The organism is Mesorhizobium sp. P160927, from assembly GCF_057766385.1.
Genome location: NZ_JBYMDW010000001.1, coordinates 2,614,273 through 2,670,351 on the forward strand (window position 1 = coordinate 2,614,273; position 56,079 = coordinate 2,670,351).

The 56,079-nt window shown below is 61.4% G+C and carries 56 protein-coding genes and 2 pseudogenes (2 of these 58 cut by a window edge); 20 read left to right on the forward strand and 38 right to left on the reverse strand.

The window, feature by feature from the left end:
- Positions 1-171, reverse strand: the beginning of a protein-coding gene (locus tag AC3CB8_RS12550) for an SDR family NAD(P)-dependent oxidoreductase (RefSeq protein ID WP_352546790.1). 564 nt of this gene lie to the left of the window's left edge; 171 of the gene's 735 nt are visible here — the first part of the coding sequence; the start codon lies at positions 169-171; its stop codon lies beyond the left edge, outside the window.
- 228 nt (positions 172-399) lie between these two features.
- On the opposite strand from AC3CB8_RS12550, the gene AC3CB8_RS12555 reads away from it, so the two are divergent.
- Positions 400-1,296 carry a LysR family transcriptional regulator gene (locus AC3CB8_RS12555; protein WP_023782411.1) on the forward strand — a complete coding sequence of 299 codons (897 nt, stop codon included), beginning with the start codon at positions 400-402 and terminating at the stop codon, positions 1,294-1,296.
- Between the two features lie 64 nt (positions 1,297-1,360).
- Here the strand turns inward: AC3CB8_RS12555 and AC3CB8_RS12560 are convergent, their stop codons facing one another.
- The 6 genes from AC3CB8_RS12560 to AC3CB8_RS12585 form a co-directional block, all read right to left on the reverse strand.
- Complete coding sequence (locus AC3CB8_RS12560; protein ID WP_352562877.1) at positions 1,361-2,101, reverse strand: ribonuclease activity regulator RraA; 741 nt, start codon at positions 2,099-2,101, stop codon at positions 1,361-1,363.
- 23 nt (positions 2,102-2,124) lie between these two features.
- Complete coding sequence (locus tag AC3CB8_RS12565; protein WP_352562878.1) at positions 2,125-3,288, reverse strand: mandelate racemase/muconate lactonizing enzyme family protein; 1,164 nt, start codon at positions 3,286-3,288, stop codon at positions 2,125-2,127.
- Between the two features lie 33 nt (positions 3,289-3,321).
- Positions 3,322-4,419, reverse strand: a complete 1,098-nt coding sequence (locus AC3CB8_RS12570) for an ABC transporter ATP-binding protein (protein ID WP_023782408.1) — start codon at positions 4,417-4,419, stop codon at positions 3,322-3,324.
- A 10-nt stretch (positions 4,420-4,429) separates the two neighbouring features.
- A complete protein-coding gene (locus AC3CB8_RS12575) occupies positions 4,430-5,311 on the reverse strand; it encodes a carbohydrate ABC transporter permease (RefSeq protein ID WP_352562880.1) in 882 nt (293 codons plus the stop codon).
- Complete coding sequence (locus AC3CB8_RS12580; RefSeq protein ID WP_352562881.1) at positions 5,308-6,267, reverse strand: carbohydrate ABC transporter permease; 960 nt, start codon at positions 6,265-6,267, stop codon at positions 5,308-5,310. The genes AC3CB8_RS12575 and AC3CB8_RS12580 overlap by 4 nt, the downstream gene beginning before the upstream one ends.
- A gap of 77 nt (positions 6,268-6,344) precedes the next feature.
- On the reverse strand, positions 6,345-7,823 hold the full coding sequence (locus AC3CB8_RS12585) for an ABC transporter substrate-binding protein (RefSeq protein WP_031240557.1): 1,479 nt from the start codon (positions 7,821-7,823) through the stop codon (positions 6,345-6,347).
- A 184-nt stretch (positions 7,824-8,007) separates the two neighbouring features.
- Between AC3CB8_RS12585 and AC3CB8_RS12590 the strand changes: the two genes are divergently transcribed.
- The 5 genes from AC3CB8_RS12590 (at position 8,008) to AC3CB8_RS12610 (ending at position 12,995) form a co-directional block, all read left to right on the forward strand.
- A complete protein-coding gene (locus AC3CB8_RS12590; RefSeq protein ID WP_023771322.1) occupies positions 8,008-8,718 on the forward strand; it encodes a GntR family transcriptional regulator in 711 nt (236 codons plus the stop codon).
- Between the two features lie 56 nt (positions 8,719-8,774).
- Positions 8,775-9,941 (forward strand): mandelate racemase/muconate lactonizing enzyme family protein, encoded by a 1,167-nt coding sequence (locus tag AC3CB8_RS12595; RefSeq protein ID WP_015319195.1) that lies wholly within the window; start codon positions 8,775-8,777, stop codon positions 9,939-9,941.
- Positions 9,942-9,996: 55 nt separating this feature from the next.
- The gene (locus AC3CB8_RS12600) at positions 9,997-11,355 is read left to right on the forward strand and encodes a mandelate racemase/muconate lactonizing enzyme family protein (RefSeq protein ID WP_352595025.1); all 1,359 of its coding nucleotides are present in this window, start codon (positions 9,997-9,999) and stop codon (positions 11,353-11,355) included.
- Between the two features lie 104 nt (positions 11,356-11,459).
- Positions 11,460-11,786 (forward strand): NIPSNAP family protein, encoded by a 327-nt coding sequence (locus tag AC3CB8_RS12605; RefSeq protein WP_352546802.1) that lies wholly within the window; start codon positions 11,460-11,462, stop codon positions 11,784-11,786.
- Between the two features lie 9 nt (positions 11,787-11,795).
- Entirely contained in the window at positions 11,796-12,995 is a 1,200-nt protein-coding gene (locus AC3CB8_RS12610) for a mandelate racemase/muconate lactonizing enzyme family protein (RefSeq protein ID WP_023771319.1), read from the forward strand.
- Positions 12,996-13,106: 111 nt separating this feature from the next.
- Here the strand turns inward: AC3CB8_RS12610 and AC3CB8_RS12615 are convergent, their stop codons facing one another.
- The 5 genes and pseudogenes from AC3CB8_RS12615 to AC3CB8_RS12635 form a co-directional block, all read right to left on the reverse strand.
- Positions 13,107-13,700, reverse strand: coding sequence for a DJ-1/PfpI family protein (locus tag AC3CB8_RS12615; protein WP_015319191.1), 594 nt, complete (start codon positions 13,698-13,700; stop codon positions 13,107-13,109).
- A gap of 68 nt (positions 13,701-13,768) precedes the next feature.
- Positions 13,769-14,719: a substrate-binding domain-containing protein gene (locus tag AC3CB8_RS12620; protein ID WP_352595028.1), complete on the reverse strand. Its 951-nt coding sequence runs from the start codon at positions 14,717-14,719 to the stop codon at positions 13,769-13,771.
- 55 nt (positions 14,720-14,774) lie between these two features.
- Positions 14,775-15,774 (reverse strand): annotated as a pseudogene (locus AC3CB8_RS12625) (ABC transporter permease).
- Positions 15,762-17,354: a sugar ABC transporter ATP-binding protein gene (locus AC3CB8_RS12630; RefSeq protein WP_352595031.1), complete on the reverse strand. Its 1,593-nt coding sequence runs from the start codon at positions 17,352-17,354 to the stop codon at positions 15,762-15,764. Before AC3CB8_RS12630 ends, AC3CB8_RS12625 begins: the two are co-directional and overlap by 13 nt.
- An 11-nt stretch (positions 17,355-17,365) precedes the next feature.
- Entirely contained in the window at positions 17,366-18,067 is a 702-nt protein-coding gene (locus AC3CB8_RS12635; RefSeq protein WP_352546810.1) for a GntR family transcriptional regulator, read from the reverse strand.
- Positions 18,068-18,219: 152 nt separating this feature from the next.
- Here AC3CB8_RS12635 and AC3CB8_RS12640 point away from each other — a divergent pair, with 152 nt between their 5' ends.
- From AC3CB8_RS12640 to AC3CB8_RS12655, 4 genes are all read left to right on the forward strand, one after another.
- A complete protein-coding gene (locus AC3CB8_RS12640; RefSeq protein WP_352595034.1) occupies positions 18,220-19,446 on the forward strand; it encodes an iron-containing alcohol dehydrogenase in 1,227 nt (408 codons plus the stop codon).
- Positions 19,447-19,463: 17 nt separating this feature from the next.
- A complete protein-coding gene (locus tag AC3CB8_RS12645) occupies positions 19,464-20,951 on the forward strand; it encodes an NAD-dependent succinate-semialdehyde dehydrogenase (RefSeq protein WP_352595036.1) in 1,488 nt (495 codons plus the stop codon).
- A 9-nt stretch (positions 20,952-20,960) separates the two neighbouring features.
- The gene (locus AC3CB8_RS12650; RefSeq protein WP_023782403.1) at positions 20,961-21,776 is read left to right on the forward strand and encodes an alpha/beta hydrolase; all 816 of its coding nucleotides are present in this window, start codon (positions 20,961-20,963) and stop codon (positions 21,774-21,776) included.
- Between the two features lie 83 nt (positions 21,777-21,859).
- A complete protein-coding gene (locus tag AC3CB8_RS12655; protein WP_352595040.1) occupies positions 21,860-22,396 on the forward strand; it encodes a hypothetical protein in 537 nt (178 codons plus the stop codon).
- Between the two features lie 45 nt (positions 22,397-22,441).
- Here AC3CB8_RS12655 and AC3CB8_RS12660 read toward each other — a convergent pair whose 3' ends face one another.
- From AC3CB8_RS12660 to AC3CB8_RS12710, 11 genes are all read right to left on the reverse strand, one after another.
- Positions 22,442-23,005 (reverse strand): hypothetical protein, encoded by a 564-nt coding sequence (locus tag AC3CB8_RS12660; RefSeq protein WP_352595043.1) that lies wholly within the window; start codon positions 23,003-23,005, stop codon positions 22,442-22,444.
- Complete coding sequence (locus tag AC3CB8_RS12665) at positions 23,002-23,574, reverse strand: L,D-transpeptidase (protein WP_352595046.1); 573 nt, start codon at positions 23,572-23,574, stop codon at positions 23,002-23,004. Before AC3CB8_RS12665 ends, AC3CB8_RS12660 begins: the two co-directional genes overlap by 4 nt.
- Positions 23,561-24,724, reverse strand: a complete 1,164-nt coding sequence (locus AC3CB8_RS12670; protein WP_352595049.1) for a CpaE/TadZ family protein — start codon at positions 24,722-24,724, stop codon at positions 23,561-23,563. The genes AC3CB8_RS12665 and AC3CB8_RS12670 overlap by 14 nt, the downstream gene beginning before the upstream one ends.
- Positions 24,721-25,356: a TadE/TadG family type IV pilus assembly protein gene (locus AC3CB8_RS12675; RefSeq protein ID WP_352595052.1), complete on the reverse strand. Its 636-nt coding sequence runs from the start codon at positions 25,354-25,356 to the stop codon at positions 24,721-24,723. Before AC3CB8_RS12675 ends, AC3CB8_RS12670 begins: the two co-directional genes overlap by 4 nt.
- Positions 25,350-25,787: a TadE/TadG family type IV pilus assembly protein gene (locus AC3CB8_RS12680; protein WP_198026141.1), complete on the reverse strand. Its 438-nt coding sequence runs from the start codon at positions 25,785-25,787 to the stop codon at positions 25,350-25,352. Before AC3CB8_RS12680 ends, AC3CB8_RS12675 begins: the two co-directional genes overlap by 7 nt.
- Before the next feature lie 58 nt (positions 25,788-25,845).
- Positions 25,846-27,369 (reverse strand): TadE/TadG family type IV pilus assembly protein, encoded by a 1,524-nt coding sequence (locus tag AC3CB8_RS12685; protein WP_352595054.1) that lies wholly within the window; start codon positions 27,367-27,369, stop codon positions 25,846-25,848.
- A 71-nt stretch (positions 27,370-27,440) separates the two neighbouring features.
- Positions 27,441-27,734 carry a hypothetical protein gene (locus AC3CB8_RS12690; RefSeq protein ID WP_352595057.1) on the reverse strand — a complete coding sequence of 98 codons (294 nt, stop codon included), beginning with the start codon at positions 27,732-27,734 and terminating at the stop codon, positions 27,441-27,443.
- A complete protein-coding gene (locus AC3CB8_RS12695) occupies positions 27,721-29,166 on the reverse strand; it encodes a type II and III secretion system protein family protein (RefSeq protein WP_352595060.1) in 1,446 nt (481 codons plus the stop codon). Before AC3CB8_RS12695 ends, AC3CB8_RS12690 begins: the two co-directional genes overlap by 14 nt.
- A 56-nt stretch (positions 29,167-29,222) precedes the next feature.
- Positions 29,223-30,263 (reverse strand): Flp pilus assembly protein CpaB, encoded by a 1,041-nt coding sequence (cpaB, locus tag AC3CB8_RS12700; protein WP_023794731.1) that lies wholly within the window; start codon positions 30,261-30,263, stop codon positions 29,223-29,225.
- Between the two features lie 94 nt (positions 30,264-30,357).
- Entirely contained in the window at positions 30,358-30,558 is a 201-nt protein-coding gene (locus tag AC3CB8_RS12705; RefSeq protein ID WP_023794730.1) for a Flp family type IVb pilin, read from the reverse strand.
- A 43-nt stretch (positions 30,559-30,601) separates the two neighbouring features.
- Positions 30,602-30,829, reverse strand: a complete 228-nt coding sequence (locus AC3CB8_RS12710) for a Flp family type IVb pilin (protein ID WP_023794729.1) — start codon at positions 30,827-30,829, stop codon at positions 30,602-30,604.
- Positions 30,830-31,370: 541 nt separating this feature from the next.
- Here AC3CB8_RS12710 and AC3CB8_RS12715 point away from each other — a divergent pair.
- From AC3CB8_RS12715 to AC3CB8_RS12750, 8 genes are all read left to right on the forward strand, one after another.
- The gene (locus AC3CB8_RS12715) at positions 31,371-32,759 is read left to right on the forward strand and encodes a TadA family conjugal transfer-associated ATPase (protein ID WP_023794728.1); all 1,389 of its coding nucleotides are present in this window, start codon (positions 31,371-31,373) and stop codon (positions 32,757-32,759) included.
- A gap of 176 nt (positions 32,760-32,935) precedes the next feature.
- Positions 32,936-33,730 carry a type II secretion system F family protein gene (locus AC3CB8_RS12720; RefSeq protein WP_245273849.1) on the forward strand — a complete coding sequence of 265 codons (795 nt, stop codon included), beginning with the start codon at positions 32,936-32,938 and terminating at the stop codon, positions 33,728-33,730.
- Positions 33,731-33,748: 18 nt separating this feature from the next.
- Positions 33,749-34,699, forward strand: a complete 951-nt coding sequence (locus tag AC3CB8_RS12725; RefSeq protein WP_352595212.1) for a type II secretion system F family protein — start codon at positions 33,749-33,751, stop codon at positions 34,697-34,699.
- A gap of 53 nt (positions 34,700-34,752) precedes the next feature.
- Complete coding sequence (locus AC3CB8_RS12730) at positions 34,753-35,313, forward strand: tetratricopeptide repeat protein (RefSeq protein ID WP_352726329.1); 561 nt, start codon at positions 34,753-34,755, stop codon at positions 35,311-35,313.
- Position 35,314: 1 nt separating this feature from the next.
- Entirely contained in the window at positions 35,315-35,854 is a 540-nt protein-coding gene (locus AC3CB8_RS12735; RefSeq protein WP_352595072.1) for a prepilin peptidase, read from the forward strand.
- A gap of 299 nt (positions 35,855-36,153) precedes the next feature.
- Positions 36,154-36,822, forward strand: a complete 669-nt coding sequence (locus AC3CB8_RS12740; RefSeq protein ID WP_352595075.1) for a methyltransferase family protein — start codon at positions 36,154-36,156, stop codon at positions 36,820-36,822.
- Between the two features lie 13 nt (positions 36,823-36,835).
- On the forward strand, positions 36,836-37,849 hold the full coding sequence (locus AC3CB8_RS12745; RefSeq protein WP_352595081.1) for an acyltransferase family protein: 1,014 nt from the start codon (positions 36,836-36,838) through the stop codon (positions 37,847-37,849).
- 258 nt (positions 37,850-38,107) lie between these two features.
- A complete protein-coding gene (locus AC3CB8_RS12750) occupies positions 38,108-38,437 on the forward strand; it encodes a hypothetical protein (RefSeq protein WP_352595084.1) in 330 nt (109 codons plus the stop codon).
- A gap of 130 nt (positions 38,438-38,567) precedes the next feature.
- Here the strand turns inward: AC3CB8_RS12750 and AC3CB8_RS12755 are convergent, their stop codons facing one another.
- The 6 genes and pseudogenes from AC3CB8_RS12755 to AC3CB8_RS12780 form a co-directional block, all read right to left on the reverse strand.
- Positions 38,568-39,776, reverse strand: a complete 1,209-nt coding sequence (locus tag AC3CB8_RS12755) for a c-type cytochrome (RefSeq protein WP_352595087.1) — start codon at positions 39,774-39,776, stop codon at positions 38,568-38,570.
- A gap of 239 nt (positions 39,777-40,015) precedes the next feature.
- Positions 40,016-40,357: a hypothetical protein gene (locus tag AC3CB8_RS12760; RefSeq protein ID WP_023782387.1), complete on the reverse strand. Its 342-nt coding sequence runs from the start codon at positions 40,355-40,357 to the stop codon at positions 40,016-40,018.
- Position 40,358: 1 nt separating this feature from the next.
- A complete protein-coding gene (locus AC3CB8_RS12765) occupies positions 40,359-40,961 on the reverse strand; it encodes a cytochrome c oxidase subunit 3 (protein WP_352595090.1) in 603 nt (200 codons plus the stop codon).
- Positions 40,958-42,898: a cytochrome c oxidase subunit I gene (ctaD, locus tag AC3CB8_RS12770; RefSeq protein ID WP_352595093.1), complete on the reverse strand. Its 1,941-nt coding sequence runs from the start codon at positions 42,896-42,898 to the stop codon at positions 40,958-40,960. Before ctaD ends, AC3CB8_RS12765 begins: the two co-directional genes overlap by 4 nt.
- On the reverse strand, positions 42,895-43,875 hold the full coding sequence (coxB, locus tag AC3CB8_RS12775; RefSeq protein ID WP_352595096.1) for a cytochrome c oxidase subunit II: 981 nt from the start codon (positions 43,873-43,875) through the stop codon (positions 42,895-42,897). Before coxB ends, ctaD begins: the two co-directional genes overlap by 4 nt.
- A 399-nt stretch (positions 43,876-44,274) precedes the next feature.
- Positions 44,275-46,030, reverse strand: a pseudogene (locus tag AC3CB8_RS12780) (thiamine pyrophosphate-dependent enzyme).
- 264 nt (positions 46,031-46,294) lie between these two features.
- Between AC3CB8_RS12780 and AC3CB8_RS12785 the strand changes: the two are divergent.
- On the forward strand, positions 46,295-46,789 hold the full coding sequence (locus AC3CB8_RS12785) for a hypothetical protein (protein WP_352615678.1): 495 nt from the start codon (positions 46,295-46,297) through the stop codon (positions 46,787-46,789).
- Between the two features lie 68 nt (positions 46,790-46,857).
- Here the strand turns inward: AC3CB8_RS12785 and katE are convergent, their stop codons facing one another.
- Positions 46,858-48,969, reverse strand: a complete 2,112-nt coding sequence (gene katE / locus AC3CB8_RS12790) for a catalase (protein ID WP_352595102.1) — start codon at positions 48,967-48,969, stop codon at positions 46,858-46,860.
- A 288-nt stretch (positions 48,970-49,257) separates the two neighbouring features.
- Between katE and AC3CB8_RS12795 the strand changes: the two genes are divergently transcribed.
- A complete protein-coding gene (locus tag AC3CB8_RS12795) occupies positions 49,258-49,821 on the forward strand; it encodes a sigma-70 family RNA polymerase sigma factor (RefSeq protein ID WP_023771285.1) in 564 nt (187 codons plus the stop codon).
- Here AC3CB8_RS12795 and AC3CB8_RS12800 read toward each other — a convergent pair whose 3' ends face one another.
- From AC3CB8_RS12800 to AC3CB8_RS12835, 8 genes are all read right to left on the reverse strand, one after another.
- The gene (locus tag AC3CB8_RS12800) at positions 49,822-49,998 is read right to left on the reverse strand and encodes a hypothetical protein (protein ID WP_023782381.1); all 177 of its coding nucleotides are present in this window, start codon (positions 49,996-49,998) and stop codon (positions 49,822-49,824) included. It abuts the gene before it with no gap.
- Between the two features lie 237 nt (positions 49,999-50,235).
- Positions 50,236-51,126: a class I SAM-dependent methyltransferase gene (locus tag AC3CB8_RS12805; RefSeq protein ID WP_352726325.1), complete on the reverse strand. Its 891-nt coding sequence runs from the start codon at positions 51,124-51,126 to the stop codon at positions 50,236-50,238.
- A gap of 160 nt (positions 51,127-51,286) precedes the next feature.
- On the reverse strand, positions 51,287-52,279 hold the full coding sequence (locus tag AC3CB8_RS12810) for a GNAT family N-acetyltransferase (protein ID WP_023771283.1): 993 nt from the start codon (positions 52,277-52,279) through the stop codon (positions 51,287-51,289).
- Positions 52,276-53,340, reverse strand: a complete 1,065-nt coding sequence (locus tag AC3CB8_RS12815) for a glycosyltransferase (RefSeq protein ID WP_023782379.1) — start codon at positions 53,338-53,340, stop codon at positions 52,276-52,278. Before AC3CB8_RS12815 ends, AC3CB8_RS12810 begins: the two co-directional genes overlap by 4 nt.
- A 105-nt stretch (positions 53,341-53,445) precedes the next feature.
- Positions 53,446-54,378: a glycoside hydrolase 5 family protein gene (locus AC3CB8_RS12820; RefSeq protein ID WP_352595108.1), complete on the reverse strand. Its 933-nt coding sequence runs from the start codon at positions 54,376-54,378 to the stop codon at positions 53,446-53,448.
- Positions 54,371-55,132 (reverse strand): TIGR04290 family methyltransferase, encoded by a 762-nt coding sequence (locus tag AC3CB8_RS12825; protein ID WP_023771280.1) that lies wholly within the window; start codon positions 55,130-55,132, stop codon positions 54,371-54,373. The genes AC3CB8_RS12820 and AC3CB8_RS12825 overlap by 8 nt, the downstream gene beginning before the upstream one ends.
- A 2-nt stretch (positions 55,133-55,134) precedes the next feature.
- Entirely contained in the window at positions 55,135-55,938 is an 804-nt protein-coding gene (locus tag AC3CB8_RS12830; RefSeq protein WP_023771279.1) for a sugar phosphate nucleotidyltransferase, read from the reverse strand.
- Positions 55,938-56,079, reverse strand: partial view of a CgeB family protein gene (locus tag AC3CB8_RS12835; protein ID WP_023782377.1) — the end only. It continues 959 nt past the right edge of the window; only the last 142 of its 1,101 coding nucleotides appear in the window; the start codon falls outside the window, past its right edge; it ends in the stop codon at positions 55,938-55,940. Before AC3CB8_RS12835 ends, AC3CB8_RS12830 begins: the two co-directional genes overlap by 1 nt.

A 56,079-nucleotide genomic window follows, 5' to 3' on the forward strand; every position in this document is an offset into this window, starting at 1 on the left:
CACCGCACGGGCATTGGGTCCGAGGTCGGCCACAGCGCCATCGAGCGCTTGCTGCCGGCGGCCGAAGATGAAGACGAAGGCGCCCTCCTCGACGAAGCGCTTTGCAGCGGCGCGGCCGATGCCGGTGGCGCCGCCGGTGATCACTGCAGTCTTTCCATTCAGTCTGTTCATGTCGTGCGTCCTTCGTTTCGCCATCTCGGGTCTTTGGCTGTGCGGTAGGTCAACCCGAGAGCCTGAAGATGGGATCGCCGAAGTCGGGCGGTGAGTGCGGAATCGTGCATATCGGTGGTGCGAAAACGATCCAGCCAGAAGATTGAACGCCGCACCGGCCGCGCGCATTACAGCTCAGCGTGCTAGAATGGACTTCGGAAGGCGCAGCTGGCGGCGCGGGAATGCACCATGATTGACTGGGATGACGTTCGCTACTTTCTTGCCGCCGCGCGCGGAGGCTCGGTACGGGCCGCCGCCGAGCGCCTCGGGGTGTATCACTCGACCGTGCTGCGACGCATCGCTCAACTCGAGGAACGCCTCGGGGCGCAAATGTTCGAAAAGCTGCCTTCGGGCTACCGCCTGACGGCTGCGGGCGAGGAGGTCCTCGAACTCGCGAACCAGATGGAAGCGTCGTCGCACCAGCTGGAGACGCGCGTCTTCGGTCGCGACCAGAGCGCGCGCGGGCTTTTGCGGGTGACAGTTCCACCGTTCCTCGCCACACACCTGCTCATGCCGGATCTCGCCGACTTCGCGCGTATGCATCCGGACATCGAGATGGAAATCTTGACCACTGGCGAGGTGGCGAATCTGACTAACCGAGAGGCCGACGTCGCGATCCGCATTGTCGCCGACCGCAAGACCCTGCCACTCAATCTTCACGGCCTGAAGGGACCGGAGGTGTTCAGCGGCGTCTACATGTCTCGCGATCGACTGGCCGCCTTGCGTGCGGGCACGCCTGATCCCCTCCGGTGGATCGTAATAGACGATCATGGAATTCCGGACTGGGCGCGCGAGGGAGAAGTTCACGCCATCGGAGCTCCGTTCAGGACTCCGGATGCCGAGACGCAGATCATCGCGGCGCAGCAAGGGATCGGGATGACGAAACTGCCGTGCTTTGTCGGAGATATCGACCCCCTGCTGGTGAGGGTGCCGGGCGCCAACCTGCCCATGCATGGGACACTCTGGGTTCTCACGCAGGGGGAGACACGCAAGACGAAGCGCGTTCGGCTTTTCACGGAGTTCGTATCGCGCAGGCTCGCCGCCTACGCTCCGCTCATCGCGGGACTGTCCGTAACGCGTGACTAACGCCCGTCCGAGACCCGGCGGTTCGCTTGCCCTCCACGAGAAATTTCGGGGTCTCGATCGTCCATCAAAATTTTGGGTTGGTTGCCCGCCAGGCCTCGTACTCTTCGGTCGCACTTGGGTGCAGCGGATAATAGTGTTGCAACGAGCCGCCCTCCATGAGCTTCATGCGTGAGAACTCCTCCCAATCGTGATGCTTCATGGATTCTTCGATCACCTTCGCGGCCATCGCAACGGGCAGCACCACCACCCCATCATCGTCGGCGACGATGATGTCGCCGGGGATCACAGTGACACCGCCGCAGGCAATCGGAACGTTGACGGCATTGGGATAGATGCTGGTTTGAACATGGTAGTTGGGCGTCCAGCCGCGCAGCCATAAGGCCAGATCGAGCTTTTCGACATTGGGCCGGTCGCGCATGCAGCCGTCGATGACGATACCCGCGCCGCCTCTGCCCTTGAAATACGTCGACATCATATCGCCGAAGACGCCCGAACTCATGTCGCCGCGCGCATCGACCACGACCACATCCCCCTCTTGTGCGTGGTACAGCACATGCCGGTGCAGCTGTGTTTCCGGATCGGCATATTCTCCCTCGTTGAAAAGATCGGGCCGTTGCGGCAGGAACTGCAGCGTCAGTGCCGGCCCCACGATCGATCTGCCGTGGTTCTGCGCCACCGGGCCGACCATATGCGGATTGCGGAAGCCCATATGGCCAAGCGTGCCGGCAACCGTCGCGGCGCCGATCTCCTTTAGCGCGTCGATCAGATCCTTCGGCGGCCGCGTGATGTCGGAAATGTGCGTCATTGTGGACTCCGATTGAAAGGGAACTACCAGTTCGTGACAGAACCATCGCGGCGCTTGAGGTGGGGCGCTTCCCAGAAATGGAAGCTCTGCGCCTGGACGGCCTCTTCGTTGACCTCGACGCCGAGCCCCGGCAGATCGCCCACCGGGTAGTCGGGGCCGTCGAGCCGTGGTTGCACCGGGAAAAATTCGGAATTGTCGAAGCCAAGCCTTGCTTCGGGAGCCCTGGTCTCGAGCCACGCGAAGTTGGGGACAGCGGCGGCCAGATGCACCGTCGCGGCCGTGCATACTGGACCAAGCGGATTGTGCGGCATCAGGTCCACATAGTGCGCCTCGCTCCAGCCGGCGATTTTCATCGCCTCGGTGAACCCGCCGACATTGCAGATATCGAGCCGGTTGAACTGGTGGATGCCGCGCTCGATGTAGGGCAGGAACTGCCACTTGCTGGCAAATTCCTCGCCAATGGCAAAGGGGATGTCGGTCATCGTGCGCAGGGATTCGTAGGCTTCCGGCGTCTCGTCGCGTATCGGCTCCTCGAGAAAATCGAGCACGCCGCGGTCGAGTTTGTTGCAGAAGCTCGCCGCCTCCGCCACCGACAGCCGATGATGATAGTCGATGCCGAGGACGACATCGTTACCCAGCGCCCGGCGCGCCTTGTTCAGCATGGTCGTGGTAGCGCCGATCGACTCGCGTGGCTCGAACACGTCCCTGCTGTTTTGCCCCACGGGAAAGAAGCGGATCGCCTGCCAGCCTTGTGCGCGCAATTCGCGGGCCCGCTCGATGGCAACATCGCCCTCGGCCTCGTCTCCGGTCGAGGCGAAGGTGGGGATCCGGTCGCGCTGTTTGCCGCCCAGCAACTCATGGACCGGCACCCCCAGCGCCTTGCCCTTGATATCGTGAAGGGCGATATCGATGGCCGAAATGGCCGCCTGCAGAACCCGCCCACCTTCGAAATACTGGCTGCGATAAATCTCCTGCCAGATCCGCCCGATCTGCATGGGATCGCGGCCGACGAGAAACTCGCGATAGTGCTCGATCGCGCCGGCCACGGCCTTCTCGCGGCCGCTCAGGCCGCTCTCGCCCCAGCCGAAAATGCCCTGGTCGGTCTCGACCTTCACCAGCATCTGATTGCGCGTTCCCACCCATGCCGGATAGGGTTTGATCGCCGTGATCTTAAGTTTCGTAGTCATCCACGCCCGCGTCCCACACGCATCCGCCCTGTCTCAGTCGGCCTCGAGAGCCATTTCGGTCTCACCGTCGAACAGATGCATCCGCTCCTGGTCGAACTCGAGCCAGATCCGCTCGTCGGGCGCGACGGCAACGTTGGGCGGCACGCTGACGTTGACGATGGCACCGGACAGGAACGCCTGCACGAAGGTGACGTCTCCGGTTGGTTCCACCGTGTAGACCTTGGCCGGGATGCTGCCTTGCACCGAGCTCTTGTGGAGCTTGATCGTCGAGTGGCGTGCGCCGAGCACGATTTTCTTCGTCGTTGCCCTCGTGACCTTCTGGACGTTGCGCGGCGAGAGTCCGAGGCTCCAGCCCTCCGCGCTGGTCAACACGGTGTTGCCGTTTGCCGTCGATGTCTCCAGCGGAATGAGGCTCATTGCCGGGCTGCCGATGAAGCTGGCGACGAACATGTTCACCGGATGGGCAAAGACCTGCGCCGGTGAATCGTATTGCTGCAGGAAGCCACCGTTCATCACAGCCATCTTGTCGGCCATGGTGACGGCTTCGAGCTGGTCGTGCGTCACATAGATGATCGTCGCCTTGAGGTCCTGGTGGAAGCGCTTGATCTCGGACCGCATCTGTACGCGCAGTTTCGCGTCGAGGTTGGAGAGCGGCTCGTCCATGAGAAACACGGCGGGATCGCGCACGAGCGCACGGCCCAGCGCCACACGCTGCTGCTGCCCGCCCGAAAGTTCGCGCGGCTTGCGCTCGAGCAGGTGCGTCATGTCGAGCACGCGCGCCGCTTCCTTGACCTTCTTGTCGATCTCGTCCCTGGGCAGTTTGCGCATCTGTAGCGGGAACGCGAGGTTCATGTAGACCGACTTTTGCGGATAAAGCGCGTAGTTCTGGAACACCATTGCGATGTCCCGGTCCTTGGGGTCGAGGTCGTTGACCACCTGGTCGCCAATGAGGATGTCGCCCGATGTGATCGGGGTCAGCCCGGCAACGAGATTGAGCGTGGTTGTCTTGCCGCAGCCTGAAGGGCCGACAAGCGCAACGAACTCGCCGTCGTTGACCGTCAGTGAAACATCGTTAACCGCCCTGAAGCCGCCATAGGTCTTGACGAGATCTTTGAGGACCACGTGGGCCATCGGCAACTCCCTAATGCTTGACCGCGCCTTCTGTCAGGGCGCGTACGAAGTATCGCTGCAGGACGAGGAACAGCACCACGACAGGCACACTCATCATAAAGCTCGCCGCCATCAGGCCCGGAAAGTCCGTGGTGTTTTCCGAGAAGAAGCGCTGGATGCCGACCGGCAGGGTCAACTGTTCATTTTTGGAGAGGAACGTGTAAGCGTAAATGTACTCGTTCCACGCGCCGATGAAGGAATAGATCGCGGTGGCGATGATCCCCGGCGTCGAGAGCGGCATCACGATCATGATGAAGGCCTGGAACCGTGTTGCCCCATCGATACGCGCCGCCTGCTCGAGCTGCACCGGGATGTTGTCGTAAAAACCCTTGAGCAGCCAGATCGCCAGGGGCAGGCCGAACGTGAGATAGGTCAAGATCAGCGAGCCATGCGTGTTCACCAGCCCGATCGCGCGCATCAGGATGAAGAGCGGCACGAGAAAGATCACCGCCGGGAACATGTTGCGCAGCAGCACGGCGAAGAACAGGAAGTTCCGGCCGGGGAAGGTGAAGCGCGAAAACGCATAGGCCGCGGGGACGGCAACGATCACCGAAAGGATTGTCGTGACGGTCGACACGAACAGGCTGTTCCAGAAGAAGCGCAGGAAGTCCTGGCCGACGCTGTTCTGTGGATCGAGCAGCTTCTTGTAGCTGGCAAGCGTAGGCTCGTTTGGCCACCACTGCGGCGGGAATTGCGTCGCCGCGAAGCCGGACTTGATCGAGGTGATCAGCATCCAGATCATCGGCACCGCAGTGTAAATCAGCATGAACAAGAGGAAGATGCGCCCGGCCCAACGCCATCCGTCGACGCGCATGCGGCGATGGGGCCGGCCTGTCTCCGCAAGCCTGCTCATGTGCTCCCCTCTTTCCGCCCATTGCCACTTAGCGCCCGGACATAGAAATAGCCCAGCGTCATCAGGATGAGGAACAGGAGCACCGAATAGGCCGATGCCACGCCCCAGCGCTGGCGGCCGAAGGCGAGCTCGTAAATATGGGTTATCCAGATATGCGATGCGTTTGATGGTCCGCCTGCGGTCATGATCCAGGGGATTATGAAGGAATTGAAGTTGGCCACCGCGAGCAGCAGGATCGTCACCACCGAAACGTTGCGCAAGTGCGGGAAAGTGACGTGCCAGAAGCGCTGCCATGCACTGGCCCCGTCGACCTTTGCGGCGCGCAACAATTGCTCGGGGACCGTCTGCAGGCCGGCCATCATCATGATCATGGCGAACGGAAACTCGCGCCAGATATTGACGACGATCAGGGAGGGCAGCACCGTGCTGACGTTGTCGATGAAATTGGGTGGCCGGTCGGTTAATCCGAGGCCGACCAGCACAGCGCCGATGATGCCGAAATCCGAATGGTAGATCCACTTCCAGATATAGGAGGCGGCAACGGCGCTGATCACCCAGGGGATGATCAGGATGGCGCGCAGGACGCCGCGGCCGACAAAGTCTCGGTGCAGCGCCAGCGCCGTGGCAAACCCCAGGAGAAAGGAGATGAAAGTGGATCCGAATGTCCAGATCAGGGTGTTCCAGGTTACTTTCCAGAACACATCGCTGGTGAGGATGGTGGTGTAATTGTTGAAGCCGATGAAGGTCTTGTCGCGGAGCTGCAGGCCAGGCGGCGTCTTATAGAACGACAGCTCGATCGTGTAGTAGATTGGATAGGCGATGACGACGAGCATCACGGCGATCGCCGGGAGCACGTATGCGTAGTCGGCGCGATGGGTCCAGATGTTCCGCAGCGCGCCGGACCTGCCGGGTTGCGATTTTCGGCGAGCCTCGGCCTTGCCGGTCACGATCGTCACTGTGGCGTGCCCTTGTTTTTTCGGTACGAACCGGCCGCGCTCTCGGCGCAGCCGGTGGGTCGCAGGTCAGATTGGGACTAGAGCCCGCCCATCAGGTCTTTCACCTTCTTGGCCGCGTCGTCCGCTGCCTGGTCGACGGTCATCGCGCCGGTCAGGGCATTCTGCAGCATGTCCGGGACGATGATGTTCATAATTTCCGGGGATTCCGGCAGCGCCGGGAAGGGTATGCCATAGGGCAGCATCGAGGTCGTGACATCGAGGAACTTGATATGGTCCAGACGTTCCTTCATCCATTTGGTCTTGAAGCCATTGAGATTGCCCGGGTTCGAGCCGGCATAGGCCATCTTCAACGACCATTCAGGGCTCGTCCACATGCAGATCATCGCCTTGGCGGCCGGCTCGTCCACCTTGCCGCCCTCGACATATTCGGGCTTCAGGATGTGGATGTTCGAGCCGCCGAACACGACGGCGCGCTTGCCGTCGGGGCCAGTCGGAATCAGGCCGTAGCGCATGTTGTCGATGACGGTCTGCGCCTTTTCCTTGTCGGTGCCCGTCGCCTTCTTCTGCAGGTCAAGCATGACGTTGTAGTCGGACGGGTGCGAGATCATCATGCCTAGCTGGCCGGCGACGAACAGAGGCTGGTTATCGGCCTGCTGGTTGGTAAGTGCCGAAACCGGAACCGACTTGTCTCGGACATACATGTCGTATGAGGCTTCCAGCGCCGCCTTGCTCTGCGGGCTGTCGAGCTCCACCTCCTTGTAAGTCGGGTTCGCGGTGGCTTCGTCGAAGACGCCGCCGCCATAGGCCCACAGCTGCGGCATGAAGCGATAGGGTGTATTGCCGGCATTCTTGCGAGCGACGAGGCCGTAACCGGCAATGCCGAGCTTGTCGTGGATCTGCTTGGAATATTTGACGACGTCGTCCCAGGTTGCGGGAGCCTTGTCCGGATCGAGACCCGCACGCTTGAAGATGTCGGCATTCCAGATGAACGCCATCGTCTCGTTGTTGGTTGGAACGCCGTATGTGACCCCATCCCAGGTCACGGCCTTCATGGCGCCGGGCCAGAAATCCTCGGTCGAATAGCCCACATCCTCCGGCTTGAGCGGCTGCAGATAGCCTTTCGAGGCGAATTCGGTACCGCCCAGGATTTGCAGGCGCACCGCCATCGGCGCGGCATTGCCCAGGAGCGCGGTGCGGAATTTGTCGAGAAGGTCGTTATAGGTGAGGGCCTGTTCCTCGAGCTTGATGTTCGGATAGGTCTTGCGGAAAGTCTCGAAGAAATCCTTGTAGTACTGGCGCAGCAGGTCGGGATCGCCCTCGAACACGCCCTGATACCAGAAAGTCAGTCGCCCCTTGTAGTCCAGCGGGGTGACCTTGGCGCAATCGGCGGCCGTGTCGAAATCCTGTGTTCCCGCGATGGAGCGCACATATTCGGGCGACCATTTGCTGATGTCGACCGGTGGCGCAGCCATCGCCGATGTGGACATAAGTGATGCCGTCAAAATACGGACGACAGTGCCGCGCAGGACCGCACTGCCGAGCATGATCCTCGTCATAGGTATCCTCCCTGGTTCTCCGCCCTGCGATCGCGAGGATGGTTCTTGCAGTACGGTGTATCCTCTCGACCGCTTAGTACGTTTTCAGAACCTGGATTGCCTGTCAACGCACCAGATCGTACATTGTTTGTGGGAACCGTGCGTGATATCGGACAGACTGTGTATTAATTTGGGGAGCCGGCCCTTGGCCGAAACAGACGATTTCAAAGCAAAGCCACCTCCGGGGATCGACGCCATCGGAGCCTCCAGCGAGGGTGCCTCGCTTTACGAACTGATCAGGGAAGACATCATCGAGGGACGGCTCGCCGCCAACGAACGGCTTGTTGTCACCGATCTCGCCCGCCGCCACGGCACGTCGACCAATCCCGTGCGCGAGGCCCTGCAGCTGTTGCGGGGCGAGGGGTTCGTCATCTTTTCTCCCAACCGCGGGGCGCGTGTGAGGCCCATCGATCAGGATTTCGTCCGCGATATCTACGAGATAGGAGTTCTGATCGAGCCAGCCTTGACGCGATGGTTTGTAGGTATGGCCACCGGCGAGGACATCGCCGAACTCGAACGTATCCAAGGCCTGATCGAAGAGAACAATTTCGCCGACACGTTCAGGCACAGTGAACTGGATACCGCATTTCACACGGTGATGTACCAGCGGCACTATAACCGCCATGCCGCCGAGCTCTGGTGGAAGCATCGCGAAGTGCTGCGAGCGGTGAGCCGGCGTTTCAATTTCACGCTCGCGCGGCGTGCCGCGATCATTCGTGAGCATCGCGAACTCATTGCGCTCATCAAGGCGGGGGAGGCCGACAAGGCGGCCGAACTCATCTCCCGCCATGTCGAGGGTTCCGGCCGGCATGTTCTCGAACAGATGCGTGCACGCAACGCCGCTCGGGCCGGATAGGACGAGGGGTCGGGTCTGGAACAGCGTGGTTGACCATTACTGAAAAGGCAGTTGAAATGAAAATCACGAGCGTTCGGCCGTGGCTGATCAAGTCTGGTGCTTCCTATTGGGGGGAATTCCTGTTCGTCGAGGTGACGACAGACGAGGGAGTGAGCGGCTGGGGAGAGATCACCACCACCACGAAGCTCGCCAACCGCGCCCTCTGCACGATCCTTCGACAGATCGGAGCCGCCGTGACAGGCGAAGATCCGGCGCGTATCGAATGCCTCTGGCACAAGATCTTCCGCGGCTTCACCTATATGGGTAGCCGCGGCGCCGCGGTCGAATGCGTGAGCGCGATCGACATAGCCCTCTGGGACATCAGGGGTAAAGTCCTCGGCAAGCCGATCTACGAACTGTTGGGCGGGCCGGTCCGCGATGAGATCGCGCTCTACACCCACCCCAACCAGGCCAAATTCACCAGCAAGGACGCTGTGGTGCGCGAAATCCTTGACATCGTCGAGTCTGGACATACTGCTCTCAAGTTCGACCCCTTCCCCCACCAGGGTCGCGATGCCGACGGTGTGTCGCGCGAACAGCGGGACGGCTATCTCGACGGCGGCATGACCCGCAAGGACGAACGCGAGGCTGCCGAACTCACGGCTCTGATCCGCGAAACGGCGGGTCCAGACATCGACATCCTCATCGATGCGCATGGCCGCTTCGATGTTCCGACCGCCATTCGCCTCTGTCGGAGCCTCGAGGAAGCCGGCCAGATCGACTGGTTCGAGGAGCCATGCCCGCCCGAGAGCCTTAACGCCCTCAAGCAGGTTCGCGAGAAGGTCAGTGCCGCTATCTCTTGGGGCGAGCGTGGCCACACAAAGTGGGATTTCGTGCCGGTTCTCGAGAACAAGCTCGCCGACTACATCATGCCTGACGTCACCTGGACCGGTGGAATTACCGAACTCAAGAAGATTTCCGCTCTGTGCGAAGCCTACTACATCCCAGTCTCGCCCCATGACGCCGCGGGACCGATCAACGTGGTTGCGGGTGCGCAGGTGATGATGACCGTTCCGAACTTCTACAAGCTCGAAACGTCGGAGTGGAATTTGGGCAAGTACGATCATCTTATCGACAAGCCGCTTGATGTTTCGAACGGTAGCCTCAAGCTCTCGTTGAGGCCGGGTCTCGGCATCGAGATGAACCGCGATTACCTGCAAGCCCATGAGATCGAACTGGGCTAGCAGCGTTATCGGCGGCATGCGGGCGACAACCCGCAAATCAGAACGAGGATAAGTCATGCCAAAGACGGATGGAGCCGACGAGGCCCTCAACCGGGTCAACACCAACTCGAAGCCGTCCGAGCTTCGCATCACCGACATGCGGGTGGCCGAGATCGTCGGTGCGCCGTTCACCTCGGCGCTGCTCAAGATCTATACCAACCAAGGCATCGTCGGGCTTGGCGAGGTGCGCGACGGCGCCAGCGCCACCTACGCGCTGATGCTGAAGAGCCGGCTGCTTGGCGAGAACCCCTGCGACATCGATCGCCTGTTTCGCCGCATCAAGCAATTCGGCGGGCACGGTCGGCAGGGCGGCGGCGTCTCGGCGGTCGAGATCGCGCTCTGGGATCTCGCCGGCAAGGCCTATGGCGTTCCCATCTACCAGATGCTCGGCGGCAAGTTCCGCGATCAGGTGCGCGTCTATTGCGATACCGATGCCGAGCAACCGAGCGGCACCGAAACCGGAAAGCGCCTCAAGCAGCGCATGGACCGCGGTTTCACCTTCCTCAAGATGGACCTGGGCTTGATGCAGATCGCCCATGTCCCGGGCGCCGTGTCCGCGCCCGCCGGCGCGCTCGAAGGGTTTCATGCCAATCCGCGCGGCCGTGGCGGCACGCTTGAGGAGCGCAAGGCCCGCAATCTCGCCTACGACGCGCAGAACGTGCAGCACCCGTTCACCGGCCTGCATTTCACCGAAAAGGGGATCGACCTGCTCGAGCAGTACATCCACGAGGTTCGCGAGGTGATTGGATACGAGATCCCGCTCGCCATCGACCATGTCGGCCACATCTCGCTGCAGGACGGCATACGCCTGTCGCGTCGCATCGAGAAATACGCCCCGGCCTGGCTGGAGGATGTGATCCCCTGGCAACACACCGAGCAGTACCGGCAATTGCAGGGGGCCACCACGGTGCCGATGTGCACCGGCGAAGACATCTACCTCAGGGAAGGCTTCGAGCCGCTGCTCAAGAGCGGCGGCCTCTCCGTCATCCACCCGGACCTGCTCACCAGTGGGGGTATTCTCGAGACCAAGAAGATCGGCGACATGGCGCAGGATCACGGTGTCGCCATGGCCATCCATATGGCCGAAAGCCCGATCGCCGCGATGGCCGCCGCGCATGTCGCCACCGCGACCGAGAACTTCATGGCGCTCGAATACCACTCCGCCGATGTCGACTGGTGGGACGATATCGTCACTGGCCTGCCCAAGCCGCTCGTCAAGGACGGCTTCGTCACCGTGCCCGACAAGCCGGGGCTGGGCATAGACGATGTGGTCGACGAGGTGATCAGCCAGCACGTGCAGTCCGGTGTCACGGGAATATGGCAATCCACCGAGCATTGGGACAATGAATCTAGCTGGGACCGGACCTGGAGTTAGCCCAGATCCCCTGCCATTATTCCCGCCAGGCTCACAGGGCCAACGACCGACCATTCGTGTCGACCTCTCCCAAGGGAGAGGCGTAGAAAGAAACGGACGAAACCATGATCTACGAACTGCGTATCTATGACTGCCTGCCGGGGAGGCTGCCGGCTTTGCTCAAGCGCTTTTCAGACCAAACGCTGGCCATCTGGGAGAGGCATGGCATCCGCCAGGCTGGGTTTTTCACCACGGCGATCGGCGAAAACAGCAATCGCCTCACCTATTTCCTAGCCTGGCAATCACTGGCCGAGCGTGAGGCGAAGTGGACGGCTTTCGTCACCGATCCGGCATGGCACAGGGCCCGGGACGAGTCCGAGCGCGACGGGCAGATCGTTGCCAATATCAGCAGCCAGTTGCTCACGCCGACAGCTTTCTCGTCCGTGAGATAGGACTGCGCCATGAAAATCACCGACCTGCGCTGCGCCGTCATCGGGCGGCATCCCATCGTTCGCGTCGTCACTGACGAGGGCCTCTACGGTCTGGGCGAAGTCGAGTTCACAAAGACCTATCTCAAGCCCTTTGTGCTGCATTTCCGCGAGGCGCTGATCGGCGAGGATCCGACCGATGTCGAGCGGGTCATGTTGAAGATCCGCCAACGCGGTTCTTTCAAGCCTTATGGCGCGGCGGTCAGCGCTATCGAACATGCGCTTTGGGACATAGCCGGCAAGGCCGCGGGCGTGCCGGCCTACAAGCTGCTCGGCGGCAAGGTGCGCGACAAGGTGCGCGTCTATAACGGCTCGATCCGCCAGAAGCGCACAGGCGACCGGCCGGAGGACTACGCCGCGGACGTCAAATGGATGATGGAGCAGCCGCAGAACTTCTTCATGGTTAAGCAAGGAATCTCGTTCCACTCCAACATGAAGGACACCATCGAGGACTTCCATTACGGCGTGACGCAGAAGAAGGCCGGCTATCACGGTGCCATGGATCAGGGCGTGATCAGCGAACGCGGTTTCAACCACATGCTCGACTGCGTGATCGCGATGAAGGAAGTGCTGGGCGACAAGGTCAGCCTGGCACTCGACTGCGGCCCGGGCTGGATGCTGCCCGATGCGATCAGGTTCGCCCGCGCGGTCGAGAGGTACAATCTGATGTGGCTGGAGGACATGCTGACCGGCGACTATGTACCGTGGGTCAATCCGCAGGCCTACCGGGAACTGACCACCTCCACCTCGACGCCGATCCATACCGGCGAGCAGATTTACCTCAGGCACAATTTCAAGGAACTGATCGAGACGCAGGCGGTGCGCGTCATCGGCCCCGATCCTGCCGACATCGGCGGCATTGCCGAGCTCAAATGGGTCGCCGAGCACGCCTATATGCACTCGATCCTGATGGCGCCGCATGGCACGGCGAATGGCCTGCTGGGGCTCGGCGCGCTGATCAACGTCTGCGCCACCTTGCCCGCCAATTACGTGGCGTTCGAATACCCCAGTGCCTCGGACCCCTGGTGGAACGACATCGTCATCGGCCTGCCCAAGCAGATCGTGAAGGACAGCATGGTGGATCTGCTGGAAGCACCGGGGCTAGGCCTCGATATCGACGCCGAAGGCGCCAGGAAGTATTTGCTAGCGGAGGATGCCGGATTCTTCGATTGACCGGCGACGGTGGCCCTCGATCTCATCGACCGAGGGCCTACTTCAAAGACTCGTGGTTGCACGTCTCATCACAACAGAAGCCGGCGCATTGTTGACGTGCGCCGACCTTGTTTAATTATGGCGAATCTCGGTCCCGAGCACCTTCAGGCATTCGCGGATGAAGGCAGCGAGGGCTGTCCATCCCTTGGCCGACACCATGGTTCCGTCGACATAGGCCTCCGTCGGCGAGAGGTCGATGTAGGTGCCGCCGGCCAGCGTCACTTCCGGTTCGCAAGCGGCGAGCGCGCCGACCTTCTTGCCGCGGACGACACCGTCCACGGCAATCAGAATCTGGACCCCATGGCAGATCGTGAAGATCGGCTTCTGGGTATCGTGGAAGTGGCGCACCATGGCTTGCACCCGTTTGTCGGTGCGGATGTATTCCGGGCCGCGGCCGCCGGCGCAATATACGGCGTGGTATTGATCGAGCTGCTTTTCCGCTTCAGCAAACGTCTTGTTGATCACCTGAAAATGGCCGAGCTTTTCGGTGTAGGTCTGGTCGCCCTCGAAGTCGTGCAGGGAGGTCTTGATGAGGTCTCCGGCCTTCTTGTCCGGGCAGACCACGTGGACCGTGTGACCGACGGCTTCCATTGCTTGCTGGTAGACGAAGATCTCGTACTCCTCGGTGAACTCGCCGGTGAGCATCAATATTTTCTTGCCTGACATGATCATGTCCTCTTGTCGTGTGAAAGGGGCGGGGCGAGTCATGCTGCGCCACGCATTGATTGCGTTCTTCAGAACGGAGAGTCGGGGAAGAAGTATTCCTTGGCGTTGTCCTTGGTGATCAGCGGCGCGTCCAGCTTGACGGCGCCGCGAACCGGGGCCTGGCCAACCAAATTGGCCATGGTCATGTATATGGCCGTCTTGATCATGGACGGCGGGTAGGGAGTCTCGACGGGGGTCATGCTGTCGCCGTCGATGACCTTCTTGACGATGTCCTTCATGCCGTTGCCGCCAAGCGCCAGCTTGATGTCGGTGCGGCCCGACTGCTTGACCGCCTCGATCACCCCCAGCAGCATGTCGTCGTCGTTCGCCCAAACCGCGTCGATATGCGGATATTTGGCGAGGTAGTCCTGCATCAGCTTGAAGGCTTCGTCGCTGTTCCAATGAGCGTACTGAATGTCGAGAACCTTGAGGCCGGTCCCGGCGATGGCGTCCTGGAAGCCCTTGATGCGCTCGTCGTCGATCACGGTCGGGATGCCGCGCAGGACAACCAGGTCACCCTTTCCGCCAAGCTTGTCGATCATGTATTTCGCGGTGTTGCGCCCGACGGCGATGTTGTCGCCGGCGACGTAGAGGCCCTGGATGGTGGGGTCGGTCAGGCCGCGGTCGACGACCGTGATGAAGGTGCCCTTCTCCTTGATGGCCTTGACCGGCTCGGTCAATTCTTCCGAGGAGCAAGGAAGGATCACCAGCGCATCGATCTTGCGTGAGGCGGAGAGATCCTCGATCGCCGACACCTGATCGGCCGCCGACGGCGACGTCTTTACGATGACCTCGACACCGGGGAAAGCCGCGTTGATTTCCTTGGCCGCCGTCTGCGCGTGATAGACGACGCCGGCGGTCCAGCCGTGGTCGGCGGCCGGTATCGAAACGGCGATGACTTTCTTGTCCTCGGCCATGGCATGGCCCGTCAGCAGCAGCGAGCCGAGCGCGGCCGCAGCCATCCATTTTTTACTGAACATTTTCTTCTCCCAGATTGGACCTGCAAAGACGCACCCGTGTGGTCCGGACGCGGGGCTATTTCGAATTCGAGAACCTCTGAATGAGCATCGCGATGATGATGATGACGCCCTGAACCGCGGCGACCAGGTACTCGGAGACGAAGTCCGACAGCACCATGAGATTGGCGATCAGCTCCAGAATGACGGCGCCGGCGACGGTTCCCCAGACATGACCTTTGCCGCCACGCAGCGCCGTTGCCGCCGATCACCACGGCGGTGATCACCTGCAGTTCCCAAAGCTGCCCGGTGGTCGGCGTTGCGGCACCCAGTCGCGGTACGTAGCAGATCGCGGCGACGGCCACGCAGACGCCTTGGACGATGTAAGCAATGGTGCGCGTCTTGATGACGGAGATGCCGGAATAGCGCGCGACGTCCTCGTTTGCGCCGACCGCCGCACATTTGCGCCCATACTTCATCTTGTAGAGGACGAACGATGCGATCGCGGCGACGGCGACCGATATGAGGATCGGGATAGGGACACCACCGACGGTGCCGAAATAGACCGGCCGATAGGCTTCGCGCAGCGATCGGTCTATCGGTATCGTGCCGCCGTCGGTCAGATAGGTGATCAACGCGCGGAAAATGCCCATTGTACCGAGCGTCGCAATGAACGGTTCGATCCGGCCTATGGTGACGATGAGGCCATTGGCGAGGCCACACAGAAGACCGACCAGGATCGCCACGAGCATTCCAGCCGGGATCGCCCACAGGCCGGCGTGTGGCGCCACGGCGTTCATGAACATGATGGTGATGCCGGTGACGAAGGCGGCCATCGAGCCGACGGAAAGATCGAGCCCTCCCGACGAGATAACGAACGTCGCGCCGACCGCGATGATGGCGATGAAGGCGCTGCGGGTGATGACGTTGGCAAGGTTGGTCGCGGAGAGGAAGTCTGGATTGATGAGAAAGCCGACCACCAGCAGGGCGGCCAATGCCAGGAAGGGACCCACGTCGGTCCAGGTGATGTTCAAATCACCGACGCGATGCGTGGATGGGGATCCGGTCATGACAGCCATTCTGTTCCTCCCTCGGCCTTCGGCCTCGGTTTCGGGCCGCTTGTCGCCAGCAGCGCCACATTGCTTTCGGTCATCTCGGCGCCTTGGACCTCGCCCGTCAGGCGGCCTTCCCGCATGACGAGGATGCGGTCGCAGATGCCGATCAGCTCCTGCATTTCCGACGAGATGACGATGCAGGCTTTGCCGCTGCCGACGATGGCGTGGATGAAGGCGTAGATCTGAGCCTTGTTGGCGATATCTATGCCGCGGGTCGGTTCATCAATGATGACCACAGAGGGGTCGGTGAGCAGCACCTTGGCGAGCAGCAGCTTCTGCTGATTGCCGCCGGAAAGCTGTCCCGCCTTCACGCCAGGGCTCTTGAGCCGGATATCGTAGCTCCGGACGGCCTCTCTTAGCGCGACCGACTCGCGGCGTCTGCTGAGAGCCAGTGCGGGGTGGAACCGATCAAGTGCGGAAAGCGTGAGGTTGGGCGCCAGTCGTTCCTCGAGGAGCAGGCCCTTGCTCTTTCGGTCCTCGGTCAGGTAGCCGATGCCTGCATCGATCGCTTCGCGTTGCGAGCGGATCCGGACGGGCCGACCTTGGAGTTCAATCACGGCGTCGGCCGAACGCAGGCCCACCAGCCCTTCGAACAATTCCGTGCGGCCCGCGCCGATCATGCCGGCAAAGCCAAGAATTTCGCCTCTGTGGACGGTGAAAGAGACGTCTTCGGCGTAGCCCGGGACGGTGGCGTTTTTCACGCTCAGCATCGGCTCATCGGACGGTGCGCTCTTCTGCGGGTAGAGCGTTGCAAGCTCGCGGCCGACCATCAGGCGTGCCATGTCCATCTGCGTCAGGGCCGTGCCCGGATAGGTGCCGACCATCCTGCCGTCGCGCAGCACGGTCACCTTGTCGGCAAGCTGCTGCACCTCATCCAGCCGATGGCTGATATAGAGGACGGCCGTGCCGTTGGCCTTTAGCTGCCGGACGATTTCGAGGAGGCGATCCACTTCCTCGCCGGTCAGCACGGCGGTCGGCTCGTCGAAGATCACGACCTTGTAGTCGTCGAGCAGCGCGCGGGCGATCTGGACCAGCTGGCGGTCGGCCAGCGAGATGTCCCGCACCAGCGCGGTCGGCGAGACCGCGCAGCCGATCCGTGCCAGCTTTTCGGCTGCCAGGCGCCGCATGGCGCGGTCGTCCATCACATGGCGGCGCGAAAGCTCGCGGCCGAGAAATAGATTGTCCGTCACCGTAAGCGCTTCGGCGAGCAGGATCTCCTGGTGGACGAGGGCAATGCCGGCTTTTTGGGCCTGGTCGGGCTTGGCGAACGTCACCGGCCGACCAGCCATGGACAAGGTGCCGCCGGTCGGCTCGGCATAGCCGGAAAGCAGCCGCATCAAAGTGGATTTTCCGGCACCGTTCTCACCGATGATGGCGTGGATTTCGCCCGGCAGGATGTCGAGCGTGACGTCGGAGAGCACGGTCACCGGCCCATATTGCTTCGAGAGACCCTGAGCGCGCAGCACCGGCTCCAGGACCCCTGGCGCATTGCCGCCAGGCAGCGCACTTCCTCCCACTCCGGCAATATTGGCGGTAACGGACATTCGTTCAGGCCTCAATCGAAGGCCGGCAGCAGGCGATCGCGCGAGTGCTCGATGTGGGCGCGCATTGCTTTCGCGGCGGCATCCGGATCGGCAGAGCCGAACGCGGCGAGGATCGCCTCATGCTCGTCCAGCGCCTCCTCGGTCACGCGGGAATGGTACATCAGGCGGAAAATGTGGAAGTGGGTGTGTTGATAACCCAGCGTCTCGCGGATGAGCTCGTTTTCGGCGTATTCCATGATCTTGTCGTGGAAGATCGCGTCCTGCCTGGCGAAGTTCGAATAGCGCAGGCGCTCGTCCTTGCCCTCGCGGCGCGACATCACGCCTGCAGCCACCAGCAGCGTGCCGAGTTTGGCCTCATCCATCGTGGCAGCGGCTTTCGCCGCGCCGTGCGGTTCAAGCAGGAGACGCATTTCGTACAACTCGTCGAAACGGCGCCGCGTGATCTGCGGCGCGGCACGGTATCCGATCAGGTGCGTCTTCAGAACCAGTCCTTCGCCTTCGAGACGGCCCAGCGCCTCGCGGATCGGCGTATGGGAAACGTCGAATTCCTTGACCAGATTGTCGACGGTGATGCGCGAACCGGGCGCGATCTTCAGCGACATCAGCTGCGCGAAGATGGCCTCGTAGACGTCTTCGGCTAGGCTGCCGGCACGCTGAATGCGGCCCGCTCCCGTGGGCGTTTCACCATTATTGCTCAAGCTGACAGGTTGCATTCTTTCGCCTCTCGACAGGAGATTGCTAACACGAGGGTTTGACCGATGCAATACTATATCCTATACGATTTCATCGGCGCCGTTCAGTTCAGGATCCTTCGGTGCGGATTGCAATGCGAGTTTCTCCGACACCCTCAAGGATGCAGCCTGTCATGAGCCTTCTCACAGCCCTCCGGCTCCCACGTGAAATTCTATTCGGAACGGGACAACGTCATGCCCTGCCAGCCGTGGCCGGCCGCCATGGCCGCCGCGCCCTGGTCTGCACCGACCAGCGTTTGGCCGGCACCAGCGTGTTCGCCGAAATGATGAAATCCCTGCGGTCGGCGTCAATCGACGTGCTGGTTCACGACGGTATCCTCCCGGACGTGCCGCGCGATTCGGTGGCGGTCTGCGTCGAAAAAGCGAGGGCCTTCCGGCCAGACATGGTGATCGGCATCGGCGGCGGCAGCTGTCTCGATTTCGCCAAATGTGCCGCCTTGCTGATCAGCCACGGCGGCGAGCTGCGGCACTACTACGGCGAGTTCAAGGTCCCGGGGCCGACCCTGCCGATGATCGCCGTGCCGACCACGGCTGGTACAGGATCAGAGGTGACGCCTGTCGCCGTGATATCGGATCCGGACCGGACGCTCAAAGTCGGCATATCGAGCCCCTATCTTATCGCTGCCGTTGCCGTCTGCGACCCCGAACTGACAATGACTTGTCCGCCGGGCCTGACCGCGGTTGCCGGTGCCGACGCGCTCACTCATGCGATCGAGGCCTTCACGGCCATGCGCCGGGACGGGGACTTCAGCCTGCCGCAGCGCCACGTGTTCATCGGCAAGACGCCGCTGACCGACCATTTCGCGCTGCTGGCCGTCAAACTTCTCGGCCGCAGCTTGGAGAAGGCGTGCATCGACGGCGGCGACGCCGAGGCGCGCTCCGACGTGATGATGGGAGCGCTGGCTGCGGGTTGCGCGTTCGGCACCGCCGGCACGGCGGCGGCGCACGCGGTGCAATACCCGGCCGGCGCGCTCACCCACACGCCGCATGGGCTGGGGGTGGCGACAATGATGCCTTATGTCATGAGCTACAACAGCCGTGTGGCCGCGGGTGACATCGCCGAGATAGGGATTGCTCTTGGCCTCGAGCCGAATGGTCGTGGCGTCGACGAAATGGCGGGCGCGACCATCGAGGAGATCAGGCGCTTGTTTGCGGCGATCGGCATCACCCCGACGCTGGCCGGTTTGGGACTCCCGGCCGACAAGCTCGACTGGACCGCCGAGCAGGCGCTCGGCATCGATCGCCTGATCAAGAACAACCCGCGCCCATTCGACCTTGCCGCCATGCGCCGCCTTGTCCAGGCGGCCTATGACGGCGATCTCACCGCCTGCGCCATGTGAACGTCAGGAACAAGACGATGAACCTTCCCTACAATGCCTTCCCTCTCGATCAGGATCCGTACGACGTTCGGGGCTTTCCGCACCGGCTCTACATTGGCGGACAATGGCGGCCGTCGTCCGACGGCGGGCTCATTGAGGTCACCGATCCATCCTCCGGCGCGGTGATCGCGGCGGTCCCCGATGCGAACCTGGAGGATGCCGCCGCAGCGGTCGAGGCAGCGGCCAAGGCCGCCAAAGGGTGGCGCCAGACAGCGCCGCGCAAGCGCTCGGAGATTCTCAGGCGCTGTTTCGAGCTGATGGTCGAGCGGTCGGAGACGCTTGCCATGCTGATCTCGCTGGAGAACGGCAAGGCCCTGCGCGACGCGCGCGGCGAGGTCGCCTATGCAGCCGAATTCTTCCGCTGGAACGCCGAGGAGGCGGTTCGTATCACCGGCGAGTTCGGCACCGCCCCGTCTGGCGCCAACCGCATCGTCGTCGACTACCAGCCGATCGGCATCTGCATCCTCATCACGCCGTGGAATTTCCCCGCCGCGATGGCGACGCGCAAGATCGCACCGGCACTGGCGGCAGGCTGCACGGTCATTCTGAAACCGGCCAGCGAGACGCCGCTGACCGCCTATGCGCTGGCCGCGCTCTACAGCGAAGCCGGCGTACCGGACGGCGTCGTGAACGTGCTGACGACATCGACACCCGGCACCCTGACGTCGGCCATGCTGGCCGATCCGCGCGTCAGGAAGCTCTCCTTCACCGGTTCGACCGGGATCGGCCGGGCCTTGCTCGCCGAAGCCGCCAAACATGTGACTTCCTGTTCCATGGAGCTTGGTGGCAATGCACCCTTCATCGTCTTCGACGATGCCGATCTCGATGCGGCCATCGACGGCGCCATGATCGCCAAAATGCGCAATGCCGGCGAAGCCTGTACGGCGGCCAACCGCATCTACGTCCAGTCGGGTATCCACGATGCGTTCGCCGACGGCCTTGCGCAGCGCATGGCTGCGCTAAAGATCGGCGCCGGCACCAAGGCGGACACCGAATGTGGACCCATGATCACCAAGAAGGCGGTCGACAAGATCGACCGGCTGGTCAAGGACGCGGTCAACCGTGGTGCCAAGGCGCTGTGCGGCGGCTCGGTGCCTGAAGGTGATGGCTTTTTCTATCCGCCGACCGTCTTGTCCGAAGTCTCGCCGGACGCCGATATGGCGCATGAGGAGATCTTCGGCCCAGTGGCGCCCATCACCCGCTTCGAGAGCGAGGCGCAGGCCATCTTCCACGCCAACAACACCGAATACGGCCTCGCCGCCTATCTCTACACCCGCGATGTGGCGCGCGGCATGCGGGTGGCCGCCGAGATCGAGGCCGGCATGATCGGCCTCAACCGCGGCCTGATGTCGGATCCCGCCGCGCCCTTCGGCGGAGTCAAACAGAGTGGCCTCGGGCGGGAAGGGGGCCAGCATCACGGCATCGCCGAGTTCATGGAGGCCAAATACATCGCTGTGACCTTCTGAGCCGGCTCCATGTCGAAGGACCCTTTTCGCACCCGCGACCACGTTGCCGATTTCGATGACATCGTGGCCGACATCGTCGCCCGCAGCGCCGTCACGCGGGCTTCGCTGCCGATGCTGGCGGACATCGCCTATGGTCCGCACGAGGCCGAACGCCTCGACCTGTTCTTTCCGGACGGAGCGCGCAGGGATCTCCCGGTGCACATCTTCATCCATGGCGGCTATTGGCGCATGTTCGCCAAAAGCGACTATTCCTACATCGCCGAGACGGTGACGAGCGCCGGGGCAATCGCGGTCGTGATCGACTATGCGCTGATGCCTGCCGTCAGGATGGCGACAATCGTCGACCAGGTCCGGCGCGCGAGGCAATGGGTGCTGGGTCATATCGCCAGCCATGGCGGCGATGCCGGTCGGCTAAGCGTCAGCGGTCATTCCGCCGGGGCGCATTTGGCGACCTTTTTGTTCGACGAGGGGTCGGCACATCCCCCGTCGGCGGCACTTCTGCTCGGCGGGCTCTACGATTTGAAGCCCCTCCAGCAATCCTTCCTGGAGCCTTTGATAGGCCTGACCGACACGGAAGTTGAGGCGTATTCGCCGATGAGCAAATCCCACTCGTCGCGGACAAAGGTCACGCTGCTGGTCGGCGAGCGGGAGACGGAACCGTTTCACCTGCAGGCCAAATTGTTTGCCGATCACCTGACGGAGCAGGGCCTGACGGCTTCGAGCAGCATCGTCGAGGGGCGCAATCACATGGACAGCGTCCGGGATTTGGGTGTCGGGCACACAAAAGGGGGCACTTGGCTGTACGACCTGATCCGAGCCGCTTGATCGGACCTGCCTCAGCCGAACCATCCCCGTTAAGCCTTGCGCAACCCATGGCGCGTAATCTGTCCGCCAGATTGCGAGGTACCATGAAGCGCCAACCACTAGTGCTTTTCGCCTTTCCTGCCTGTGTCCTGCTGATCCTCGCGACCGAGCGAATGGCGACGCTCCTGCTCGGAACCTACCCCGCAAGCCCCGATATGTGGAAGATCTGGCTCGCCTTGCATCCCTCGTCGGGCATGGTCTGGCAGCAGGTCGATGTCTATCTGGGAGGGTCGATGGTCCTGGATTTCGCCTTGTTGGGCGCGGCCCTGGGGATCTGCTGGATAGCAAGCCGGGCCAGAAGGTCGGCCGCTTTCTTTCTCGCCAACCATGGCATCTTGATCCTGGCGGCGTCGATGATCTTCATCGGCGGCCGCTCGCAGACCGCCAGCACCATCGCCGCGTTCACGGCACCGAGTGGCTTTCGGTTCTCGCTGATGATGGACTTCACCTGGCTGAACTGCCTGCTGGCGGTCATCGGGGTCACCGCCTGCGCCTATTGCCACCTTGCCTATGTCCGTGAACTCGGCATGCGCGTTGAATCGCGGCGCGTCCGGATCATGGCACTGCAGCGGGATTTCTAGCGCAGCTACGCGGCCACGCCCAAGTCCGACCTAGTTTATCCCGACCTAGTTTATCTTGTGATAGGTGACCTTGCCTTCCGGTGACACGCTCCGCTGGTAGTTGGAGCTCGGCGCGGGAGGCGCCGCCGGAGCCGATCGCCGTCGCGTTACCCGCGGCATTTCCTCGATCGCGGGCTCCGCGTCGGCGGCGCTGGCGACCGCCGCCGTATCTTCGGCGGGTGAGGCCAGTTCGACGACGCGCGGCTCGTCGCCACCGTGATTTCCCGACATCTCCGGTGGCTGCCGGGCGATGTTGGCGTTGACCTCGCCGAAGCTCGCCCGCAGCCGGTCGTCCAGCGCCTCGAACCGGCTTTGAAATCCATTGTTGACGGTGTCGAGCCGCGCGCTCATCCGCTGCTCGAACTGGCCGAGGTCCTCCAGCCGCGCCTCGATCGCGCGCAGATCGTTGATGCCGTGGTAGAGATAGACGGCCGCGGTGGCGTTCAGAAGGGCAAACAGCGCCAGGCCGACAGAGACGGCAACGGCGAGCCTGGACCGGCTCTTCTCCCTGTCGAGCAACAGTGGTTCGACCGCTATCACAAGGTCGTCGGGATCGCTGATCGTCGTCATTGGACCACCACCTTGGTGCCGACAGGCACGCGCCTGAAAAGATCGATGACATCGGTATTCGTCAGGCGAAAACAGCCCGACGTGCCGTCGAAACCCACGCCCGAAGGGTCGTTGGTGCCATGGATGCGATAGAGCGTGTCGCGGCCGTCCCGAAGCAGATAGAGCGCCCTTGCGCCGAGCGGATTGTACGGCCCCGAGGGCACCATGTCAGGCAATTCCGGCTGGCGGGCGCGCATGTCCTTCGGCGGTCGCCACGCCGGCCACTCGGTCTTGGCTCCGACCTGGACCGTACCCGTCCAGCCAAATCCATCGCGTCCGACACTGATCCGGTAGCGCAGGGCCTCGCCCTTGCCGGTCACCAGGTAGAGCGCTTTTTCCTGCTTGCGGATGATGATGGTCCCAGTCTTCTCGGCGGTGGAAAACGCCACCGTCTTGCGCAGGCTGGGGCCCATGGCCGGCAGAGGCGGGCGGCTGTCCGCCCACGCGGTCTGTCCGGCCGCGGGCGCCAGCGCCAGGCCGAGGAGGCAGGCGGCTGTCAGCCGCAAGCGATGGCCGCTAGCGGGCCGCATCGTCGAGCCGCTCGCGGAACATCTTCTTCAGATCCTTGCTGAAGCGCGCCCGCCCATCCACTTCGGAAGGCAGCATGGCGCGGTTCAGCGCGTCGGCCAGCAGGGCATTGTCGAGCCCGACCGACTTGATGTGCGGCGCCTTGAAGATCTTCTCCAGCTCGCTGCGCGAGAAGTGGTTGCCGAACCATTTGCGCTTGTGCTTGTTGGCGACCAGCGTGATCGAGACGGCATTGCCGCGCAGCTCGCGGATCTTCTTGTAGAGCCGTTTGCCTTGCCGCAGCGAGGCCACATTGAGCTCGAAGACGATGAAGATCTCGTCGCTCGTCGACAGCACGGAATTGTGCCAGGGCGTTTCGATGTTGGGCAGATCAATGACGATGTCGTCGAACCGGTAGGCGACGAGGTCGAGCAGCCGGAAGACGAAATCGGCGCCCTGCGGCTCGAACGGCAGCTGCGGCCGCTCGAAGGCGTAGAGCGTCAGGCCGGAAGGCCGCGACAGCTTGATGACATCCATCAGTTCGACATCGAGCCGTTCCGGCTGGCCGATGATGCCGGCAAGGTCGAACTGGTTGAACAGGTTGAGATAGGCGCCGCAATTGGCGCTCTGGAAGTCGAGGTCGACCAGGCAGGTCGAGGCCGCGCGATCGGTCGATTTCGAGGCCAGGAATTCGGCGGCCGACAGCGCCAGCGTGGTGGCGCCGGCGCCGCCGCTGGCGCTGATGAAGGTGATGATGCGGCTCTTGGCGCCCTGGTTGCCGCTGTCGTGGAAGGTGACGGCGTTGAGCAGTTCCTTGCCGTCGAGCGGCTTGTGCAGCCAGTCCGAGGCATTCATGCGCACCAGTACGCGCGTCTGCTCCGACGTCAACTCGTCGGAAACCGCGATCAGTGGCACGGTGGCCCACAGCGCGCGCGCCTCGACGATGCCTGGATTGCCAAGCAATTCGCCCTTGCCGAGATCGAGGATGACGATGCCGGGGCGCGTGTCGGCCGGCGGACCTTTGAGGAAGTCGCTCGTCTCGGCGACCCGCACATCATAGATCGCCAGCGCATCGAGCCGCGTCGCCACATCGCGCTTGAAATTCGCATCAGAGGAAAACAGCGCGACCTGCTTTCGCTTGGTGGTGGTAACCTTGGTGCTGATGGCGTTCATGGATACGTGCTTTTCATGTCTTCGCCCGTGACCGTGCTCAGCATGGAGGGCATGGTGATGGTTCCGAATCCAAGGAACCCCGCCAGAAAGAAAAACTGGAAGGGGTGATTGGTGATGCTGACGGTGATCGTCGGTACGGGCCCGTTGGGGCGCGTCCAATAACCGAGGCCCGAAGCCTGGTACTGAATCTGAACCTCGGATTTCAGAAGAGTTGGCAGGAATGTCAGCATTCCGGGCCGGTTGCTGCTGCCGTTAAAGATGAAGTCGAGAGCTGCCTGGTTCACATTGAGGTTCTGGCATGTGGCGCCTGTTCCACAGGTGCAAGATGCAGCTCCGGCGGCACTGGCCGTACAGATGTAGCTGTAAGTGTTGGCTGGAACCGCCTTTCCCACATCCAGCGAGTCGCTGGGTGTTTTTGCCTCGAGCAGAAGTCCGCTGGCGATCGGAGCGGAAATCTGCGCCAGCCTGGCGCCAGCCTGCACCGCTTTGTTGCCGGCATTCCATTGGTAGAAGGCATAGCCAAAGTCGACAAAACCAAGCAGCAGGGTGAGCAGCATGGGCATGGCGATGGCCGCCTCCACCATTGTCGCGCCGGATTGGTTTCTCCAGAACGTGCCTTGCGAGATCACCATCCCAAGACACGCTCCTGATGGAACACAGTGAGCTTAACGTTACCAAAGCCGAGATAAGACCAGAGGCCCAGGGTAGGATACGGATACGAGGCGCTGACCTCCACGACAACGACGGTGCCGGTGCTGCTGAGATAGAGCTGGGTACCGGTCGTGGGATCGATCGCCTGGATCGATCGTACTGGCGTTATGGTGACTTGACCCGTGGTCCACCCGGTAACCCTCGCACTACCGCCCTGGACGGCCCCGTTCACTGCGAGGTTTGTTGCCAACACTGAACAAGTATTCCAGTCACTGCTGCAGCGCGCCATATAGCGAGAGGCATCCTCTACGCCAGCTTCGAGAAGCAGGCGCGTGTTGAAGATGTTCGAGAACTCGAAGACACCCGCTGCCAGCAGCAACACGAGTGGCGTGACGATCGCTATCTCGACCAAGGCAGCGCCTTGGTCGTCGTGGTGGAACCGCCGGAGGAATTGTCTAATCGACATGGGGCTACCGGTACAATTGCGTTTCGTTGCGAAACGCCTTGTCTACAAGCGTATTGTTGGCGAATCCGCCATCGACGTCGACGATTTCCAAGCTGATCGCCTTCTCTTTGCCGGTTCCCTCAGGATCATCCTCATCCTTGGAGTCCTCCTTTTGGACCGGGGCTATAAGAAAGACGCTTGCATAGCCGTCCGGCTTGACAGCGGTGTGCCCGTTGAGCGCCGTCAGGTTGGCATTACAGTCGACAACGGCCATATTGATCAATCGGCGACTGGGGTCTGCCTTGGTCAGGTCTCCCTTGTAGCAAGAAGGTGTCCCCCTTTCCTTGGTTGGATTCGGCGACTGATCTTTCACGCGATCGTTTGCGATCTCATAGTTGTAGACGTCATATCTCGATGCCGGCTTGCTCATGTCGCCAGTCGGGTTCGTCAACGGCTTGACTGCCGTGCCGGGGTACGTCCCACCGTGATTGACGCTCCAATAGGAACTCCAGAAACCTTGATCGGCTATAGGCTGCGTCATACCTTTCGTGGCGTCATAGCCGGTGCCCGGAGGGAGCGGCAGCGCGGACGCCGGTGGGGCGACATCGTACTTGTTGCAGTTGTTCTTCGCTCCCTTCCGCACATTGCTGGCTGGACGATAGCCAAGATCCGTCTTGTTCTTCAGCGACCCCTGGTAGAGGTCGAACCGGACGTTGAGGCCTGTATTGACCTGGCCGAACGTGACGCCGGTTTTCGTGGTCAGCGAATCGCGGGTATAGCAGGTGCCGGCGCTTCCCATCGCCATGCCATCTTGTATCGAGTTCAGGCCGTTTTGCAGCAGGCCAAAGTTGCCCGGACCTGGATTGCTGTCCACCTTGAGAATCCGAAACTCTCGACCGTAAGTATCCCCCGACGCAAAAGCTTGCTGGATTGTCTTGCTGGTGGACGGGTCGGTTGTCTCGAACGGGTTGCACATGAAGATCGGCACGGTTTCACAGATCGATTGAACGAAACCGGCCACGGCCTGGGCCCGGATGTCCATCGTGTCCTTGCTGCCGACGAGGCTCGCCGGGAAGATGGTTGCGAATGCCCCAGCACCCTTCGCCAAGCCGGACGCGTTTATCGTCACTTCGGCTAAAGACACCAGTTTGGGATCGGTGCTGGCCCAGTTCACCCCGTTTGCATCGACGCCATCGCTGGTCAATGTGGTTTCGTCGCTGGCTGGTATCCCGGTCAAGTATTTGATGGTCACGTCTGCCACAGCGAGAGTGTGACCGGCGCCTAGCTCTGAATACAGGGTCTGGTTGGCGAGTAGGGTCGTCACGGCCCGGTCGGCTCGAGTGATCGAATCCGACCTCCCGTCAAGTTCGGCGGCAGCGGCCAATGCAAGACCGTCGATACCCTTTTGCAGCTGTTGGTGAAGCCCGGTGGCCCGGCTCATATCGAAGGCGAGCAGCGAAAAGCCGATTAGCACGGGTATCATAATCGCCACGAGGATCATCGCTACGCCGCGCTGATCATTCCAGAAGGCACGAATGGTCCTCAACATGACCTTACTCTCTGCTTTCCTGCGCCAAGGCCCCTCGCATGCCCGGCGCCCTCCGCATCCTTCCGTTCAGCTCACTGCTTTGTCACGCCCGACCCGCCGACATTGACCGTGATCGATGGCGGTGGCGGAGGTGGCGGTGGATATTTGTAGGCTTGGGCAACGGCGGCGGCGCGCGTGCCGTCGCCTTCGATATGCGTATTCCTGGATGCCGGATTGAGCGGATCGACCGTCTGCAGCATCGAATTGTATTTCTGCGTGTCGCCGGCGGCCAAGGTCACCGAGTCGTAGTGGTTCAGATAGTCCGCGGCGCAGCCCGAAAGCGACCCGACGCACAGAATGAGGATCAGGGCGCTATTTCTTGACATAGAGCATCTTGTCCTTCGATTTGAAGTCCAGCATATGGCCATAGGGGCCGGTGACGCCGTCGCCCGTTTCATATTTCCGGATCATGTCCTTGTTCACTTCGAGCTGGCCGAGCACGAAGAATTCCGGGTCGTTGGCTGGCCGCGTCTTGTCGAACGGTGTCGCCAACTGCTCGCCGGGCTTCACCGGCCGCACGATATGCGGGGTGACGATCACGACCAGCTCGGTCTCTTCCTTCTGGCTGCTCGAATTGCGGAACAGCGTGCCGATGACCGGCACCTGGCCGAGCCATGGCACCTGGTTTTGAAGCTTGGTCGTCTTGCTGGACAGAAGCCCGCCGACCGCGAAGCTCTGGCCGTCGCGTAGCTCGACGACGGTTTCCAGCTTGCGGTTGGTGAAGATCGGGTCGCCGGCTGTCGTGAAGCCGGTCAGGTCGCTGACCTCCGGGGCCAGTTGGATGTGGATCTTGTCGTCAGCGAGCACGACCGGCGTGAACAGGAGATTGACGCCGAATTGCTTGTACTCGATCTGGATCACGCCATCTTTGGTGACGCTGCGAATAGGAACCTGGCCGCCGGCGTTGAAACTGGCGGGTTCGCCGGAAAGCGTGGTGAGGTTGGGCTCGGCAAGCGTGCGCACCACCCCTTTGGCCTCGAGTGCTTCGATGTACAGATCGACCTTGATGTTGCTGTCAATGACGCGAGTGAGGAGTGCGCCGAACGGAGTGGAATTGGACAGGAGGCCACTGAGCACGCCAGCCGCCCCCAGCACCTCGCCGTCTTTGTCGACGGTGGCGATGCCCGTTCCGGTGAGCGTCGTGCCTCTGCTGTTGGTGCTGGCGATCGACACGCCGAGATCACGCCCCGCGTTGCGCTTGGCTTCCAGCACGCGCACTTCGAGATTGACCTGCTGGCTGTCGTCGACGGTGACGGCATTGATGATGGCGTCGGGGCCATATTGCTGCGCCACTTCCATGATGGCTGCCAGCGTGGCGCCGTCCTTGACATGACCGCCAAGCCGCACCCGGCCGTTGACCGAGCCGATCTCGATACGCGACCTTGGCGAAACCTGGCGGATTGCCGCCGCCATGTCGCTGACATCGACGCCGACCTCGATCTGGATGACGCCGAGCGAGCGTTTGTCGGGTGAGAACAGATTGACCGTGGTGGTGCCGGCGCCCTTGCCGATGACGTAGAGCGTGCGGTCGGTCATTGGCTGAGCATCGGCGATCTTCTCGTCGCCGACGACGATATCGCCGAGATTGGCATTCACCTGGAGCGTCACCGATTGCGACATCGGCAGGAAAACGCGATGGACGCTGGGGTTCGACACGTCGATGAAGCGGTCGGCTGCATCGGCATAAAGGCTCGATAGCGCCACCGCCGCCAGACAGGACAACGCGGCCGCAGCCATCCTTACGCAAAACCCCTGCATCCCCGTCTCCCCACTGCTGCTACTGCTGGCAGCCCCACTTCACTAGCCGCGTCTTATCATGGTTGTCGCGGCACGTCATATGTATCGAGCTTCACACCCCGGAACACGCCCACGGTCACGTTCTTGGGCGGCTCGGGCTGCACGTATTTGATCACTTCCTTGACAACTTCCCGCACTTCCGGCGTAGACGCCACGACTGGAACGGGCTTGACCTTGCCCAACTCGTCAAGGCGGCTTCCCACCTTCTCCACGGCCTGGGTCAGTCCGGCAATCTTGTCCTCGGCACGCTTGCGCTCAGCTTCCGCCAATGCGTCCGCGGCCGCTTTCTTGTCGAGGTCGGCCTGTCGCTTGGCCACGTCGTCGGGCGTTTCGCCAGTCAGGTCCGAAAGCGTCACACGCTCCGTCGTTTCGCCCTTGCTGGCCGCGGCCTGGCGCAGCGCCAGCGACAACTGCCCGGCGCCGGCTGCCAGAGTGAGCTTTTGTGCATCTTTCGTGCTGGCTTCCAGCGTCACCGATTTGACCACGGTCGGGCTATCCTTGCTCACATCGGCAACCTGATCGACTGCGAGCACCTTCATGCTCTGCAGCAGCACGTCGACAAAACTCTTGTCTGCCCCGTCGTCGCCGCGAGTCGTGCGCGTCAGCAGCACGTCGACGCGATCGCCAGGGAAAACAAATCCAGCCACCCCAAGCACATCGTTGACCCGGATGGAAACGGCTTTCATGCCTTCGCCAAGCACCGCCGAGAGCGTGGCGCGCTGGCCGGGGCCGGTGATCTTGGTGGCGAGAACGGGCTCATTGGTGCCGATCGCCTGCAGCGCCTGCTTTATGCCTTCGCCAGCCAGCATTTCTTTCGTTGTCTTGAAAGCGCCGGTCGGAACCGCGCCCGCCGGCCAGGCGATCTCGCGCAACTTGTCCTCGGTCAGCGTGTCACCGAATTTCAAAGGTACCGCCGCCACAACCACCGTATCGCGCGGGACGTCTTCCGTCCGCGCCATGGCATTGCGCTGGCTGGCCAGCCAGATATTGGCGAGCACCACCGCCAGCACGCCGAACACGCCGGCGAGGACAATCATGATAAGCGTATTGGCGCGCATCTTCCCACCCCACTATCGCCCGCCGGGCGAATTTCAACCCCTTCAAAGTGCAGGATCCTGGGCCGAAATCGAGCGATTCCGGCCCAGGAAGTTTTCAGCAAGTGCTCCCGGCAACACCATTCGTGCCAAGCTTGGCGCAAAGGCCGGTGAACTGGCTGCCGACCCATCCGCCGATGGCAATAACCGCAACGATCGATGCCGCTGCGATGATGCCGATCAGGATCGAGTATTCCACCATGGCAGCGCCGGTTTCGTCGGACTGGAACTGCCTGGCTATCTCGATAAGCCGCTTCATGCCTATCACTCCTTTGTGGCCGATCCGGCCAGAGCGTTTCCGATCAAGCGGCCGGGACGCAAGCGCCATTGCCAGTGCCAGCAGCGTCGAGACCCTTGCCGTTCAGCTTCGCGCAAAGGCCGGTGAACTGGCTGCCGACCCATCCGCCGATAGCGATGACCGCAACGATGGTTGCCGCGGCGATGATGCCGATCAGGATAGAGTATTCGACCATGGCAGCGCCGTTTTCATCGTCGCGGAACTGCCGGGTCATCGTCATGAGCTTCTTCATGTCAATTTCTCCCTTTGGAGGTTTGAACCCGACGAGACAGAGCCAAGGATGAACTCCATACCCAAGCATCCCCCGTCATCTCGATCCTAGGTCCCGAGAAATTGCGGAGTCAAACGGGATTAACGGTTCCTTAACTTCCCAATACATGAATTCTGGAGTTGAACGCGGCTTTAAATTTCAGCAAGAGCTTGATTCGTCTAATTTTTCAAGCGCCCTTAACCATTCGTTCACAATTATGCATGCGTCCTAATAGAACCATAACTAATTTAGCAGCACAACATATTCCTTTATATCTAAGGGGTTATAGCCAGATATGGAGCGGATGCCGATGTTAGAGCACCAAGGGCACACGAGCGCTCCTGGAAGTTTATTCACTCAGCCATGGTTGGCAGCGCGGGGCCTAAAATAAAAACGATATTTTTCAGGCGCGCTCCTTAACTATGTTGAAAGTATTGGCCGCAAGTGAAGCGCCCCGGCGCTTGTGCGTCGCGTGGTTAACGTTTAGTTTCCGCTAATGTGCGCTGGAGGGGTGTAAGGGATTATGCTGGGGCGGTTTATCAAGGGACCAAGCGAGCAGCAGGCCGCGACAAAGGCCGAGCAGCTGACTTTACTGCCCATCGTTCCGGCGGTTTCTCCAGTTGCTGATATTGAACCCCATGGCGAGGACTTCCTGACGCTGAAAGTCGAACTGCATCGTCATTTGATCGACCGGTTCAATCTCGCCGCGCTCGAAACCGCGTCCAAGGAAGAGATCCTGAACGAGATCCGCCCAATCGTGCGCGAGTTCGTGCGCAGCCACAGCGTGCCGCTGAACGCACGCGAGCTTGATCAAATTACCAGCGAGACCGCCGACGAGATGCTGGGACTCGGCCCGATCGAACCGCTGCTCAAGGACGACACGATCACCGATATCCTGATCAATACCCACAAGCGCGTCTTCATCGAACGGCGTGGTCTGGTTGAAGAGACGGCGATCCGGTTTCGTGACGAGGCGCATCTGCTGCGGGTCATCAACAAGATCGTTTCCGCCATCGGCCGGCGCGTCGATGAATCCTCGCCGATGGTCGATGCCCGGCTGGAGGATGGCTCCCGCGTCAATATCGCGGTGCGGCCGATCTCGGTCGACGGGCCGCTGGTGTCGATCCGGAAGTTCTCCAAGAACCCCTATTCGCTCGAACGCCTTGTGGCGCTCAACTCGATCCGTCCGCCAATGGTCGAACTGTTGCGGATTGCCGTGCAGGCGCGCAAATCGATCCTGGTTTCGGGCGGCACGGGCAGCGGCAAGACGACCTTGCTTAATGCGCTGTCGAGCTACATCCCGTCCAGGGAGCGTCTGATCACCATCGAGGATGCGGCTGAACTGCAGCTGCAGCAGCCTCATGTCGGCCGGCTGGAGACACGTCCACCCAGTGTCGAAGGAAAAGGAGAGGTTCGCCAGCGCGAACTGGTCAAGAACGCGCTGCGCATGCGGCCCGACCGCATCATCGTCGGCGAAGTTCGTGGCGAGGAAGCTTTCGACATGCTGCAGGCCATGAACACCGGCCATGAAGGCTCGATGACCACCATCCACGCCAACACGCCGCGCGATGCGATATCGCGGCTGGAGCAGATGGTCGGCATGGCAGGAATGCCGATGACGCATGAGTCCATCAGAGCGCAGATAACTTCCGCCATCGACGTCATCGTGCAGACACAGCGCCTCTCCGACGGCGGCCGGCGCGTGACATCGATATCGGAGATTACCGGTATGGAAGGAAACGTCGTCCAGATGCAGGAAATCTACACATTCGTGCGTCGCGAGGTGACGGCTGACGGTCAGATCGTCGGAGAATTTCGCGCCACCGGCGTTCGCCCACGTTTTGCCCCGGAAGCGGCGACGCTCGGGCACCATTTCGCCAAGGACGCCTTCAATCCCCAGGTTGCGCTCTGATGCCGACCGGCCAGACCTTGCTCTACTTCATTTATACGCTCGCGGCGGCGGCAGTCATTCTCGCCGGCGAGGCGCTGTATCTTTCCTTCGCCGATCGCCGATCCCGTGCCGGCATGATCAACCGGCGGCTGAAGCGATTGTCCGATGAGGCTCCGGCCGAAAAGACCTTGCAAGGATTGCTGCGCGAGCGCGGCCTGACGGATACGGGTGATTTTCTTTTCGGCATGGTCGGCCTGAACAGGCTCTACACCCAATCCGGCATTACCGGAAACCCGCTGACTTTCGCCGCGATGTTCCTGCTCTCAGCCCTGGCAATTGCGCTGCTGTTCTCGTTCATTCTGCGTTTTTCCGTACTGCCTTGCATCCTGATTTTTCTGGTGACCGGATTTGCCTTGCCACTTCTCCTTTTGCGTCGTGCGCGCAGGAAGCGGATCCAGAAATTCGCGAAACAGCTCCCGAATGCACTCGACATGATCGTGCGTTCACTGCGGGCGGGGCACCCGGCAACGGTGGCCGTAGGTCTGGTCGCGCGCGAAATGCCCGATCCGCTCGGTACCGAATTCGGCATTGTCTCCGACGAAATCACCTTCGGACTGAGTATCGAACAGGCGGTGCGGAAGCTTTCGCAGCGCGTCGGTTTCGAAGGCCTGCACCTGTTGTCGGTGTCGCTGTCGATCCAATCGAAAACGGGCGGCAATTTGACCGAGATCCTGGCCAACCTTTCGTCGGTTCTGCGCGAACGTCAGAAACTCAGAATGAAGATCAGGGCGCTTTCGTCGGAGGGGCGGGTGTCCGCGTGGATCATCTCGCTTTTTCCGATCGTGATGTTCCTGATTCTCCAGCTAGCCGCTCCGGCATATTACGGCCAGATATGGCACGATCCACTGATCACGCCGGTGTTCGTGACCTTCGGAATATGGGCGCTGCTGGGTGACTTCATCATGTATCGCATGGTCAATTTCGATTTCTGACAGGAGCGAGCCATAAACCTGCTATCGAACATTCAGGGACTGAGTTTCCTGGTTTCCACCGCGGTATTCGTGGCGGCTGTATCGCTGTTCCTGTTCGGCGCGCTTGTCTTCTTGCCGGCGTTGCAGACACGCAAGCTGGTTGCCCAGAGCCTGACGTCGGAAGGCATCGTCGACCACCGCTCGCTCGCGGGTCAGGAACAATTGCTCAAGATCTCGGCGCAACGTCCGGTCGATGCTTACTTTCGATCGATGGAGAAGGAACGCAATGAGCCGAATGCGCTAGAGGCGAAGCTTTTTCGCGCCGGGTTCTATCAACCAAGTGCTCCGCTCATCTACACCTTGTCGCGACTGGGCGCGGTCTGTATCGGCTTTTTGGTTGCCTATGCGCTCCTTGTGCGAGTACTCCCGCCCCAACTCCCCGCTATCATGGCCTTTGCCGGTTCGGCTCTGTTCGGGCTCGCCTGCATTGTGGTTCCAGCTATCCTGCTTGATCGCTTCGAGAATGCCCAAAAACAGGTCTATCGTCGCGGATTTCCCGATTTCATGGACATGATGATCACCTGTGCCGACGCCGGGATGAGTTTGGAGGCGGCGGTCGAGCGTGTCGGCGCCGAACTGGCCGGCACCCACAAATGGCTTGGCATCCAGCTTGCGATCATGAACCTGCAAATGCGCGCCGGCAAGCCGTTGCGGGAGGCGCTGCGCGAACTCGCGGACCGCATCGGGCTGGAAGAGGCGCGCTCGCTCGCCGTGCTGTTCAGGCAGTCGGAAGAACTCGGCACCAGCCTGACGGATGCGCTGCGCGTCTACAGCGACGAGATGCGCGGACAAAGAATTCTGAGCGCTGAGGAGAAGGCCAATGCCTTGCCTGTCAAAATGATGATCCCGTTGGGATTGTGCATCTTCCCCGTCGTCATGATGGTCATCATGTTGCCGGTTATCATCCGTATGAGGGGCATTTTCTTCTGAATAAGTATATGCTTTGATTCTAAAATAGAGTCGCAGGGCTCTCGGGGGATAAAATGACAGGGCCAATGCGCCTCGCAACCGTCGTCGCCGCCAGTCTGTTGATGGCAGCCCTAGCCGGCTGCCAGACAAATGGTGTAGACACCACTGGCGGTGTCGTGCGCACCAACGAACCGTCGAAAGGCGACGTGACGTCGTTTGGCGACACGTTAGATGGATTGAAGACCGTCAGCGATGTCGAATATTACGCATCGGACCAGGCCGTGGCCGAAGCCAAAAACCAGTTCCGCGCCGAAAACTACGGCAATTCCGGCGCCTTGTTCTTCAAGGCCACGCAGTTGGCGCCCAATGACGGCGGCGCGTGGATGGGTTTGGCTGCTTCCTGCGACCGGATCCACCGCTTCGACCTTGCCGACCGCGCCTATGGCCGCGCGTTCAAGCTGATGGGGCCGTCGCCCGAATATTACAACAATGTCGGCTACTCCTTTCTGCTGCGCGGCAAGCTGCAGGATGCACGCAGCAATTTTCTCAAGGCCTATGAACTGGCGCCCAACGATCCGACAGTCGCCAACAATCTGAAGCTGCTGTCGTCGAGCGTGCAGAACATCGAGCGCTAGCATGCTGCTTGTCGAAGCACTGCTGTTGAAGGCCCTCGCCATCCCTCTGCTCGCCAGGATTGCGTGGCTCGACTTCACGACGCAGAGGATTGCCAATCGCGATGTGCTGCTGCTGCTCTGCCTGGGTGTGGGATCGCTGTTGTTGCTGGTGCTGCGATCAGGATCCTGGTGGGACATGGGCTTGAGCGCGTCTGCCGGCCTCGTGCTGTTTCTTGCCTTGTTCCCGTTCTGGGTCCTGCGCAAGATCGGCGCCGGCGACGTCAAGCTGATGGCGGTCGTTCCTTTTCTGACTGGCGGCGAAGACCTCGCCGTTTTTTCCGTGCTGCTCCTGGTTTTCGCCCTCATCACTGCAGCAGCCATGAAAAATCCATTCCTGCTGCCCGCCGGCGCCTTCCGCGTCTACGTTCAGCATCTCGACCGCAAAGGCGTCGTGCCGTTCGGCGTGCCAATCTCGGTCGCGGCGATCTGCACGACAGCGCTCGGGATCTATGAAAGTTTGGTGTTGGCGACCAGCTCTGGAATTCTGAATCAGCTTAACTGAACGGCGGAACCCGCTCTGCTGTAGGACGCGCGGGCCATCCAGCCGCATTCACAGGCAACGCCAACCAAAACGCAAACGTTGCACTGTGTGGATTGAGTGCGATCATCGTAATTGCTGAAATCAGAATCGAGATCGGCGCCAGGAAACGAAGCACGGAAAGAAGGCTCGGCATTTGGCCACGATAGGCCGGACAGATTAATCAAAAGTTGATACGGCATAGCCGTTAACGCTTTGGAAACTATCTTCTTGTCGGGGCACGAAAGTCATGTTCCAATGACTGCTTAGGGAAGGGGATGAAAATGTTGAACGAGGATTTTCTTGGCCGAATTGCCATCATCTTCGCCATGGCGGTTTTGGCAACATCCGGCGCGATGCCTCTGTTTCTCTATTTCCGTCAGGATACCTCAGCAAGTTCGCTCGCCATCGTTACTCAAGTGGCATCAACCGTGTTTCTGTTGTTGCAGCTTGTGATGACAATTGTCCGCCTTCCTCCAAAGGGAACTGCGCAGGGAGTTGGACCGAGAGTAACCTCGATAGCTGGTACGTTTATGATCCTGTTCGCATTGAGCCTGACACCGGCGTTGCAAAATGAAGCGGCTCAATTGACGGCTCTTTGCCTAGTCTTGGTCGGTACGGCCAGTTCGATTTTCTGTCTTTATTGGCTGGGTCGATCCTTCTCACTCATGGCGACAGCTCGTCGGCTGGTTACCACTGGGCCGTATTCGGTTGTCCGGCATCCGCTTTACATCTGTGAGGGGGTATTCGTTCTCGGCATGATCCTTTCGCATTTTTCAATGCTGATGGTGGCACTCGGTGCGGTTCAGTTTTTTTTGCAGTATAGACGCGCGAAAAATGAAGAATCTATCCTGCAGAAAACCTTCCCAGAGTACGACGATTACGCTCGGCGGGTGCCAATGATCTTGCCGAGATTCCTTGGTGGGGCGATACCAGAGCCTGGCGGCCGATAGTCAGGACTCGTCCTTGATCTGGTCGTTGCAAATACTTCGCTTCGTCGCCGCGCTGATGGTCGTATATGTCCACGCGGCCCAGACCGCCGTTAAAGTCACTGGGTCCAACGGCCTATTACCTCATGATTTTCAGGTGGCTGGCTTCGCAGGCGTAGACATCTTTTTTGTCATATCAGGGGTGATTATTGCCAAGACGGCACCTGGCCTGACTTGGCGATCCTTCGCTTGGAGACGGTTCCGGCGCATCGTTCCGCTGTACCTGCTGATCAGCATCCCCTATGCGATCGTCGCCTACAAAACCGGCTTCGGCTGGCGGGAGGGGGTGGCGACACTTTTGCTGTGGCCCGCTACAGATCAAATGACTGCGCCGGCACTGCCCGCGGCCTGGACGCTGTGCTTCGAAATGCTCTTCTACGCCGCCGCAACCATCGTTCTCGTCGACCGGCGACTGCTATCGGCTCTCATCGGAATCTTCGGCCTCGCAATGATCTTTCGCTCGGCTGGTCCGGTCCTGCAGTTTCTTGGCAACCCGCTGATCATCGAGTTCGGCTTTGGCATCGCTCTCGCCTATGCACCCAAGTGGAAACCGGCAGTGTGGTGCCTGCCGATCGGCGCGGGAGCGATGATAGCTGTCGGGTTCATTGGGATGGCACCGCAAGGAGGGACGATGGAGTTTCTCACTGGCGATAACGGATTTCAGCGCGTGCTGGTATACGGTTTCCCGGCGGCGCTGATCGTCTTCGGCACGATGCAGATCGACGCACGACCGAGCGCATGGACGGTTCTCGGTGATGCCTCCTACATGCTTTATCTGATCCACACTCTGCCGATAACGCTGCTTCTGATGGTGTGGACCACGTTTCCGATTCCTCCGGACCTCATCATCGTGATCGGCACAGCCGTATCGGTTCTTTTCGCTTGGCGGATGTACATTCGGTTCGAGCTGCCGCTGCGCATATTCCTGCGCCGATATGATCCACATTTGAAGACTGGGTACCGTCCAACTGGCGAGGCACTAAGAGATTGACGGATGGTTCGATGATGGTGACGCCGATCATGTGGTGTGCCGGGCGCGCGGTCGTGATCCCGTCCGAACGGACCTGCCGTTCCGGTCGGCTGATAGGCCCATCGCCGACCCCCGGAAGCAAGCCCAGGCGCGTCGAAAGCGTCCGCATCGGCACCACAATCCAGCCCGCAAGAATTTCGCTGAAGAGCGTTTCATTCGGAACATATCCGGGAAAGACAGGTTTGATGGAGGCAGTACACAACCAAAGGAGATGCTCCAATGATCACCAAACTTCTCTCCGCAACCGTGCTTACGGTCGCTCTGGCGACGTCGGCAATGGCACAGTCGAACGGCACCGGATCCAGCAATGGTTCAGGCTCGACCTCCGGCGCCACCAGTGGCGGCAATGGGACCACGACCGGCACCGGCGTCGGCACAGGCTCCGGTGCGACGACCACGCCCGCCGACCCGAGCACGACAAATTCGACAAACTCGACAACCAAGTCGAACGGCATGACCGACCGCTGCAAGGATGCCGCGGGCAATGACATCGACAACAACACCGCCACCGGCAACACGACGTCGAACGTGCAGAACTGCAACAAATGAGCCAGAGGCTCGGAGCGCCGCCCGAAGTCGCTCTTCTCCCTGGGGCGACTTATCGGGCGGTCTTCTTGCTGCAAGGGGCCGATGAGCCGACATCGCCGACAGAGTATACGCGCGATATCACCGCCTATCTCTATGGGCGCACGGGAGCTGAGCGCAGGCGCTTTGCCAGCAAAGTAAGCAGAGCAAGCAGCAATACGGCGCCACTGGCCGCCAGCGCCTGTCCCGCCAGGATCATGACTGTCCGCCCTGTCGACGTGCCTGCCCGCATCAGACGCACGTCGGCCGCCGTAACGCGCGCATCTGGATTTCCGAAATGCGCGGTCACATAATTTGCAAGTATCGCCACCTGGCTATCGTCCAGCCAGCCGCCGAAGGCCGCCATTGATTTGCGTCCCGCGACGTCACCAGCCTTGACGCCTTCAAGGATCGTCATGACGACATTGTCGGGCATGGCAGCGCCCGGGGAGGTGTTGTGGGTCAGTGATGGAGCGGAGCCGTCCGCTGATCCGCCTCCATTCGCCCCGTGGCATCCCGAACAGAGCGACCGATAGAGATCGCCGCCGGCCGCGGCCCCGCTGCCCTGCGCCGCCCCGTTGCTTCCAGCATTGTCCGCGACCCCCGGCGTATTGCCCCAGGAAAAGCGCGGCTGCTTTTCGTCTCCGGATTGGGCAGGAACGTCCCTGAGATAGGCGGCCATGGCATGGATGTCGTCATCCGAAAGATGCTGCAGGCTGTTCATGACCGTTTCCGCCATCGGACCGCTTGCATACGCCTTTCCTGGCACCGCGCCGGTCTTGAGAAAGCGGAACAGCTCTTCATCGCTCCAGCCGCCCACGCCTGCGATCTTGTCACTGGTGACGTTGAAGGCTCGCCAGATGCCGGCATTGCCGCCGGCAAATGCGCGATTTTCATCCATGCCGAATGTCGCATTTCGCGGCGTGTGGCAGGCACCGCAGTGGCCGAGCACTTCGACAAGATAGGCCCCTCTGGTCCATGCGGCGGTTCGGCTCCGATCCGGTGCGAAGCCGCCGCTGTGCAAGTTCGCGAGCTTCCACAGCACCAGTGTCCAGCGCTGGTTGAACGGAAAAGGCAGGATGTTTGCCGGGCGCGGCTGGAAGATCGGTGGCTGCGCCAGAAGATAGGCCCGGATCGCCAGCACGTCCTCGCGGCTCATCGCGGCGAAGCTGTCATAAGGCATGGCGGGATAAAGATTGGCTCCATCGCGCCTCACCCCTTTCTGCACCGCCCGCACGAACTCGTCCGCGGAATAACGTCCGATGCCGGTGTCGAGATCCGGTGTGATGTTGGTGGAATAGACGTCGCCAAACGGCGTCGGCACGCGATAGCCTCCGGCGAACGGGCGGCTCGGGTTGGATGTGTGGCAGCCGATGCAGTCGGCCGCCCTGGCAAGATATTCACCCTTCCGAATTTCGTCCGCCCGCGGTTGCGTGCAAAGCGCCAACGATGCCAGCAAGGCCGCGATCGACCGGGAGATGACGGCCGGGGCTGGAGCAACCGCCGCAAGCCAGAGCGCACGCCTGCTACCGCGCATAGCCGATCGCAGGCTCCGCGGCATCCTCACAGCTCGCACCCGCTGAAGGTCAGCCCGGCCAACGTCTGTGCCAGCAGCACGAGGGTGAACAGCGCGCCAACGCCAACCGAAGTCCTGGCCAGGAACGCGCGCGTGCGCGCCTTCGAGGGCGGGCTCGTGCCATGGCTTCGGTCGCGAACGGCGCGCCACGACAGCACCGCGCCTGCCATGGCGACAGCGGCACCCGTCAGCGAGAACAAGGCAGTGGGACGAAATCCGGCGTGGCATTGCCAGAATGCAATGGAATAATCGAGCTGCAGCGTTATCGCCCACGCGGCTGGTCCGCTGACCAGGCCTGCCCAGGAAACGCCGGTGCGGGTCGCCTGCATGTCACATCCTCGGAACCCAGTAGATGACGAGATAGAGCACAATCCATGAGACAACCACGAAGTCCCAGTAGAAGGCGTTGTCCGAGACGTCGCTGAAGCGGCGGCCCGCCTTGCCTTTTGGCGTGAACATGAGAACCGCAAGGACGATGGTGTCGCCGACATCGGTGAGAAGATGCGTCGTATGCAGCCCGAGCAGGAACCAGACGATCGACCCGTAGGCGTTCTGATCCCAGGAAATCCGCAGCGCTGGAAATTCCCAGATGCGAACGATCAGCGGAAGAATGCCGACGATCGACATGACGACCATGCCAAGGCGAACCTTCGCGAGGTCCTGACGGCGCGCCCAAAGGTCGACCATATGGTTGGGCACGATGCTCGCGAGCAGAATAGCCAACACTGCCGAGCCCGGCAGCAGATCCGGCGCCGGCACCCCGATCGGCCAGTGCGGGGCCAGCACGGCCAGATAGAAATAAGAGCCGATCGCCAGCGCAAAACCTGTCGCCTCGAGGGCGATGAAAGCAAGGGTTCCCCACCACATAGGGCTCGCCGCCCCGAAATCATATGTGGGCAGGTGGCTGACATCGGCGACAGAACGATGCCTCATTCCTCGTCCTCCGGTTCGCCTTTCGGCCAGAACCAGCAGATGAAGCCGACCGAAGCTGGTATCGTCCCCCAGACCACCGCCCATGGCGTGAAGATCGAGGCGAGAAATGCGCCGCCAACCGCGATGGCCGACAGCAACGGCCAAATCGAATTGTCGGCCGATGGCACCCTCAGCCGCGGCACCGCGTCGGCGACCGTGCTGGCGAGCACCTCGCGGGCATCGACGCGCAAGCCTTCGACGACGGGGAGGGTGTCGGGCTCCGCCCAGAGCGGTTCGCGATGGGTTACCACCGGCAGCCGCGAAAAGTCGTAGGAAGGCGGCGGCGAGGTCGTCGCCCATTCGAGCGTGCTCGCTTGCCAGGGATTGTCTCCGGCAATGCGGCCGTTGCGAAGGCTGAGCAGGATGTTCAGGAAGAAAAGAGCAAAGCCGGCGAACACCACCAGCGACGAGAGGCTGATGAACAGGTTCATCTCGCCCCAGCCGCTCGCCGGCGGATAGGTGTAGACGCGGCGCGGCATGCCTTGCAGGCCCAGAATGTGCATGGGGAAGAAGGTGAGATTGAAGCCGAGGAAGACCAGCCAGAAATTCCAGCGGCCGAGCCTCTCGGACAGCATGCGGCCGGTGATCTTGGGAAACCAGTAATAGACGGCGCCGAGCAGGGGAAAGACGGCGCCGCCGACCAGCACGTAGTGGAAATGGGCAACCACGAAATAGGTATCGTGCACCTGCAGGTCGAGCGGCACCGAGGCGACCATGACCCCGGTCAGGCCGCCGATCACGAAAGTGAAGATGAAGCCGAGCACGAAGAGCATGGGCGTGGCCAAGATTGGCCGGCCGCCCCAGATCGTCGCAATCCAGCAGAAGATCTGAATACCGCTCGGAATGGCGATCATCATCGAGGACGCGGTGAAGAAACTCTCGCCGAGCTGCGGCAGACCGGTGGCGAACATGTGGTGTACCCACAGGCCAAAGGAGAGGAAGCCTATCGCGACCAGCGACAGCACGATCCCAAGATAGCCGAACACCGGGCGGCGGACGAAGGTCGGCAGGATCGCGGAGACAAAACCTGTCGCCGGAATGAAGATGATGTAGACCTCGGGATGGCCGAAGAACCAGAACAGATGCTGCCACAGAAGTGCATCGCCCCCTGCGGCGGGGTCGAAGAACTTCGTGCCGACCAACCGGTCGAGGATCAGCATCGTGCTCGACACCATCACCGCGGGCATGGCGAACAGAATGACGAAAGCGGTGACGAGGACCGACCAGACATAGAGCGGAATGCGGTCGAGCGACATGCCCGGCGCGCGTTGTTTGAACACTGTCGCAATGATCTCGACGGCGACCGCGAGCGCGGATACTTCCGTATAAGTGACCATCTGCGCCCAGAAATCGGGGCGCTTGCCGATGCCGTATTCAGGCCCGGCGAGCGGAACGTAGGAGAACCAGCCGGCGTCGGCGCCGGTTTCGAAGGCAAAAGCGATCCAGATCATCAGCCCGCCGGAAAGATAAACCCAGTAGCTGAAGGCATTGAGGCGCGGGAAGGCGACATTGCGGGTGCCGATCATCAACGGCACCAGATAGATGGCGAACGCCTCCATCACCGGCACGGCGAACAGAAACATCATCGTCGTGCCATGCATGGTGAACAGCTGGTTGTAGAGATCGGGACCGATGTAGCCGGCCTCGGGTTGGGCAAGCTGGAACCGCATCGCAAGGGCGGACAGACCTGCAAGGATGAGGAAGAAGAAAGCCGTCACGATATAGCGTCGGGCAATCAGCTTGTGGTCGACGGTGACCAGCCAGCCGTGGAGGCCTCCCGGCGTTCTCCAGGCATGCGCCAGAAAGGCGCGCAGCCTCGCCTCTTCCAGGCTGGTGTCCCGTACGCCTTTCACGGCCTGCTGTTTATGCTCGGCCGGGTTTCCCGCAATGCCGCTCATTCCAGGGTTCCAAGATAGGTGACGACGGCATTGAGATCGTCGGCGCTGAGGGCAATGCGCGGCATCTTGGCCCCCGGCTTCATGGACTGTGGATCGGCTATCCAGGCAGCAAGCGCCCCGGGGGTCATGGCCAGAGTATTCGCGGCCAGAGCGTGTCGGCTTGCAAAATGGGTAAGATCAGGTCCGAGCGTTCCGCTGGCCGGTGTGCCTCTTATCGTGTGACAGAGGGCGCAGCCGGTGGAAAGAAAAGCCCGTTGGCCGCGGTGTTCTTCGTCACCGGCGGGCGCCGGCGCGGCGGCCCCTTGCCCGGATCGCCACGCATCGAACGCTTTGCGGCTTTCGGCGACGACCGTGATGGCCATATGGGCGTGCTGGTAGCCACAGAACTCGGCGCATTGGCCGCGATAGAGTCCGGGTTTATCGGCAATAAGCGTGAGCTCGCTTGGCCGGCCCGGGATGAGATCCCGTTTGCCGGCAAGGCTTGGCACCCAGAAGCTATGAATGACATCGAGCGAATCGAGCTCGACCTTGACCGGCTCTCCAACCGGGATGTGGATTTCGTTTGCCGTGACGATCGCTTGCCACGGTTCATCCTGGGGGTAACGGACCTCCCACCACCATTGATGCCCGGTGACCCGAACGGTAAGCGTTTCCGTTCCGCTGAGCGACGCAATGGATTTGCCCGCGAAAAAGCTCATTGTCGTCAGTATGGCGAGCACAAGAACGGTCAACGCGATGGCGCTTGCGACAACGCCCGTAAACCGACGTTCCTGTCGGGAATCGATCTCAAATGGCAAGCGCGTCGTATCGACCAGTCGGCGACGCAGAAGCGCTGCCGCCAAGGCCAGCATGACAAGCAGCCATGTGCCCGCCGCAACGGCACTGAAGGACCAGATCAGGTCGAATATCCTTCGGGCATTCGCACCCTGCGGATGGAGCGTGGACTGCCAGTCGCTGCATCCGCCCAGGACCAGCATGGGCGCCGTCCCGGCCAACTGTTTCGGCCGTGGGAAGGGGAGCGGCATCAGCGGTCGTTTCCGCTTACGAAGGCGGGTAAACGGACGCGCGCAACCTGCCATGAAGGATCCACCATCGTTGCCAAGGCCACAACGCGGTTGGTTGCAAAAGGATGCTTGGCAACACTGCTGCACCCGAGAAAGGCGAACTGGAAGATGTGCGACGGCCATTCTTCAAGCACACCCACGGGAGCGGGGCCTAGCCGATGGGCAGGTGCGAAGCCCGCCGCCGCCCGCTTGTTCTGATCCAGAACGCGGCCAGGAGCAGTGCGGCTCGGCCATAGATCAGGCCGGCCGGATTCACATCAGCGGGGCTGCAAGTTGAACGCAAGACTGCTTCGCACTTTCACTGGAATTGCTCTAGGCCTCCATCATCGACTTCGCCGGCTCCCGGGCGATATTTTCTTCGATGCGTTCGTGCCCCGGCGTCTGTGGCAAGGCCTGGCGGAAGTTCTTGGCGTAGTCCGACGGCATCTTGGGCGGCATCAGTGGCTCATAGGCATCGACCAGTGCTTCAATCACGACCGGACCTTCGGCCGCGAAGGCCTCGTCGAGAACGGTTTCGATCTGATCGGCCCGCTCGATGCGAAAACCGCTCGCGCCCATCGCTTCCGCGGCCATGGCAAAATCGATCGGCTGCAGTTCGCAACCGAATTGCGGGTTACCCAGAAACATCATCTGCTCCCAGGCGATCTGATTGAGCATGTTGTTCTTGATGACCAGCGTCTTCAGCGGAATTTTGTAGCGCACAGCCGTCGAGAATTCGCCGAGTTGCATGGCAAAACCACCATCGCCCACGATAGCTGCGATCGGTCGACCGGGAAATGCTATGCCGGCGGCGATGGCGTAGGCAAGGCCGCTGGCCATGGATGCCAGCGCTCCGGACACGCCAAACGCCTGGCCGCTCCGCAGATCGACATGGCGGGCGGCAAGCTCCGTGTTCTGACCGGAGTCGGTGGCCAACACCGTGTCGTCGGCCAGTCTTTGTCCGAACGCACGGGCAATGGTTTGCGGCTTCAACGGTTGCGCCCGCGCGTCCTCCGACTGCCTCATCATCTCGCGCCATCTTCTCATGGTTTCCTGGGAGCGCTGCAGGAATTCACCGGAAGGCTTCTGCGTCAGACGTTGATTGAGCGCGCGCAATGTCTCGGCGGCGTCTCCGACAAGACCGGCCTCGACCGGAAAGCGCAGGCCAATCCGCTGCGCGTCGCAGTCGATCTGGACACCACGGGCGTGCCCGGGCTTCGGATAATATTCGATGTAGGGGAAGCTGGAGCCGACGATCAGCACCGCGTCGCAGGTTTCCATCGCCTCCTGCGAAGCCAGGGGTTCCCAGGATGCCGATCCCGCCGGTCGTGTGAGGATGGTTGTCCGGAAGGACCGCCTTGCCCAATAAGGCCTTCGCGACAGGCGCCTGCAGCAGATGCGCGGTATGTTCAAGTTCCGCGGCCGCGCCGAGCGCGCCGCGCCCGGCCAGGATCGTCACCCGCGTGGCTTCGTTCAGAATGGCGGCAGCTTTGTCGAGTTCGGCGTCCAGCGGCATGCTGTGGCCGGAAAACATTTGCTGCGGCGTGTGCGCCGGACGATTGCGCTTGCTGCGCTTGGCGGGGTCGGCCTCTTGCTCCTGGATGTCGCTGGCAATTGATAGATGGGCGACGCCTTTGCGCGCCAGCGCGGTTCGGCAGGCGAGGCTAGCAACGTTTTCCATATGCGCGGCATCGGCGACTTGGGCATTATAGACGGAGACATCGTTGAACACGCGCGTCAGATCGACATCCTGCTGGGTGAACGTCTCGATCAGGTCGTGGAACTGCATGCCTGTGATCGCGAGCACCGGAGCCTGATCGAGCTTGGCGTCATAAAGGCCGGTCAGAAGATGCGTTCCGCCCGGCCCTGATGTGGCTAGGCAGACGCCTAGCTTTCCCGTCCATTTGGCATAGGCGCATGCCATGAAGGCGGCCGACTCTTCGTGCCGGACCTGCACGAAGGCTATCTTGTCCTGCCGGGTGCGCAGTGCCTCCATGACGCCGTTTATGCCGTCTCCCGGCAAGCCGAACACCACCTCGACGTTCCAGGCGATGAGTGTATCGACGAGAATTTCTGCTGCATTTGCCATGTCAGGATTGCTCCGGTGGATGAGGTCCGAACCGGTCAATCCCGAGTTGGTTCCTTCATCACAAGAAATCGTGACATGTTGGAAGCGTCGTCGGGCCCCTTGCAGGAGAACCGGCTTCTCATGACCAGTCACGCAGATAATGGACTGCTCCAGAGGGCGGCAAGCTGGTTCCGGTAGGTCGCTGGACATCAAGTATGTTCAGGCGTGGTGGAACATCGGCGATCAACTGTCGTTGACACGCTCGTGAGAGAAAGGACACCGTCCATGTCAAAATTCCAGGCTGCCACTCCGGATCGTCTGCGACAGCTCAGGCTTGAAGCGTCGGCTTACTTCACCCCGATGATGCTGCACGAGGCATTGCTGCGCCTTTCCCACGCCTGCGGCGGTGAAAGCCTTGGGCGGTTCGAGAAGGCCATGGTCGACCAGATAGAGGCGACGCAGGACGATCGGTCCGATTTCGAAACGATCAAGGAATTCGCGATCGAGCAGCTTTATGCCTTGATCCGGGAAGCCAATGAGTCGCCAAAGAAGAAACAGTCGCTGGAGAAGATAGATACACGCAGGACGCCCGGCCGCTCCGAAGAACCGCAGACGCTCGAGGATCAACTGCAGGCAGGGTTGGAGGATTCTTTTCCGGCAAGCGACCCGCCCGCGGTGGTGTCCACGGCAATTCCAGGCGGAGCAAAGAAGCTGGTCGGGACCGACGAGGTCCTGGAACGGCAGCGAGAACAGGCCGCCAGAGAGGCCCGCCAACCGTAGGGCCCGGGCATGGCTGCATACCGGGCCTTGCAGCCATGCGCCGGTGTGACAACGCATAGCTCTGCGCATCAAAGCTTGACGGCGGTCTCCCGTGCCCACAGCCGCAGTTTGCGGCACGCCTCTATAAACGTCTTCACGGAACCTGCGGTATCAAGGTCGATCAGCCCCTCATCGGCATCGGGAGCTACGCCCGCCTTTGCCAGGAGAGGTTGGGCTGCCGTTGTGAAGCCGATGAATTTGCAATGGGCGAACGCATCTGACACGAAGTCCCTCGCGGCCGCCTCGTCGAGCAGCATCTCGGCACCCTCCTCGGAGAGAAGCAGTACCACGGCGTCGAACAACACGGACGGGCCGCCGTCGATCATGTGCCTAGCCTCGATGTGGCTGCCGTCAGCCGCATCGACGCCGCCCACCTTGGGCGCGATCACCTCCATCACCGCGCCTTCCGTTTCGATGGCGGAACGGAGCTCTTCGAACAGCCCGGTGTCGGTTCCATTGCTAAGCAAGACGCCGACTTTGCGGCCCTTGAAACTGTCAGGCCCGTTCTCGATGATGCTGAGCGCCGGCGAAGGCGGCAGGTCGTCGCGCGTCGGAACGGCTGCCTCCGCAGGGTCGGGCATATTCCGAATGCCGAGCTTGTCGGCGACGGTGGTCGCCAGGGTTTCGTCAATGTTGAGCAGATGCGAAACCATGCGTTCGCGGATCGCCGGTGCCTGGACCTTGCTCAATTCGAAGGTCAGCGCCATGGCGATGTGGCGCTGCTCCGGCGGTGTCTGGCTGTTGAAGAATTGCCGGGCCTGGCTGTAGTGATCGGCGAAGCTTTCCGCGCGCAGACGCACCTTCTGCCCTTCCTCGGCATCGGCGAAGGAACGAAAGCCGCGTTGCGGATCCTCGCGCGGTCCCAGCCCCCATGAATTCGGTTCATAGTTGGCGCGACCGACCGGATTGCGCATAGCCATGTGTCCGTCCTGTTGGAAATGGGCGAACGGGCATTTCGGCGCATTGATCGGGAGATGGGTAAAGTTCGGGCTGCCCAGCCGTTTCAACTGGGTATCGAGATAGGAGAAGTTGCGGCCCTGCAGAAGCGGATCGTTGGAGAAGTCAATTCCGGGCGGCACATTCTGCGTCATGAAGGCAACCTGCTCGGTCTCCGCGAAGAAATTATCCGGCATCCGGTCAAGCACCAGCCGCCCGACCGGGATCGGTTCGAGCACCTCTTCAGGAATAATTTTGGTTGCGTCCAGAATGTCGAAGTCGAAGCTGTCGGCAAACGCCTGATCGAACAATTGCACCGTCAACTCCCATTCCGGCAAATTGCCGGACTGGATGGCCTCCCATAGATCGCGACGGTGAAAGTCTGGATCGGCGCCATTGATCTTGACCGCCTCATTCCAGACCACCGATTGCATGCCGAGCTTTGGCTTCCAGATGAATTTGACGAAGGTGGACTCGTCTTTCGCGTTGACCAAGCGGAACGTGTGCACGCCAAAGCCCTGCATGAAGCGGAAGGAGCGCGGGATCGCGCGATCCGACATGATCCACATCACCATGTGCATCGATTCCGGCATCAGGCTGATGAAGTCCCAGAAATTATCGTGAGCGGTCTGGGCTTGAGGAAAGGCCCGGTCCGGCTCTTGTTTGGCGGCATGGATCAGATCGGGAAACTTAATCGCGTCCTGGATGAAGAAGACCGGGATATTGTTGCCGACCAGATCCCAATTGCCTTCCCTGGTGTATAGCTTGACCGCGAAGCCGCGGACGTCGCGGGCGAGATCGAACGAGCCTTTGTTGCCGGCAACCGTCGAGAAGCGCACGAAGGCCGGTGTCTTTTCGCCGGCCCTCTGGAAAATATCGGCACGTGTGTATTTGGCCAGAGACTCGTAGGTTTCGAAGTAACCATGCGCGCCGTAGCCGCGAGCATGAACGACCCTTTCGGGAATGCGTTCGTGGTCGAAGTGGAAAATCTTCTCCCGAAAATGAGAGTCCTCGATCAGCGCTGGTCCGCGTTCGCCGATCCGCAATGTGTTTTGATCGTCGGAGACGGGTGTTCCCAGCGCCGTGGTCAGAGTGGGCGTCTCACCCCCGGCGATCTGGTGCAATTCCCCGCCGTTTCCGCGCGCGCTATCCGGTTCCTGTCCACTTGCCGATTGGCGAGCGGAACGACGGGCGGATTTGGCCATGACATACCTCGTTTTGATGCCGGAGGGGGTGGAAGTACTCAGGACGTCAAACTGCCGGTGCGCGGCTTTGTTCCCGTGAAGAACCGGTGCGCCTCGCGTGCATCGCCAAGGCGGCATCCCTATCTCGGCGACGGCATAGACCGATTGGGTGAGATGTCGCGCTGCGCGGAATTTCTGAAGAGTTGTCTTCAGCGCGAGGAACGAACCAAAGTTCCATGCATTTAGCAGGGGCTGCGTTCATACACTCTTCTTCTGGGAGCTGGACCATTGTCATCCGGAGGCTACATTTTGGCCGACCAAGAAACCAATGAAGTTTCCATCGTTGAGCTCATACCCGCCATGCGGGCTTTCGCGCGAACCTTCTGCCGCGTCCCCGACGATGCCGACGATCTGGTACAGGAGACACTGACCAAGGGTCTCGCCAACATCGACAAGTTCGAACCCGGCACACGCATGAAGTCGTGGCTCTTCACCATCATGCGCAACACCTACTACACCCGGGTCAAGATCGCTGCCCGGGAAGCGCCAGGCCTGCTCGACTGCGCGTCGTCGCGACCGATTTCGGAAGCCACCCAGGAATGGAGCGTTCAGAGCAAGGAAGTCCACGCCGCCATTCAAAGGCTACCGGAACACCAACGCGAGGTCCTGATGCTGATTGGCGTTCTGGGAGTGAGTTATGAAGAAACGGCCGAGATATGCGGCTGCGCGGTGGGGACGGTAAAAAGTCGGCTGAACCGTGCCCGCGCCAATATTCTCGAATTGCTTGGGGAGACTTCGTTGCAGACATTGATTGAGAGACGAAATCATCTATCGGATGGTCAACTCGATATAGAGGGTGACAGCCGCAGATAGTCAGTTCTGCACCTCACGTCGACGTTTCTCGACCAGCGCGTTTTGCAACTCCATGGCCAGCCTGGTCAGACGATCCGGGATTTTTTCCTGCTCTATGGCGTCCAGGAGAGAAGTGATCTCCTGATCCATGGCCAGACCGAATTGCGGGTCCGCGGTATCGTCGCTCGAATGAGACATCCATATTCTCTTGATAACCAGCAGTCCTTGACTTTAGTGTGGTGACAAATGCCGGACATTACAAGGCGATGCCCGCCGCCGGCAGGGTTGCCGGCCATCCTTGCACAGCTTTATTTCCTTGGCCCTCCGTGCTGCAGGCCAAGCACATGGAGCGACCGCGTTCAGTCCTTCGGCGCCTGGTCGGTGGCGTGATCCTGATATTGATCGGACTTGACGCGATCGCCGTCCAGCCCGCGGTCATCGCCATGCTGCTTCCCGCGGCCGATGTTTCTTGCCGCCGGGTGCCATGCTTTCCTCCTTCGGGTCGGTGCCGCTCTTCGGCGCCTCTGGTTCGACGTCCGAACTGGCGGCGCGCAGTAATGTTCCGCCGCCTCGAGCAAGTAGGAAAACCTCGCCATCCCATGACCGAAACGGCTTCTCGCCGTTGATGACGACCCGCATTTGGTGAGCTTCCGCCAGGCGGCCGATGTCGGCGCGGTCCCACGAAAGCGATCCGCGATAGGAATAGTTCAGCAAGGCGAGCCAGCCAGGCCGTTTCAGAACGCGTGCGATCTCATCGAAATGCCCCTCAGCCATGCCGGCCAGAACCAGATAAGGAAAGCTGTCAACCGCGAGCACGCAATCGAAACTGCCGTCGTCGAATTCGCTCAAATCGAGACCGGAGGTTTGTCGCAACTCGACATTGCCCAGCGCGGCGCACCGCTCGGAGGCGATGGAGATCATCCGCGAGGATATGTCGATGCCGATCATGCGGTTGAAGGAGTTGGAAAGCGCATGCTCGAAACGGCCGATGCCACAACCAATGTCCAGAATATCCCGGTGGGTTCCGGAGAAGTCCTGCTGCTTGAGCCAGGCGACGACTTCGTCGGTCGTGGCTGAGAGCCTTTCCTCATCCCCTAGGGATGCGAGCTGGACACTTGCTGTCTCCGAAATCGCTGCCGCCGCATCGAAGCTCGAGGCCAGCCGCGTGACGACGGCGGCACCGGTCTCCCCCTCGTCGCGTGTGTGCCGAACGGCAGCTCCCGTCGCTCGCAATGTGGCAAAGACATCTGGCTTGCGGCGAAGCAACCCGGCTATCTCTTGCAGCCGTTCCGCGTCTCGCGCATTCGCCGGGATGATTTCCAGCACGATCTTTGCCAGTTCCGCCGCCCTGATCCCCGTCTGCAGGTGAAGCGCCAGCCTGGCGACGACTGCTTCGGCGCAGACACCATCCGCCATGCAGTCTTCAACAGCCGATCTGATCGTTGTGCGGCGCGGAGCGGATTTTGGCCTGGTCGCAGGCATGGTATCAACTCCGCGTCCAGGCCCGGCGCATCGTCCACCTGTCGATGGCGCCCCAGCCATATTTGTAGGCTTCCTGGCCGCGCAGGAAATCGAACTCGCACGCACCTTCGCGGATCGATTCCGCGATCGCGTGGCCGATCAGGATCGCCCCTGGGCTCTCTTCGGCATAGGCGGGGTCGAAGCCCCCGAGATAGGCATAGGCACGACCCCGATGGTGGAAGCCGTAATAGGCCCCGACCGTCCTGCCATCGATTGCCAAAAGCCAGCATCGGACCAGGCCGCGAGCGTCGAGCAAGGGAAATGAGCGCCTGTGGAATTCCTCTACAGCGGCGTCGGCCAACACGCCACCTCCGTGTCCGGCCCAGCGCGCGTCGTGCAGGCGGATCAACTGATCGAGGAAGGTTTGAGGATCGCCTCGTGCCGACGACAACGCGATCCGGCCGCGTCTGGATGCGGCCTGTTGCGCCCGTCGCAACTGGCGCCGGCGTCGGGAGGGTACGCAGCCTGCAAGGGTATCGTCTCCGGCGATGGCCAGCACGGGGCAAGCACCATGAGTGGCTGGCCGCCCCGCCTTCAGATCGGGATGCGCAATCGCAAGAGCGGCGCTGCCCTCCGGTAAATCCGACAGGATCCACTGCGACCAGCCGACCGAGAGGATCTTTTCGGCAACAATGGCTGCGACCTGGTTCTCGATGCCGGGAACACACAGGATATCCAGATAGTCGCTGAGCGAAATGCCGACCGGAAGAAGTTTCGAGCCGGCGGTTCCGTGCTCTAGATAAAGGGGCGCCAGACCTATCAGGTCGCCTCCGCGCCAGACCGCGACCGTCGCCAGGTCGCCGGGCCCGAATGTGCGCCACCATGGCACCAGCCACGCGGGAGATTGAAACGGCGTCGCCGAGGAACTCTGCTCCCACAATCCCCACCAATCCGGCGCAAGCGTATCGAATTGCGCCGGATCATCGATGATCTCGCCGCGCAACACAGGCTTGCTCACGGCGTGACGGCGAGGCGCCCGGCATCGGTGCCAAGTCCTGCCAGCGCTTGATAGGCATCCATGTAAGAGGAGATCATTCCCTCCAGCGAGAACCGCCGTCGCGCCTCGGCCCGGCATGTCCCGGCGTCCAGGCTTGACGCCGCAACGATGGCTTGTGCCATCTCGTCGACCGTATTGACGAGAAAACCGGTCTTGCCGTGCTCGATCACGTCCGGAAGCGCACCATTCGGAAAGGCGATCACCGGTGTGCCGCAGGCCAGCGCCTCCATGGCGACAAGGGAGCTGGTCTCGGCGGCGAGGCTCGGTATGACCAGACAGCGTGCTGCGTTGAGAAAGCGCCGCTTGGCGGTGAAACCGAGCGGACCAAGAAAGCGGCGGCGGCCATCGAGGCGAGCTTGGACCTCGTCGCGAAAGTACCGCGTGTGCGTTTCATAGGGATAGACCTTGCCGCCAACAACCAGCGGCACACCTGCTTGCTTGGCCGCGTCCAGCGCCAGGTGGATGCCCTTTTCCGGGCAGATACGGCTCAGAACCAGTGCGAAGTCGCGCTTAGGCTGCAGCAGGCTGAGCGCCTCTATGTCTACTCCATTCGGAATTGGCGGCGCCAGTCTGGCGCCGGGTGGCGCGGTTTTCTGCTGAGCGGCCGAGACTGCATGAAGCCACAGGTCGTCGCGCGTCGGGCGCAGTACCCCGGCCGGATACCAGTCCAGCGGCAGGTGAAGGGTCACTAAGGTCGGGCCATCGTCGGGCAGATAGGCATCGAAATCGATGCCATGCAGATGGACCACATCGATTGGCCACCTGGCGCGGGCAGCGGCGATCGCGGTTCGATGAGCCTGCTGCGCGCGGCTCTTTGCCGCCTCGTCGAGCACGCCGCCTTCCGCCGGTGTTTCCACAAGCGTGCCGCTCGCGCTGGAGCCCCGGCAGCCGACGACGATGGACCGATGACCCGCGCCAACCAGAGCACGATCGAGCATCGTCAGGACCTGTTCGGCACCCCCGACCGCATCCGGTCCGACAGGCGCGAGGGGATAGGCGACATTGAGGACGGTGAGCGTCATGGCCGGCCCGGCCGTTGTGCCGGAGGCAGCGAATTGGCGGCGGAGCAGGCGGCCTCGACTTCGGTCAGGATATCCAACGATCGCGGATCGGGTCGCATGAGAGCCTCACGCCGCCGAGGCCCGCTGCGTCGGGAGCGAGGCGGACGTCATGCCGGGCGCGTAGCGGCGGATCATCGTCGCGCAGAACTCGGCGAATTCCTCGGGTACCAGGGGGGGGCTGGTGTGGTGAGGCATCATTCCGCGATGCTCGGGCGTGAAGCAGAAGGTGACCGTGACGTCGAAAGCGGCGAGTGCTTCCATCTGTCGGTCGAACCAGTCCAACGCATTCGGCCTGAAGCTGTCGGCCCAGGAAAGCCCCGTGCGCATATTGGTCACGCCGAGCCGCTTCATCCAGGCGACGGCATCGTCCAGCCGTGGGTCCTCGAAATGAAACCACTGCACCAGGCCCATTGCGGGTGTGTAGCGCAGGAATTCTTCCAGCGCCGGCTTTGGCGTACCGTCCTGGCGCAGCAGCCCCATGTGGAAATGACGGTAATAGGAGGATCCCTCCGCTTCGCGATGCCGCGTCGTTGCTTCCCATTCACGCGGAAGGTCATAGAGGCTGTACCACTGGATCCGCGGTGCGTTGCCGAGCAGCAATTCGGCGGTGCGCTTGAGCCCCCAGACCTGTATTTCCTCGGCTCCGAAGGTCGATACGCCGACTTCGCTGACCCAGATAGGGAGTTCGGTGACGGTCGCGATCTCACCGATCTTCTGCGGCCATTCCTGAATTTGCCACAGGTTCCAGTCGAGGGGAAAGCCGTGAACCGCGACGCCGTCGACATGGTCCAGCACGCCGAATTCCTTCATGCGCGTGATAAAGCCGGGGTCTATCGGCGAGATGCCGCCAAGCACTTTTGTCAGAGCCGGGTTCTCGGACGCGATCGCGTCCGCCGACAGGACTGCCATCCTGGCAAAGCGGCTCCAATCGGGGTCGAGCTCGGGGTCCCAATGCGATTTGTTGTTGGGCTCGTTCCAGATCATCGCGGCTTCAATCATGGAGCTTTCCTTTCGACGGATATATCGCGCCGCCGCCGGCCGGATCGCCGGCAGCGCGGCAGAAATAGACCTCCTGCTCGGGATGCAGAACGATTTCGAAACCGGCGCTGCGCAGCATCGCTTCGGTGCAGGCCCGGTTCGGTATCCACCAGTTGGTCGGATCGTCGGCATAGCGGTGTTCGATGAAATGCAGCTTGGGAAATTGAGGCTGGTCGAACAACTCATGCGTCCAGAAATGATAGTTCTCTTCCAACTCGGGCAGGTCCTTGCTGCCGCGCTGCATGGACTGAAAGATCATCAGGTCGCCGGCGACGTGCTCACGGATTAGGTCGAGCGCGAGCAAGGGGTGGCGCAGATGGTAAAGCACTCCCATGAAGAGCACGACATCAAATGTCTCGCGCAGGGCACCGACGTCGTAGACCGACAGCTTCTGGAATTCGATATCACAGTCCGCGATCTCGGCGGCAAAGCGGGCCTGCGCCAGATAGGCCTCGTCGAAATCGATCCCGAGGACACGGGCGGCGCCTCGCCGTTTCATCTCGATCGAGTAGAAGCCGGCATTGCAGCCAATATCCAGCACGGTCTTGCCGGTCAGATCAGCGGGTATGGCATCGGCGAATTTGCGCCATTTGATCAGCGGGTAGTTGCCGAGAAAGTGGTCGGGCGCGGTTTCGACGCCGGCCAGGTCCATGTTGTGGAACCACGGGCCGAGCGCGTCGATGCGCCGGCGAATTTCGGCATGGGAATGCAACATGATCAGGCTCCTTCGCCCGGAACGACAGGCACATGCGAATGCGCGCCGGGCATGATCGTTGCGGGCTGGTGATGAGCTGACGGGACACCGCTTTCAAGCAACCGCAGAGCTGTGCGATAACCATTGAAGGTACCGACATCGACATAAGCGGACCCTGCCTTGACACCATAGGCCACACCTCCGCCCGCAAGGTAGGCGTTGATCAACGTGCCGATATATTCGTCACGACCATCCCGCTCGCGCCAGAGTGCCGCAAGCCGATGCAGGATATGGCCGGGCATCTTGAACGCGCCCCACACCCAGTTCGTGGCGGCGTCCTGCCGCTTGACCTGGACTTCGATCACCCGCTCGTCATCATCGGTAACGACGGCGTCGAAGAATTCCGGGCTATCCACCGGGAAGAGCAGAAATGAAAGCTGATCGTCAGGCAAGTGACAGAAACCGTCCTCGGGAAACCAGATCGTATCTGGAAGCCCGACGAGGACGACCTCGTCGGGCGCGACGAGGGGCGCTGCCCGGAAAATCGCATCGCAGAGACCAACGGGTTGGGGCTGCACCACGAAGAGCGCTGCCGCCTCACCGTAGCCGGCGGCATAATATTCGAGGATGTCGGATTTGCCCGATCCGATGATGAAGCAAATCTTGTCGACGCCTGCCTGGACCATGCGTCGTACCAGATACTCGCTCACGGCGCAGGGGCGTTCGGTCTGTCCGTCGATCCGGCTGCCGACCGGCAGCAACTCCTTCGAGAAGCCGAGCGGTTGAATGCGGCTGCCGCGTCCGGCAGCGGGCACGATGCCCAACATCAGACTGCTTCCTTCATCGGTTCGCCGACTGGGTTTCGCAAGGCATCGGCCAGGATTTTGTCCAGTTCCGCTGCGCGCTTGGCGGAAGTGTGCTCTCCCAAGACCCGCTCGCGGGCTCGCCTTCGAATGCCGTCGAGTTCG

What these genes read in the sequence shown, in the direction of transcription:
- AC3CB8_RS12730 (WP_352726329.1), top strand. Translation starts at nt 34,753, where the DNA reads ATGACAGGGCCAATGCGCCTCGCAACCGTCGTCGCCGCCAGTCTGTTG.
- AC3CB8_RS12660 (WP_352595043.1), bottom strand. Translation starts at nt 23,005, where the DNA reads ATGACGACGATCAGCGATCCCGACGACCTTGTGATAGCGGTCGAACCA.
- AC3CB8_RS12815 (WP_023782379.1), bottom strand. Translation starts at nt 53,340, where the DNA reads ATGACGCTCACCGTCCTCAATGTCGCCTATCCCCTCGCGCCTGTCGGA.
- AC3CB8_RS12630 (WP_352595031.1), bottom strand. Translation starts at nt 17,354, where the DNA reads ATGTCCGTTACCGCCAATATTGCCGGAGTGGGAGGAAGTGCGCTGCCT.
- AC3CB8_RS12800 (WP_023782381.1), bottom strand. Translation starts at nt 49,998, where the DNA reads ATGTCTCATTCGAGCGACGATACCGCGGACCCGCAATTCGGTCTGGCC.
- AC3CB8_RS12565 (WP_352562878.1), bottom strand. Translation starts at nt 3,288, where the DNA reads ATGACTACGAAACTTAAGATCACGGCGATCAAACCCTATCCGGCATGG.
- katE (WP_352595102.1), bottom strand. Translation starts at nt 48,969, where the DNA reads ATGGCCAAATCCGCCCGTCGTTCCGCTCGCCAATCGGCAAGTGGACAG.
- AC3CB8_RS12665 (WP_352595046.1), bottom strand. Translation starts at nt 23,574, where the DNA reads ATGCGGCCCGCTAGCGGCCATCGCTTGCGGCTGACAGCCGCCTGCCTC.
- AC3CB8_RS12555 (WP_023782411.1), top strand. Translation starts at nt 400, where the DNA reads ATGATTGACTGGGATGACGTTCGCTACTTTCTTGCCGCCGCGCGCGGA.
- AC3CB8_RS12715 (WP_023794728.1), top strand. Translation starts at nt 31,371, where the DNA reads ATGCTGGGGCGGTTTATCAAGGGACCAAGCGAGCAGCAGGCCGCGACA.
- AC3CB8_RS12605 (WP_352546802.1), top strand. Translation starts at nt 11,460, where the DNA reads ATGATCTACGAACTGCGTATCTATGACTGCCTGCCGGGGAGGCTGCCG.
- AC3CB8_RS12740 (WP_352595075.1), top strand. Translation starts at nt 36,154, where the DNA reads ATGTTGAACGAGGATTTTCTTGGCCGAATTGCCATCATCTTCGCCATG.
- ctaD (WP_352595093.1), bottom strand. Translation starts at nt 42,898, where the DNA reads ATGAGCGGCATTGCGGGAAACCCGGCCGAGCATAAACAGCAGGCCGTG.
- AC3CB8_RS12645 (WP_352595036.1), top strand. Translation starts at nt 19,464, where the DNA reads ATGAACCTTCCCTACAATGCCTTCCCTCTCGATCAGGATCCGTACGAC.
- AC3CB8_RS12825 (WP_023771280.1), bottom strand. Translation starts at nt 55,132, where the DNA reads ATGTTGCATTCCCATGCCGAAATTCGCCGGCGCATCGACGCGCTCGGC.
- AC3CB8_RS12670 (WP_352595049.1), bottom strand. Translation starts at nt 24,724, where the DNA reads ATGAACGCCATCAGCACCAAGGTTACCACCACCAAGCGAAAGCAGGTC.
- AC3CB8_RS12705 (WP_023794730.1), bottom strand. Translation starts at nt 30,558, where the DNA reads ATGAAGCGGCTTATCGAGATAGCCAGGCAGTTCCAGTCCGACGAAACC.
- cpaB (WP_023794731.1), bottom strand. Translation starts at nt 30,263, where the DNA reads ATGCGCGCCAATACGCTTATCATGATTGTCCTCGCCGGCGTGTTCGGC.
- AC3CB8_RS12560 (WP_352562877.1), bottom strand. Translation starts at nt 2,101, where the DNA reads ATGACGCACATTTCCGACATCACGCGGCCGCCGAAGGATCTGATCGAC.
- AC3CB8_RS12760 (WP_023782387.1), bottom strand. Translation starts at nt 40,357, where the DNA reads ATGCAGGCGACCCGCACCGGCGTTTCCTGGGCAGGCCTGGTCAGCGGA.
- AC3CB8_RS12595 (WP_015319195.1), top strand. Translation starts at nt 8,775, where the DNA reads ATGAAAATCACGAGCGTTCGGCCGTGGCTGATCAAGTCTGGTGCTTCC.
- AC3CB8_RS12570 (WP_023782408.1), bottom strand. Translation starts at nt 4,419, where the DNA reads ATGGCCCACGTGGTCCTCAAAGATCTCGTCAAGACCTATGGCGGCTTC.
- coxB (WP_352595096.1), bottom strand. Translation starts at nt 43,875, where the DNA reads ATGCTGGTCCTGGGCGGATGCAGCGACTGGCAGTCCACGCTCCATCCG.
- AC3CB8_RS12695 (WP_352595060.1), bottom strand. Translation starts at nt 29,166, where the DNA reads ATGCAGGGGTTTTGCGTAAGGATGGCTGCGGCCGCGTTGTCCTGTCTG.
- AC3CB8_RS12650 (WP_023782403.1), top strand. Translation starts at nt 20,961, where the DNA reads ATGTCGAAGGACCCTTTTCGCACCCGCGACCACGTTGCCGATTTCGAT.
- AC3CB8_RS12710 (WP_023794729.1), bottom strand. Translation starts at nt 30,829, where the DNA reads ATGAAGAAGCTCATGACGATGACCCGGCAGTTCCGCGACGATGAAAAC.
- AC3CB8_RS12615 (WP_015319191.1), bottom strand. Translation starts at nt 13,700, where the DNA reads ATGTCAGGCAAGAAAATATTGATGCTCACCGGCGAGTTCACCGAGGAG.
- AC3CB8_RS12640 (WP_352595034.1), top strand. Translation starts at nt 18,220, where the DNA reads ATGAGCCTTCTCACAGCCCTCCGGCTCCCACGTGAAATTCTATTCGGA.
- AC3CB8_RS12820 (WP_352595108.1), bottom strand. Translation starts at nt 54,378, where the DNA reads ATGATTGAAGCCGCGATGATCTGGAACGAGCCCAACAACAAATCGCAT.
- AC3CB8_RS12600 (WP_352595025.1), top strand. Translation starts at nt 9,997, where the DNA reads ATGCCAAAGACGGATGGAGCCGACGAGGCCCTCAACCGGGTCAACACC.
- AC3CB8_RS12655 (WP_352595040.1), top strand. Translation starts at nt 21,860, where the DNA reads ATGAAGCGCCAACCACTAGTGCTTTTCGCCTTTCCTGCCTGTGTCCTG.
- AC3CB8_RS12675 (WP_352595052.1), bottom strand. Translation starts at nt 25,356, where the DNA reads ATGGTGATCTCGCAAGGCACGTTCTGGAGAAACCAATCCGGCGCGACA.
- AC3CB8_RS12635 (WP_352546810.1), bottom strand. Translation starts at nt 18,067, where the DNA reads ATGCAACCTGTCAGCTTGAGCAATAATGGTGAAACGCCCACGGGAGCG.
- AC3CB8_RS12765 (WP_352595090.1), bottom strand. Translation starts at nt 40,961, where the DNA reads ATGAGGCATCGTTCTGTCGCCGATGTCAGCCACCTGCCCACATATGAT.
- AC3CB8_RS12750 (WP_352595084.1), top strand. Translation starts at nt 38,108, where the DNA reads ATGATCACCAAACTTCTCTCCGCAACCGTGCTTACGGTCGCTCTGGCG.
- AC3CB8_RS12690 (WP_352595057.1), bottom strand. Translation starts at nt 27,734, where the DNA reads ATGTCAAGAAATAGCGCCCTGATCCTCATTCTGTGCGTCGGGTCGCTT.
- AC3CB8_RS12785 (WP_352615678.1), top strand. Translation starts at nt 46,295, where the DNA reads ATGTCAAAATTCCAGGCTGCCACTCCGGATCGTCTGCGACAGCTCAGG.
- AC3CB8_RS12610 (WP_023771319.1), top strand. Translation starts at nt 11,796, where the DNA reads ATGAAAATCACCGACCTGCGCTGCGCCGTCATCGGGCGGCATCCCATC.
- AC3CB8_RS12685 (WP_352595054.1), bottom strand. Translation starts at nt 27,369, where the DNA reads ATGTTGAGGACCATTCGTGCCTTCTGGAATGATCAGCGCGGCGTAGCG.
- AC3CB8_RS12830 (WP_023771279.1), bottom strand. Translation starts at nt 55,938, where the DNA reads ATGTTGGGCATCGTGCCCGCTGCCGGACGCGGCAGCCGCATTCAACCG.
- AC3CB8_RS12575 (WP_352562880.1), bottom strand. Translation starts at nt 5,311, where the DNA reads ATGAGCAGGCTTGCGGAGACAGGCCGGCCCCATCGCCGCATGCGCGTC.
- AC3CB8_RS12620 (WP_352595028.1), bottom strand. Translation starts at nt 14,719, where the DNA reads ATGTTCAGTAAAAAATGGATGGCTGCGGCCGCGCTCGGCTCGCTGCTG.
- AC3CB8_RS12735 (WP_352595072.1), top strand. Translation starts at nt 35,315, where the DNA reads ATGCTGCTTGTCGAAGCACTGCTGTTGAAGGCCCTCGCCATCCCTCTG.
- AC3CB8_RS12585 (WP_031240557.1), bottom strand. Translation starts at nt 7,823, where the DNA reads ATGACGAGGATCATGCTCGGCAGTGCGGTCCTGCGCGGCACTGTCGTC.